Genomic DNA, 57,671 nt, shown 5'->3' with positions numbered 1-57,671 from the left:
TTAAAGCGAATATTATAAGTTACACCTAAACCAACAGTTTGCAAGTCAACATCGTTTTCTGCAAAAGTATTTTGGTAAAAAGCATAAATATTCCAATCTCTATTATGGTAACCAATTTGAGGGTTCACATACAAACCACCGTCGTTATCTTCGATATTAGTTAGAAAACCATATCCTACATCAGAACCGAAGAATAATCCACTTGGTGTAAAATAGTAACGTAAAAAACCTGCAACTGGCACCACTCCAAAATCTTCTAAATCATCTTTTGCAAAATAATGACTATATCCAGAAGCTAAACCAATAGCAAAATTTGGATTAAACAAATATTGTCCTCTTAAATCTACACCTAAATTAAAAGAGGATACATCTGAAGCATCTCCGACAGGAATTCCTGCTGTAAGTCCAGCTTTTAGCCATGAATTGTCTGGTGTAATATCAATTTCTGTTTCTTGTGCAAATAATGGACTTAGCCCTAATAATCCGATAATTAAAAATAATTTTTTCATAATTTTTTTCTTTTAGTTAATGATACAAATGTCGACAAGCTTTGCAATAAATAATTACAAGATTTTGTTTAAAACTTACAGAATTAATAGTCTAAATAGTCTATTGAATTGATTTTCAATAAAAAAAGCCAATTAAATGAATAACTGGCTTTTGTAGTATTTTTTAAGAAAAATTCAAATTGTTATAAAACCTTCTTACTAATTACAAAATTAAAAACTCTATATCCCAGAATCCTTCTCAAATATTTCATAAAATTAGCATCAAAACCTATGGTGTATCTTCTAAAACTCTTTTTAGGGTTTTCAGCTACTGAATACAACTTAGCTACTATATTATCAATTAAATCATGATTTTTGCAAGTTTTATTAGCTAAAATAGCGTCAATCTTTTGCATCATAGCATTATAATGCTCAATTTTTGTGGGTTTTGACTTTACAACGTTTGCCTGAAAATTGGTTGGTGCATTTCCAAATTGAACGGTGCAAACACTTATATTTAAATCAATTAATTCATATGCCATGCATTCAGAAAAACTTTCTACTGCTTGTTTTGTGGAATGATAAAAGTTACCTAAAGGCAAATTAACCAAACCTGCAACTGAAGAAATATTGATAAATTGTCCGAAATTTTGTTCTCTAAAAACTGGAATAAAAGCTCTGCAAACTTTCACAACTCCTAACCAATTTACATCAACAATAGAATTTATTTCATCATCTTTTGAAAGCTCTACAAAACTTCTGTAGCCTTTTCCTGCATTATTAATGATTACATCAATAGTTTTATAATCTTTAAGAATTTCAGATTTAGCACTTTCAATATCTTCTGTTGAAGTAACGTCTAAAGGATAAAACTTTATATTTGGATGAATATTTAAGCCTTCCACTAAATCTATATGATGTACTGTTGCAATTACTTGCCAACCTTTGTTAGCAAAAAATAACGATGTTTCATTTCCTAATCCTCCACAAGCTCCAGTTATAAGAACAGTTTTCAATATTTTTTATTTTTAATGAGCCGCAAAATACAATAAATTAAGCTTAATCCATAAAAATAAAGAAGCCAATTATTTTCACAATTGGCTTCTTTAAAATTAGATGAAATACATCTTTATAAATTTGATTCTTTATTATCTAATTCTAATCGTGATTTTCAATACTCTTATAAGCATCAATAACCTTCTTCACTAATCTATGACGAACAATGTCTTTGTCGTCTAAATAGATGATTCCGATACCCTCTATGTCCTTTAAAACTAAAATAGCTTCTTTTAAACCTGAAATAGTTCTTCTTGGTAAATCAACCTGTCCTGGATCACCTGTAATCATGAATTTTGCATTTTTTCCCATACGAGTTAAAAACATTTTCATTTGATTATGAGTGGTGTTTTGAGCTTCATCCAAGATAACAAAAGCACCATCTAGAGTTCGTCCACGCATAAAGGCCAAAGGAGCAATTTGAATAATTCCTTTTAAAATATAATCTTCTAATGTTTGTGGTGGCAACATATCGCGCAAAGCATCGTATAAAGGTTGCATATAAGGATCTAACTTTTCCTTCATATCACCAGGTAAAAAACCTAAGTTTTCTCCTGCTTCAACAGCTGGTCTAGTTAAGATAATTCGCTTAACTTGTTTTTCTTTTAAAGCTTTAACGGCCATTGCAACTCCAGTATATGTTTTACCTGTACCAGCTGGACCAATGGCAAAAACCATATCGTTTTTATTTACTAAATCAACTAGTTTTTGTTGATTAGGTGTCATAGCTTTAATCAACTTTCCTCCTATTCCATGAACCAAGATTTTATCTTTGTTATCCATGACTTGTATTTCTTGTGCATCGCTTTCTAGAACACGTAGAATAACATTATCATCAATTCGGTTATATCGGGTAAAGTGTTGCATAAGTCGCCTAAAACGAGTTTCAAATTCATTTAAAACTTCTTCTTCACCATAGGCCTTTAAAATCGTACCTCGAGCGACAATTTTTAGTTTTGGATAGTATTTTTTGATAGCTTCAAGATGGTTATCTTGCGTTCCCCAAAATTCTTTTGGAGCAATGTCGATTAATTCAATAATTCTTTCGTTCAAGGGCTTTCTTTTTTAATTATTTTTGGTAAGCTAAAAAATACATTAGCTTTGCAATCAAATTTAAGAAAAATAATGTCTGTTTTATTTTAAGTTATAAACAAATTTATGTCAATAATTACCCTAACATCTGATTTTGGATACAAAGACCATTATGTGGGTGCTTTGAAAGGGAAGATTTTATCACAATTTTTAGAAGCCAAAATTGTTGACATTTCGCACCAAATTGATTATTTTAACGTATTTGATGCAGGTTACATCATTGAAGCTGCTTATAAAAGTTTTCCAAAGAATACGGTACATATTATTTGTGTTAATTCGGAACGAACAACTGGTGTTGAACATATAGTAATGCAATGGGAAGACCAATACTTTATAACAGCAGATAATGGCATTTTAAATACACTCACTTTAAAGAAAAAAGCTCAAAAGATAGCCTTAATCAATATTCATGATAGATTGACTGAAACATCAGATATGAATGTTTTTGCAACTGTTGCTTGTCACTTGGCAAAAGGTGGTAACATTAGTGTAATAGGAAAAGAAATTGAAACCCTAAAAGCTTTTCACACTACTCCACTAATTATATCAGAAAATCTAGAAGAAATAAAAGGAAACATTATTTACATAGATTACTTTGGCAATTGCATCACCAATATTTCCAAAAAAATATTTGATGAAGTAGCTAAAAACAGAAATTTCGAAATTAAATTCAAAAATAAAACCATCAATAGAATTAATACAAGTTATGCTGATTTCAAAATTACAGCAACCAAAACTTTAAAAGATTATGAAGGTGAATATTTAGCCCTTTTTAATGAAGCTGGTTATTTAGAAATAGCCATTTATAACGGAAATCCAGAAACTGTGGGTTCAGCCACTTCCCTATTAGGTTTAAAATTTAGAGACATAGTATCCATAAAATTCAAATAACCCATTACCAATCACCCAAAATCCATTACCTCAAAAATTATGTTTGTACGAATAGTAAAAATGCGTTTTCAAGAAGATAAAATAGAAACTTTCCTTGAAAATTTTGAAGAAGTTAAAAATCACATACGAAATTTTGAAGGCAACCGTTTACTAGAATTGTATCAAGATAAAAATGATCCTCGTATTTTCTTTACGTATAGTTATTGGGAAAATGAATCGGATTTAGAAAACTATAGAAAATCAGAGCTTTTTGGAGAAGTTTGGAAATTTACCAAAGCATTGTTTAGTGATAAACCAGAAGCTTGGAGTGTGGATAAATTAGTTTCTTTAGTTTAAAAGTTTAAAGGGTTAAGAGGTTAAAAGTTACTTTAACTTTCTAAATTTGCAACAATACAACGATTAAACAATTACACAGTTTAACAATTAAACAATACATGAAAGCATTACTCCTTAGAGAAATAAAATCTTTTTTTGGCTCACCCATAGGTTATTTGGTGATTGCCATCTTTTTAGTACTTAACGGTTTATTTTTATGGGTTTTTGAAGGTGACTTCAACATTCCTAATTCTGGATTTGCCGATATGAGTCCGTTTTTTAAATTGTCTCCCTGGATTTTAATATTCTTAATTCCTGCTGTAACTATGCGTAGTTTTTCTGATGAAAAGAAACAAGGAACTATTGAATTATTATTCACAAAACCTTTGTCTATTTGGGAAATTGTTAATGGTAAATTTTTGGGTGCTTTGTTATTAATCGTGATAGCCATTATTCCAACTTTAATTTATGTTGCCATGATTTCGTACTTCGGAAATCCTGAAGGAAATATTGATATGGGAAGCACAATGGGTTCTTATTTTGGACTTTTATTTTTAATTTGTGGATATACTGCTATTGGTGTTTTCACTTCTACTCTATCTGAAAATCAAATTGTAGCTTTTATTATTGCGGTTTTCCTTTGTTTCTTTTTCTATTTCGGATTCGATGGAATTGCATCATTCATGGGAGAATTTAGTGCTTTATTTGCTTCTTTTGGAATGGATTATCATTTTAAAAGTATGAGTCGAGGTGTATTAGATACTAGAGATATTTTATATTTTGTGAGTATAACCATCTTATTTTTAGCAGCAACTGTTTATCAACTTAAATCTTTAAAATGGTAATGGAAGCAAACAAAAAAAATAGCCTAAAACAATTAGGAATTATCGCTGCTGTTTTATTAGCTCTAAATATTTTTGGAAATTACTTCTTCAAACGATTTGATTTAACCAAAGACAAACGATATACTTTATCAGAAACTACATTAAATATCATAGAATCAGTTGATTCACCTTTGTATATTGATGTTTTTTTGGAAGGAAAATTTCCACCAGAATTCAAACGTTTACAAAACGAAACCCGACAACTTTTAGAAGAATTTACGGCTTATAATTCTAATATTATTTTCCAATTCGTTAACCCTATCGAGAAAGAAGAAGAACGAGTTGATGTGATGAAGAAATTCTACGAAAGAGGTTTAATGCCATTAAGCATCACAGTAGAAGATAAAGGAAAACAATCACAAGAAGTTGTTTTTCCTTGGGCTGTTACCACTTATGGTGATAAAAGTACAAAAGTAGCTTTATTGAAAAACCTCATGGGTGCTTCAACAGAAGAAAAAGTCATTAGTTCAGTCCAACATTTAGAATTTGCTTTTGCGGATGCTTTAAATAAAATTACAAAAGAAAAACAAAAGAAAATTGCCGTTTTAAGAGGAAACGGTGAGTTAGGTGATCGTTACATAGCTGACTTCCTAAAAACAGTTAGAGAAAGTTATTATGTTGGCCCATTTACTTTAGATTCAGTAGCTAAAAAACCTATTGAAACTATTGAAGCACTGCAAAAATATGATATGGCTATTATAGCTAAACCAACTGAAGCATTCACCGATGAAGAAAAACAAGTTTTAGACCAATTTATCATTAATGGTGGAAAAACACTTTGGTTAGTAGATGCCGTGAAAGCAGATATGGATAGTTTATTTACTGAACCACAAATTTTAGCTTTTCCTCAAGATTTGAATTTAACTGATCAGTTGTTTCAATATGGAATTCGAGTGAACGGTCAATTAGTAAAAGACGAACAAGCTACAACGATTAAATTAGCTACTGGTCAAGAAGGAAGTCAAACACAATACCAAGAATTCCCTTGGCGTTTTTCTCCATTTATTTACCCTTCTTCCAACCATCCTATTGTGAAAAATATGGAAGGAATTAAATATGAATTTGCTAATCCAATTGAAATTCTTAAAAATGATATCAAGAAAACGGTGCTTTTAACCAGTTCACAATACTCAAAACCTGTTGGAACACCAACTCCAATCAACCTTGATTTAGTAACTGAAGAAACACAACCAACGGATTATCCAAATGGTGGGCTTTTGCCAATGGCTGTTTTATTGGAAGGAAAATTCAAATCAGTTTATAAAAACAGAGTATTACCTATCAAAGATCCTAAGTTCAAAGAGACCAACAAAGAATCAAAAATGATATTTATTTCTGATGGTGATGTGATTAAAAACCAACTAGACAAAGATGGTTATCCAATGGAACTAGGGTTTGATAAATTCACCAATAATTTATACGGAAATAAAGAGTTTTTAATGAACTGTGTCAACTATCTTTTAGATGATAATGGCTTAATCAACATCAGAAGTAAAGATGTAGATTTACCTTTGTTAGATAAAGAGAAAGTATATGAAAACTACACTTTTGCACAGATTGTAACAATAGGATTACCACTTGCAATTCTTGGTTTATTTGGATTTCTATTTACTTATTTAAGAAAAAGAAAATATGTAAAATAAAATTGCATTACTCCGAAAATCCAAAATCTGAATATCCGAAAATCTAAAAGAAATAAAGATTGTATTTTCAAAATTTAAAATTATATTTGTAATCCTTAAAATTAATAAGGATTTTTAAAACACAGAAGATGAAGTTTATCGTATCAAGCTCTTATTTATTAAAGCAATTACAAGTATTAGGTAGCGTAATCAACAACAGTAATACCTTACCTATTTTAGATAATTTTTTATTCGAATTAGACAATAATTCACTTAAAGTTTCTGCATCCGACTTAGAAACTACCATGACAGCTTCACTAGAAATTGATTCTACAAGTACTGGAAGTGTTGCTTTACCTGCAAAATTATTATTAGAAACTTTAAAAACGTTTCCTGAACAACCCTTAACATTCACTGTTGAAGATAACAATACCGTTGAAATTAGTTCTAACTCTGGAAAATATGCACTCGCATTTGCTCCAGGTGAAGAATTTCCTAAATCAGTAGCTTTAGAAGATCCTTCTTCGACTCTAGTTCCTGCTGAAGTGTTATCAACGGCAATCAACAAAACTATTTTTGCTGCTGGAAACGATGACTTAAGACCAGTGATGAGTGGAGTGTTTTTCCAATTCTCACCACAAAGTTTAATCTTTGTAGCCACAGATGCTCACAAATTAGTAAAATATGCTCGTACAGATGTTGTAGCTTCTGAAGTAGCAGATTTTATCATGCCAAAGAAACCTTTAAACATTTTAAAAGGAATTTTAGGAGCAACTGATGCTGAAGTAAAAATTGAGTATAACGATTCAAATGCAACATTTTCTTTAGAAAATTATGTATTGACTTGTCGTTTAATCGACGGGAAATATCCTAATTACGATGCCGTTATTCCAAAAGAAAATCCAAATAAATTAATAATCAATAGAGTTCAGTTTTTAAACTCAGTTCGTCGTGTGGCTATTTTTGCTAACAAGACTACACACCAAATTCGTTTAAAAATTGCAGGAACAGAATTAAATATTTCTGCAGAAGATATTGATTATTCAAACAAAGCAGATGAACGTTTGACTTGTGAATACCAAGGTGACGATATCCAAATAGGTTTCAACTCAAGATTCTTAACAGAAATGTTGACTAACTTAACTTCAGACGAAATCCAATTAGAAATGTCTATGCCAAACAGAGCTGGAATTTTAACACCAATTGATGGTTTAGATGAAGGTGAAACAGTAACAATGTTGGTAATGCCAGTTATGTTAAATAGTTAATTTTACTCAACTCAATTATATGAAAGCCATAAGTCATTTGATTTGTGGTTTTTTTTTGAATATTACTTTTGTCATGCTTAACTTGATTCAGCATCTATTTCTTTAACGCAAAGTCCACAAAGATTTCCGCAAAGTATAAAGAAGATTTTAAAGATTTCTCCAATTTCTTCAATCTGTGTTCCTAAAAAAGGACAGATAGCCAACAAACGCGGTGAAACTTAGCACAAAACTTTGGGAAACATTGTGCTACCAATAAATCATAACCCAAAAAACTTATTATCTTTGCAAACCAAACCGTTTAACAATTCAACAATTAAACAGTTAAACCGAAAAAAATGATCAACCAAGAAACTATTGTCGCATTAGCAACTCCATCAGGAGCTGGAGCTATTGCTGTTATTCGATTATCAGGAAATGATGCTATAACTATTGCTTCTGAAGTATTTGAATCGGTTTCTGGAAAGAATATTGCTTCACAAAAAACACATACCATTCATTTAGGACATATTGTTGATAATGGAAAAATATTCGATCAAGTCTTACTTTCCATATTCAAAAACCCAAATTCTTATACAGGTGAAGATGTTGTTGAGATTTCTTGTCACGGTTCAACATTTATTCAACAACAAATTATTCAATTATTACTTCGTAAAGGAGCTAAAATGGCTCAAGCAGGTGAATTTACCTTGAGAGCTTTTTTGAACGGTAAACTCGATTTATCGCAGGCAGAAGCTGTTGCTGATTTGATTTCGTCTGATAATGAAGCTTCTCACCAAATTGCGATGCAACAAATGCGTGGTGGTTTTAGCAATGAGATTGCCAAATTGCGTGAAGAATTATTAAACTTTGCTTCCTTAATTGAATTAGAATTAGACTTTGCAGAAGAAGATGTAGAATTTGCCGATAGAACCCAATTTGCCGAATTATTAAACCGAATTGAATTCGTCTTAAAACGTTTAATTGATTCGTTTGCTGTTGGAAATGTTATTAAAAACGGTATTCCAGTAGCAATTGTTGGAGAACCGAATGTAGGAAAATCGACTTTATTGAATGCCTTATTAAATGAAGAACGTGCGATAGTTTCAGACATTGCAGGAACGACTCGTGATACTATTGAAGATGAATTAGTTATTGAAGGAATAGGTTTTAGATTCATTGATACGGCTGGAATTAGAGAAACAAAAGATGTAGTTGAAAGCATTGGAATTCAGAAAACTTTTGAGAAAATTGAACAGGCACAAGTAGTTTTGTTTTTAGTGGACAGTTTACAGTTAACGGTAGACAGTTTAAAAAGTTTAAAAGTTGAGACCGAGAAAATCAAAAACAAATTTCCACAAAAACCAATTGTTGTAGTTGCCAATAAAGCAGATTTATTGACTGAAGCACAGATTTCAAGTCTAGAAGAACAACTCACAACTTATAACTTACAACTTATAACTATTTCCGCTAAACAAAAAACAGGTATAGAAGAACTTAAAAACACCCTACTCTCTTTTGTAAATACAGGTGCTCTGAGAAATAACGAAACGATTGTAACTAATACGCGTCATTATGATTCTTTGTTGAAAGCTTTGGAAGAAATTACGAAAGTACGTTTTGGTTTAGACCAAAATTTATCTTCTGATTTAATGGCTATTGATATTCGTCAAGCCTTGTTTCATTTTGGAGAAATTACAGGTCAAGTATCTAATGATGAGCTACTTGGTAATATTTTTGCTAATTTCTGTATCGGCAAATAGAAAATATATTCTTACAAATAAAATATCTTTTGGAAATTTATTTAAAAATTGATTAACATAGTGACTGAATTAAAAAAGGTAATTATGTTTATTTTTAAACTACATTAAATTACATTATTTTTGTTTATATCTTAAATCCATCTGTTGAAAATTAAAGATCCTATTTCTAAAACTTCAATTGCTGTTATTCCTTTTGTAAACATGAGTGACGATAAGGAAAACGAATACTTTAGTGATGGTATAACAGAAGAAATTATCAATGCCTTAACGACAATAAAAGAATTAAAAGTTATAGCAAGAACTTCCTCTTTTGTCTATAAAGGTAAAAATATGGATGTAAGAGAAATTGGGAAACAACTGAACGTTACCTCATTATTAGAAGGTAGCATTAGAAAATCAGCCCATAAAATAAGAATAACAGCACAACTAATTGAAACTCAAAATGGAACTCATTATTGGTCAAAAAACTTTGATAGAGAACTAACCGACATTTTTGAGCTTCAAGATGAAATTAGTTTATTAATTGCTAATGAAATTCGAAATAATTTTGGTTTTTTTGAGATTCAGGATCATTTGGTAGATAATAGTACAAAAAAAATTGAAGCTTACGAACATTTTCTGAAAGGAAGATATTATCAGTTACAATGGACACCGGATGCTTTAAACAAAGCTATCCAATTTTATAATAAGGCAACTTCTTTAGATACTAATTATGCTAAAGCTTATTATGGTACTATACAATGCTATGAGTTATTAACCACTTGGGGTTATATGAGTAAGGATGAAGGTACTGAAAACGCTTTACTCAATTTAATGAAAGCTAAAGAAATAGACACAAATTTACCTGAGTACCCAATGTCTTATGTAAATAAATGCTTTTGGAGAGAATGGGACTTTGCCTCTACTTATCAATATATAAAAGACGTTCTTGCTATTAACCCTAATCATGTAGATGCTTTAGATACCATGGTCAAATTATTTATGGCACATGGTTATTTTGATGAAGCTATTTTTTATGGAAAAAAACTATTAGAAATTGATCCGCTTTCAGCAAATAACCAATACATTTTTGCAAATATTTATTACTATAAAGGTGATTTTGATATTACCTTACATCATATTACAAAAGCCATAGAATTACGTCTGGATTTTGATTTAGCTTATCATAAAAAAGCAGTTTGTTTAATTGCACTTAATAAAAAGGAACAATTAGAAAATGAATTTCAAACCAACCCTTTATGGGAAAAAATTCAATTATTAAATGAGGTTGTTAATGAAAACAGAAACACCTTACCTAAAGAGGTTTTATCTAACTTTCTTTACAATCATTTAAAAAGAGATCAACTGACCTTGTTTGAACTATTTATTCTTGCCAATACACAATACAAAAATGAGGCTTTTGAATTATTAAAAGAATTCGTAGCACAAAAACGTGGACAAATTCTCAATTACAAGCAAGAACCTTTATTGAAACCTTTAAGAAAATTTGATGATTTCTACAATTTACATGTTAGTAATTTTTCCATGGAACAAATAATTGAAAATCAAAAAAGTACAGAAACTACCAAACCCCTTTTATCGGAGGAAGAACAAGAGGAATTGCAAAACAAGTTGACTGCTTATTTTAATGAAGAAAAACCGTATCTAGATGCTTCTTTATCTTTAAATACAATTGCAGAAATACTTGAAATTTCGACCAATAAAGCTTCCTTTTTAATCAATGAAGTCATAGGAATGAATTTTAATGAATATGTGAATTCATTCCGCTTAAGATATTTTAAAAAAATTGCATTACTCCCTGAAAATGAAAACTTTACTTTATTAGGTTTAGCTTTTGATAGTGGCTTCAATTCTAAAACTGTATTTAATTCCTATTTTAAGAAACACGAAAATACTACTCCAAGTACTTGGTTAAAAATAAATAAAAAATAATTTCATTTATAAAATTAGTACTGAATTATAATTTGAAACGATTACCATTTTAAATCGTCTCAACTTTGCACTCAGAAATACTAAATAATACAAAATGAAATCAGTAATAACAAAAAATCAAGTAATTAAAGTTTTATTGGTGTTAATTTTAGGAATTAATACTTCAATGAGTCAAGAAAAAAATGAACTAAAACGACACGCAATTAATTTTTGTCCAGGAGGAATTGCTTTTGGCATTTTCTCAGCAAATTATGAATATTTAATCACTCCAAAAAACGGTATTGTAGCACGTTTTGATTATGAAGCTATTCCTAAAACATTCACTAGTGCTAATATCGAATCAAATGGTAAAGCCTTTATCCTAAATTACAGAAGACATTTTTCTGAAAACATGAATTCTTTTTATGCAGGAGCTTATACAAGATTCCGAGTGTATAAAGGTGAGGGAAATATTAATTCACAACCTTTTGATTTTAAAATTCCAGAAACAACAGTGGGTTTAAATATTGGAAAACGTTGGGTTTTTAAAAGCGGTTTTAATATTAATCTATCATTCGGATATGGTGTTTCATTTAAAGATAAAAAACTATCTATCAATAATGAAGCGGTTTCTAATGCAGTAAATTCATGGGAAGATAGCTATGATTTTATAAATCCATTTTTAGGAGAGTTTTCGATAGGTTATTCCTTTTAAATTAGAAACAAAAATTTATTTTAACTTTATAGAATAGTTTTTATACCTGTACTATTGCAATCTTTTAAAAACTAAAACTACCCATTATGAAATATTTAAAGTTCTTTATTAAAGCTATTGTAGGTCTTGTTATTGCACTAGGAATAACAGTTCTAATTACTTTTTGGCTTGATTCTAATCAAACGGATTATCTTGACTTAAATCCAAGTGATTTAGATAATGAAACAAGTGTTTTGATTAAAAATGTTCACGTTATACCTATGACGAAAGACACTGTATTAAGAAATAAAAGTGTTCTAGTTAAGAATGGAAAAATTGTTAGAATAGATTCGATTATTCCTGAAATTGATGTAAAAGTTATTGATGGTAATGGAAAATATTTATCACCTGGATTGATTGATGTTCACGTTCATGTTTGGGATAAGCAAGAATTAGGATTATATCTCGCTAATGGTGTTACTGCTGTAAGAAATGCTTGGGGAATGCCTTTTCATCTTCGTTTTAAAAAACAAATTAATAATAATGAGTTATTAGGTCCATTGTTTATTACTACTACTCCAAAACTTACTGGTGCTAAAAACGCAAGTTTTGACCAATTGGGAATTAAAGACACAAAACACGCACACGAATTAATTCATAAATATCATGAAGACGGTTATGATTTAATTAAAACCTATGCTGGAATGCCTGAAGATATCTTTGATGTAGTTATTGAAGAATCTGAAAAAAACGATATGCCAATTGTAGCCCACCCTAGTTTTGAAGTACCTTATACCTATCATTTTAAAAAAGCTATTCAAAGTATTGAACATACTGAAGATATTGTTCAAAATGCACTTGCATATAAACTTGATTCTGTTGCTTTGCAAAAAGTAGTCAACTATTATGTTGAGGCAAAAATGGCTCACACTCCTACTCTTACTATTTATCAAAATATTATCGATATTATTGAACAAAAGGATGCTATAAAAACAATTGGTGGTGGAAATTATATGAATCCAACATTAGTAAGTCTAGGTTCTATGGATAGTTATAATAGATGGACAAGTGAACAATTTTATAAACCTGAGACATTAGAGCAAATAAAAAAACAGCATCAATTTCATCTTTATATTGTAAAACAACTTCACCAAGCTGGTGTTCAATTATTATGTGGGACAGATGCAGGAATTGTTTTTAACATGCCTGGTTATGCTATTCATGAAGAACTCGCTTATTATTTAGAAGCAGGATTAACACCATATGAAGCTTTAAAAACCGCTACTGTAAATCCTTCTACTGAAATTGATTTGTTTCACGATTTAGGAACAATTGAAAATGGTAAAGTGGCCAATTTAATTTTATCCGATAAAAACCCACTAGAAGATATTTCTACATTAAGTAAGCCTAACGCAGTTTTTGTAAATGGACGATATTTACAAAACCATCAACTCAATCAATTAGAAGAAAAAGCCAAAAATAGAAAAACAGGTTTAGTAACCCTATTTAGATTTATAGAAAGTTTATTATAAAAGTTAATTCAAATTCAGATTAAAAGCCTATTCCTTGTAATTATAGAAATTGGCTTTTATTTTTTTAATTCATTACCAATTAATTCTAAGATTACATTCAATTCTTCCATGGAATTAACCCTTTCTTCCGCAACATTGTCATTCCGTAGGAATCGCACAAAAGCAAAAAATAACTATAAATAGACCCTTACAGGGTGACAAGTTTGTGGGTAAATTTTGTATTATAGGGCTGTGCTGATTATTAAATTATCCCTATCCATAAACTTGTCATTCCGTAGGAATCTCAAAAATTATTATAAATAAACGTAATTAGAACCTCACAGAGTGACAAGTTTATGGGTATCTCTTTTTTGTGGAAGTAGTTGATATGATATCCTCACAAAGTGACAAGTTTGTTGGTAAAAAAAGTTTTTATAAAACTTTAAGTCAATGGTAAGAAACAAATTCCAATATTAAAATTAGTCTCTTTGAATAAAACTCTCATAATAAATATGACCTTTTATTATCTTGATTAAATCTTTTTTAGGAGTATTAAGGTCAAATAAATCAATATCTGGAAAATACATAAGCTTGTGGAAAATTGATTTTGTAAATGAACCCACAACTAATCTTACATTTTTTAGTCTATATAAATAAGCTAAATCTACCAAATCATCATATGAATTTACAAGAATTATAATTAGTGAAAACTCATCAAATTTGATATTATCAAAATTGAACATATTATTAGTATAAAAAATATTTTCACAATTTAAAAATTTTGTATTTATTAGTTTTATATACACGTCTGATGTATCATGTATTAAAATTCTATTATTATTCATAATATCTATATTCATTATAATAATAAATAAAAAGACACTGATCTAAATAGTCCCCAAATTACCACCAATTAAAAAAGTGATACTATCATAGATTCAGTGTCTCATATTCACTTAAAAAACTTATTATTAGTTAAATATATTACTAATCATCTACTTATTGTAGACTAATAAATAAGTGTTGAAAATAGAGATTAATTGCAGGTATGTGGGAGCAGTAGAAAATACTTGTTCAAAAAAAATGTTCTCATTTATGTAAATAATTAAATCTTGTTTCTTATTTAAAAACCATTAGACAATAATCATTAGTTACCACTTTACTAAAAACATGCCTATTTGAACAATAATTTATCCCATTTAGAAAATCATAAAACTTAAAATTGTTAGTAAAAGCATCGTAATTACAAAATAGAAAATTAGAATTCGTTTTATACGTAATAATATCCACTATACAAGAACCTGATTCAGGAATATCTTCTTTATGTATTAATCTTGTTTGCAGTCCCATTTTTAAAATCTCAGTTTGTAAATCATTAAATGAATTAACGTTATTAAAATTAACATCAGCTATGCTATTTCTATCAATTTTAAAAAATTTTATAATAAAATATAATATATTGTTCTTTACAGTAAACATCTTTAAATGTATTTTTAGAATATGAAAATATAAATTGTTGGTACCATTTATAAGCGAATTAAAATTGATATTCATGAAAATTTAAACAATGCAAAGTTGTAAACCACTATTGTTTTATTTTTAAAAACCTATGAAGCAAAGGCCTAAAAAGAAAATAAAAATTGATTATCAAGCCATAGCAATTGATTCTTTCTTTTGATTTAAAATAAAATTTACCACTTCTTTTTTCTCTTTGTTTGCAACATTATAATGTGTACTTGTATTATCTATAAATTTAATTACCAATAAATTATAGTAAATTCTTAATTTTAGAAATAGTAAAAAAAATAAGCAACTTAAAACTAACGAAGTGGCTTTTAGTAATAAAACATCTTTCACATAAATAATAAAAAAAACAAGAGCTAGAAGTAAAAAAAAAATATTGATACTTTTATTCCTTTTTTCAATTAAATACATAGTTGCTATTTCATTTTTCATATGATTCAAATGAAAATTTTTAAAACAATAGTATTCTGAAAAAGAGGGCATATTTATACCTATTAAAGTTATTTATTAAATAATCGTGAAATTAATATAAACACAGAATAAATGATTCACCAATAAATAAGTGTTGTTTATTGAGAATAATTAAATTTATAAAAATCAATAATTTATATACTTTCACGTAGACTAATTTTTTTATGAATTTCTTTGACTATAACTTTCAAATCTTCCTTTTGATTTTTTTGTATTGCTTTATATACCTCTTTACCATTACTTAATTGGAGTACAATACTATACTTATAAATTTTAATTCTTTCAAAAGCGATAAAACAAGCTAAAGCAAGTATTAAGCTGAAATATTTATAGTTCTCACTCATTGGAAATAAATAAAAACCAAAAAATATTAAACTTAAAAACAACAAAGCGATATTAATAATATTAAACTTTCTTTTAGAAATTCTAACAGACTCAATTTGATTAAAATAAATTTTATCTTTTAAACAATTGATGATTACATATTTTGAAAATACAAAACCTTCTCTATTTGAGTATTCTAAGCTATCTTCTTCCTTTATTATCATAAATTAATAAGCATAAACAATTCCAAAAACATGTTGTATTTGATTGCCATAAATCTTTTGTTCAAAACTAGACTTTCCTTGTGTTTGAAAGAGAATACCAAAATTATCTGCCCAAGAATCATCAATTTTGCAATCACAATTTTCTAAACTCGAAAACCAAAAATAAAAACCAACTCCATAATTTAGGGTTGGTCGTATATCATCATCAATACTAGTAAAACCCAATCCAAAAGACACAATGGGTTCAACACCAGGAATAATTTCAAAATTATTATTTAAAGTGTTTAAATTATATTTTAAACCTATATCAAAAGCTGAATAGTTTCTATCTGAAGAAATATAATAACCATCAACAAGTTTCCCTTTTTTATACGTACTGAATGAAAGACTTATATCAAAAAATAAGCTTTCAGATGCCTTTGTTCCATACCTAAAATAGGAAGGATAAGCTGATGCATTCCATTCTTCCTGAATATTAAATAATTTGTTTTTTAAAGTAAACGAATCGTCTATTATGTTAAAACCTATCAAAATTCGATTCTTGGAAGAGTCTCTAGATTGCGCTTTACAAATAAAATTAGCTAAATGAAAAAGTATAAAAGCAATTTTGAGTGATTTAGTTAGTGATTTCATTAAATAATAAACTAGTATAAGTCGTTTTTACTTCACAAACTTACATTAGTAAAACATTACAGTAATCCTCAATAAATAAATGCTGTTTTTTAAGAATAAGTGTAAAATTTATTAGACATGTACTTCAATTTTAAAAATAACAGTAGTCCCTTCTCCTAAAACAGACTCAAAAACCAATTGCGCTCCATACAAGTTTGCCAATTCTTTGGCATAAGTTAAGCCAAAACCTCCTTGATATTCGTTGTTATTTTTAATAAAATTAAAATCATTAACATCGTTATTTTGATTTAATTTTTGCAACTGTTCATTAGTCATTCCTATTCCATTGTCTTTGGTTTCAATGGTTAAAAATTGCTCGTCAGCATAGGTTTTAATTAGGATAGAAGTATTGTCTTTGCTGTATTTGATGGCATTAGAAATTACATTATAAAGCACATTAAAAACAATATCTTTATCCAAATAGTGTTTGGCATCATCTTCCAATAGAAAATCTTTGTGAATGGCTATGTCTTTTTGATGTGCCAAAGGCTGAAGGGTTGCAATGGATTTTTCTACAACTTCATTTAAATTACATAATTCCTTATTGATGGTAATACCATTTTGTTGTTTTAGCGACCAGTTTAAAAGCTGTTGTGTAAAATTAAAATTGTTTTGAGCAGCATTGTTTACTTTGTTTATATAGGATTTCAATTCTTCTCCATTCAATTCCTCAAAATTTTCATTGATATAATTGGTATAGCCCAATAATACATTAAAAGGTCCTCTTAAATCATGAGAAATGATGGAAAATGTTTTTTTAATGGTTGCATTGGATTTTGATATTACTTTGTTTTGTTGTTCAATAATGCTATTTTTTGTTTGTAATTTATCATTCTTTTTCTTAATTTTAGTGTAAAGAAAATAGCTAATTAAACCTAATATTAAACCAAAAACTATAATAGTAATCAAAAAGTTTTTTTGATTTTCCTTCTTAATTAGTAACTCTTTATCTTTTTGAGCGGCAATGGTTAAATCTTTTATTTCTATTTCTTTTTCTTTTGTATCAAATCTAACTTGAAGTTCATTTACTTTATTTATTTTCTCATCTTCCAAAAATAAAAGTTCATTCTTGTAAAACAATTTTAAAAGCGTCAAACTTCTGTTATAGTTTTTTAATTTTTCTTCTGTAAAAGCCAGTTCTTTTATAATATTTTTATGAACCAATTCATTTTCTTCTGTAACTAAGCTTAAACCTTTTTCTAAATATATTTTAGCATTAGAATATTCCTTTATACTGTTAAAATATAAGCCCATATAATAATAACCTTTAATTAAATTATAGGGTGTTTTGGATATTGCAATGATTTTTTTGGCTTTTGGCAATATTTTATTAAAATCACCCTTTTGATAATCAATTTCTGCACTTATTATTAAATCGATACCAACATACTCCAATTGATTTAGCTCTTTATTAATTGCAATGGCTTTGTCGCAATATGCTTGTGCTATCTCAAATTCCTTAAAATGCAAATGAATCTCAGCTAAAGAAGCATAATTTCCCGATTGCATAACTTTTACCGGAACCTCGAGGCTATTAAGTATTTTTAAGGTTTTGTAGCCATACTCTTTTGCAATTGTAAATTGATTTGTTTTTATATACAAGTCAGTCATATTATAATAACACTTGAGTATTCCTAATGTGTTTTTAACTTTTCTATAATTTTCGAGTGCTAAAATATTATGTTTTAAAGCCCTACTTATATTGTCTTTTGAAAAATGAAAATATGCAATAAAATAATGTAACTGCCCCAATTGTTGAAAATAAATAGTGTTTTTTGTATCTAATGCATGTATAGTTGCCAAATCAAATGCTTCATTTTCTTTAGTTGAGAAAAACAATGAAAACGAATGAAAATAAATGGCATCTAAAAAGTATGATTTTTCATTTAACTGTGTAAATATTGTCTCTGCCTTTTTTGCTTCTTCTATTGACTTTTCATAATTACCCTTGGTTTGAAACAAATAAGCGTTATTCAAATGATAGTAGCCTAAACCTTTTTGGAAATTTATTTTTTTGGAAACTTCAAAAAGTTGCTTATTGAAGTTTTCAGAATTTTCATAAGATACTTTTTGGTACAATTTACTTAACTTAAAAAGTGCTTCGACTTTATAGCTGTTTTCTTTTAAATTTGGTAACACTTTTATTAAACTATCAATCTGATTTAGTTCATTTTGAGCATAAAATGATATAGAATAAAATAAACTTATAAATACACATAGTAGAAATTTTTTCATTTAACTTAAATTCTAGATTGATAAATAATAGAACTCAAAAATAAAAAAAAACAATCTAAATAGATAATTACTGAATAGATTGTTTTAGAAATTCTTAAAAAAACACAAATTATTTTGCTTTACAACTTAATTTCCTACTTTTAAATATTAGCTATCTCTTTATAATTTAGCTTGCCATTGCTACCACTTTAACATCAATAATTTATTTCTACCAAGCTTTTTAAAATTGCAAAAAAACAGCTTCCATAATGCATTGTAAAAAAGTAGTTTTTTACGATTTGGTTAGTTTTTTAGTTTCTGGTACTTCACCGGCTTTTTTATTTTGTAATGCTAGCTTATCTAGCACTACTTTTATATCGCTTAGCGATAGATTTTAGGTTTGTAGTATTTGTATTTCTATTATGGTTTTAGTCGAATTTCATTCAATAATTTTTTTCATTTTACGTTCTAGGCAACTTAATAAATGTTTTTTAATGACACCTGAATGTTAATAATATCTCTTTTAAATCTTTAATTTCATTTTTGAATAAAACTAAATCAAAGTTAATCAATAAATCTAGCTACATCCTGCTAATTTTAAATAATTTATTCGTGATGAGAGCATAGCATATAATACAGTTATACTTTTAAAATATAATTCTATCGTTCATTAATTAATAAATTCAAAAACTATCAACTATTTTTTTCTAAAACATTTGGTATATATAAGTCTTAATAACAATTTACATTTGGAAAATAAAGAACACCAAATTTTACATAAGATTAATAGTGTCTAGTTTTTAATAATTTTTAATTTAATTGAATCAATAGTAGTTGTAACAATTACGATATACAGTCCATTTGGCAAATTACTAATAGAAAAAATGGTAGGGACTTCTTTTAAACAAAGAATAAGTTGACCTAAATCATTGTATACAGAAATCATTTCTATTGGTTCATTGACTCCTTCAATTGTAAATTTGTCTTTTGTTGGATTGGGAAACAAAAACGGTTTTTTGTTTTTAACGTAAGTAGAAGAATGCAATAAAGATAAACAAGTAGAAGAAGAACTAAAGGCCATTACACTTGGTGTAAAGGGTATATAATTATTATTTACATCTATATTAGTAGGATGTAATGCTGTTCTATTATCACAAGCTAAAGGGTTATTTTCATAATAATTTGTTAGAGTTCTATAAACACCATTATTACAAGATGCATCTGCATAAACCATTACATCACCGCCAACCATCACCGTGCCACTAAGGTTATAATTTGAAACATTTGCACGCTCTACAATTTTTGCATTTCCTGTAACTGTGTTATTTTCAGAATAAGAATTACCTTTAATTTCAACCAAACTTCCTGTGGGTGAACTGTAGAATCCACCAAAAACTGCAGCATTATCTTTAACATGTACATTATTTTGAATTGTAGTGTTTTTTACCATAGAAGTACCTTCAATTCTTGTATTAGAACCAGAAATTTGACTATTACCTAGTACAATAGCGTGAGATTCTACAAATACTGATGGACTAACCGAAGATGAAGCATCTACCCAGCCGCCACCATTTGGATGATAATTTCCAGGATTTTGTTTTAAAAAAGATCTAAATTCTTCTTTGGCTTGAAAACCCTCTGGGAGAACACCTTCAAAAGCTAATTCATACGGATACCTGTAATGTTTGGGATAACCCGTCCATGTGTTATGACTATCGTCTTGCTGAATTTGATCTGCCGGAGCGCCCATAACCACTAAGTAAACTTTTCCCATATTAGATTCTATTTGAAAAGCAAAATCCTTCTCATTTTCATAGTTCATTTCACCATACGAATGTAATTGTCCTTGCGTATCTTCGGCGACAAAACCATACCGCCAACCAGCACTCGGATTTAAAGTCGTTATTCCTTTAAACTTTACTCTAATACAAGTTGTTCCAGACTCATAATATAATGGAATTATGTTATAGCCATATTCTTCGGGTGCTTGTTCTATAGGAACACGATACTGATTTGTGCTTAATGATTCTTTTGATAAAATGGTATATCTATTTTGTATTGGTATTAAATCGTTATAAAGTGAATTGGTGGCCCGACTATTTTGAAGTGGCGCAGTCCATATACCAAAATCAAGTGTAGGTATTCTCCTAACATATTCATATAAATCATCATTAAGTTGACTTTGAGTAAAGTTAGAAATTCGTTTATAGGTTGCAATTGGGTATTCATTATCAAATTGTTGAAACCATAAATCATTTACTCGACTTATTCCATGTTTCAATTGCATATGATATAATAAAGGATAATTGCGATACGTATTTTTCCAATCACCATGCATTAGCATTGGATATGAATCCATACCCCAAATTTCTGCTATACTAGGATAAATCTGTGTTGCCATAAACTCTGCATGGGTCTCAAAATAAATACCAGCTGCATCTGCAAAAGGAGCTCCATTTGGGTTATTTATTGCCAAATCATCAAGTTCAATCAGAAATTGTAACAAATGCGCAAACTCGTGTGCTAGTGTTTCTCCACCATTAGTACCTAACGGATGGACATTAAAAATAGGCATAAATCCATCAGTATAAGCTTCTGCCCACCCCTCAATAGCATCATTAGCATTGCCCCAAGTATTGTTTATGATAATAGGTATTTTATATTGTGCCAACCGCAATGTATTGGGTGTATCAATTAAAAAGCCTAAATTTTTAAAAACTAGGTAGCTATTTTCTAAATAATTAGTAATACCCGCAGGGTCAAAAGCCAAATCTGGATCATTGTAAGCAACAGGATTGGTACCCACAGTATCGCCCCATATAATGATAAAATTATCAGATTGATAGGTTTTATCCCATGAAAATTGAATGCTATTTGAATTGCTTGAGCTTTGCAAAAAAATAGGTATGTAGGGTGTTTTTTGGGCATAAAATAGTCCTGAAAATAGCAATAAAAATGCTGCAAAAAAGTTGTTATTGTTTGTTATCATCATTTTTAAATTTAAATAATAATCTGATTATTTTCTTTATCTTGTTTAGTTTCTCTCTTTGTACTCTGAATCATTGTGGTTAACTTTTTTCACTCAAAGAAAAGAAAGTCACGGGGGTTATTTATTTTTCACTTTTAATTAACTTTAAAACAGTATAACCTTACTAATGTAAACAGAGCTATTTTCTAATTGTATAACTACCCTATACACTCCTTTTGAATATACAAATGGTAATTGCAATTTTGATGTATTATTTGAAATAACTGATGTTAATAAAACTTTGCCCAGATTATCAAACAACGTAATTTTTTGTAGCGAAGAAGGTGAAACGATAAATAATTGTTCATTTGATAGATAGACAATAGGCTTTAAATGCGATATGGAGGAGATATTATCACGGGGCCCTTCAACGAACTAAGCAGAGAGGTTTTTAAACAATGGGTTACAGGGTTTTCAAATAATTCTAAAAATTAATATCATAATACTTCAATTGGTTGTTCTCTATCGCTAATCTGTCAATGTCGCTTAAATTAGTATTATACCAAATCGCTTCACTATACCATCCTCCCCAATAAGAACCCCATGGAGCTCCTAATCTGTTAAGTGTTATGGAGTCGGTTGTTGTAGTTATAACACCTCTTGGTACAGCACTCCTGTATATAGCTACATTACTATTTCCAGAACCTAATTGTCTCGTGAAGTTCACAATCGTTAAGTTTTCATTCATAGAAATGGTTTGCCCCACTCCCTGACTACTTCCAAAATAGGTATATGCTCTATTATCTGCTCCAATTCTTAATAATTGCTGATTAGAAGTATTGCTAAATCCATAAAAATCGACATTATTTGCAGTTTTTCTAAAAACAGCCATTGCGGTATAATTAACCGTTGAAGGTACCAAACTTATGTTATAAAATACAGAACCGCTTGAACCTTGAAGTGCGGGTCTATTATTCTGTTTAATTACTATTCCATTACTAACTAGCATTGCCTGATTTGCTGTGGTTACTGTTGCATGGCGGTTATTCCCACTTTGGTCATACCAAATTGAAACAAATCCATTACTTGTACCTACAAAATTGGTTAAAGCGACTTCATCTAGATTACCAAAAGCATCAAACCCAATGTTTAAGATAGTATTATCAGAGCTACGTCTTACTTGTAGTGCTAATGCCGCATTGGTTGCTAATTTTCTAGTGGAGTAGGCAACCTGAGGGTTTTGAGTGCTATATTCAAGGGTAAATTTTAACAAAATGGAATTGCTAGATACCGTGCTTATTCCTGCATTATTTCCTGTAGAAACCAAGCAACTAAAATTGCTATTATAGTCTACAGCAGGAACATTATAAATAGATGCATTAGCGTTTGGAATATTCACACTGTTTTTTTGCCATTGATATGTAAACACTCCATCACCTTGATTTTGCCAGGTGCCTGAAGAAATGACTTTTAGTTCACCTGCAAAATTTTCAATAATAGGTGTCACAGTATTCAAAGGTGGTTGCGAACTTATGTTAAAAGTATTGCTGTTGGCTGAAATATTTGAAATACCATTACTAGCGGATACTATACAATAATAGTTTGCAGTGAAGGGAGATGACAGCAAATATGAACTTGTAATTGCACCACTAATAGCAACACCATTTTGGAACCATTGATAAGAAAAGGATGGGGTTGTCGTCAATCCACTCCATATTCCATTACTAACATTCAATTGCACATTTGAATTATTTGCATCAAATGTTACAGGATTTGAAGTTATCATGGGGGCTGAGATATTAAACATTGTAGGTGTTCCAATGAGCTCGTCTAACTGGCACCACCTAGTGCCATTGTAACCAAAAATGTGACCTCCAAAAGCAATCATTTTACCCGTTTGAGCCAATGCATTAGAAGGAATAACATCAGAGGTTACCACAGGATTATTCAATTTATACCAAGCCGATCCATCAGAACCATACCAATCATTTTGATGAAACTTAATAGTACCTGCTGCACCCACAGGAATTGATAAAGTGCTTTTCCCATTTAGGTTATCTAAAGCCACAATTTGATTGCCAAATGTTACCCAAAGCCTTGGTTCACTCGTTTGAGCTGTGGGGTCAGCACCCCAAAAAACACTTCCAATATTCCCTTCATTTGTTAGATTATCCCCAATGGCATTAGGTATAATACCAGCCGCATTGATTATTTTTTTGGCAGCTAATGGCCATTCGCCAAATATAATTGTATTATTAACGTCTGAATTTGTTGCTCCAACAATTACCTTACTTGGACTTTGTGAAAAATTATTGATAATTTGATTATTGATACTGTTATTAGACCACAAATACATCCAATTTTTGACGGGTAACCCCACCACATTAGTTGCCCATTTGATATTGGCACTTCCTTCATCCGGGTACAAGGCATGTCCATCATGACTGACATCAACATCTTGGATGTAATTGTTTTTGATAACTGTATTCGGCATAGAGCCTATAGTATAAATACCACCTCCATCATGCATTTTAGTCATTACGCTGTTGATTCGATTAAAAGCTATTAAGCTATTTTCTGTAATTTTAATGGTATTATTCCAACCCCAACCCACATGAATTCCTGAATATGGTACATTGTAGATATCATTATTACAAATCAAATGTCTCGTACCTGAACCAACCATGATAGCAGGATGACCAAAGTACTCAACTCCAATGTTAGAAATAGCATTATTATAAATCCAGTTATTATCTTCTACAACTGCAACTGCTGTATTATTCAAATTGATACCAGACGAATTAATTTGTGGTTGGGAAAGTGATATGGCTACACCACTTATGTCATTAAAAGTACAATTAAACACGGCATTCTCCGTACAACCATAAAACAAACTAATACCAGAAGTACCCAACTTATTGAAACTACATGATTTGAAAAGTACATTCTTCGTCTTTACTAACTGTACGGCAGCCTCACTAGAAGTCCAATCAAATTCTATATCACCTTGACTATGAAAATACCCTCTTATGTTTGTTTTGAAGCGGGTAGTACCCTCAAATGAAATTCCATCAAAATTTAGGTATTGTACTTGGTTTAAATTTACTATATTTTCTAACCTGGGCAACAAAGCATTAATAGTAAGAATATTTTCATTCGGCCTTGGCTTATAATATAATACACCCGTTGATTTAGAATAATACCATTCGCCAAAATCATTTAATAGCTCATATGCGTTTTCAATATATTGAGTAGTGCCCGAAGGAAATAAGGCCCATTGATTGATATTTAAAAAAGTGTCATCAACGCTTGCAATACCATTATTCACAGTACTTATTGGCACACGCTGTTGTCGCCAAACATCGTTGATAACAACTTCTAATTCTGATTTCTCATTCCAAGTGTTTACACTACTTGGACAGTTGAACTTTTTATTAGCTGCGTCAGAAGTCCAACCTGTACCATCAACAGTTCTTGCTCTTTGAGCTCTTTCATTATTTACAAAAAAAGTTCGCACATTTAAATTTGGGTCTAATTGTGTTTTATAAATATTGTTGGCCGCATCATGTAATTGCCAATTAGTTAGTAAAACCCCTCCGTTTATAGCAACAGCCCCTCTGTTAATGGCTCTATAAATAACATTGAATCCATTTATTCCAGAATCTTGACCTGTAAAATTTAAAGTTTGGTTGATAAAGTATGTGCCATCATTTATTGAAATAACAACATCTTGTGTCATAGCAGGAATTAGTGTTCTGGCAACCTGCTGTGCTTTAGCAATTGTTAGAAAAGGTTGAGTTTGGGTGCCTGGATTGGTGTCATTCCCAGTAGTAGAGACAAACAATTGTTGCGAATAACATACTGAATAATTTAACAAAAACATCAGGAATATAAATTTTAAATTCATAGTTGCTATTATTCTTTAAGTTGCTCTTTCAAAAAGTTTACTTCAACTTGTAGTTCTTGAATGGCTTTAATTAATACAGGAATTAATTGTATGTAATTAACACCAAGATATTCTCCATTACTAGCTACTAAATTTGGATATATCTTTTGCACTTCTTGTGCTAATAATCCAAATTGTAAATCGGAAGATTTTTCGTCTTTTTTAAAATAATAGCTATAGGTAGTTATTTGAGAGAGGTCTTCTAAGACAGATGCTAGTGGCTTGATTTCTTTTTTTAAATTGCTGTCTGAATTTAAAATTACTGCGTTGGTTCTGATGTTTCCATTCACTTCAAGTGCTTCTGATGGTGTAGAGGTTCCAATGCCTACTTTTCCTGTTGTAAAAACAGCATCGGCTAGAATTGTTCCATCTACAAATTTTGCCCCATACGTTTTTACCCATGTAGAACCGTTCCAATTCCAAAAACCAACTGTATTAATTATTCCAGAGGTAGAGGTAGCATACACTAAAGTACCTGCCTTTAAACCTGCTGTGTTCATATTTACAATCTGTAACCCTGATAATTGCGTTACGGCTATACCTGCTTGTTCTCCGATAACATAACTTGTTTTATTTACATCCAAAGTGGCTTTAGGTTCTGAATTTCCAATACCAACTTGTGCAGTTGCAAAATTTACTAAAAACAATGCAAGTATTTGAATAATTTTTCGCATTTTAAACAGTTTAAATTTGTATTTTTTGTTAGGTCTTTTATTGTTTTTAAGTTGTTGTTTTATTTGAAATCTATCTGGGATATTTCAAATAAAAAATTACTTTTTCTTTTTAGTATTATTTTCTACTTCATCTTTCTTTGTTAATAATTGAATCGCTTGTAAAGCCAAATCATAGTCTGGTTGTAATGCAATTGCTTTTTCAAATTGTTGTAGGGCTTGTACTCTATCATTCATATCAAAATAGATAGTACCTAATATATAATATATACCTGCTTTTAAACTAATTTGCTGTACAGTTTTATTATCTAATTTTTGAACCGTTAATTTGGTTTTATCATCTGATGGGAGCGCAAGCAATAAAGCTTCAGCTGTTAATTTAGATTCGGTAAGTCTTTTAATATCATATTCTAGTTGCAACTGCTCAAAAGCATAATTGTTGTTTTTTGTAGTTCTATATAGTTTTTTGTACAAATCTATAGCTTCAATTTGTTGGCCTAATTGCTTAGCACAGATGGCTAACACCTCTGTTCTTGTTTCATTTTCTTTTTCTTGGTATAGGGGCATAGTAAGAACTTGTGCCTGACGGTAATATCCACGTTGCAAATACAATAATGCCAGCGTATCTTTATATATAGCTCCATTAGGATTAGCTGCAATAATATAGTGAAGAGCATTTGTTGCGGTCTCAAGATCACCTAGCGAAAGAGCATTCTTATACACCACAACATCCTTATCAGGATAAGCTCCTATTTTTGGCATTGATGTTGATGCAACTTCTTTATTTTGAGCAAATGTTATACTATTTAGTAATAGTAAAGTTATGGATAGAAATAATTTCATTTTTTACTATTTTTAATTTAAAAAAAGTAGTAAGTACCATTAAGAATTAAATGATACTTACTACTCAATATTAAAATTACAACGAAATGATGATTAATATTTAACCATTACCACACCTGTAGAAGTGCGATAAAAATCACCTATTGATAAAGCGGCAGCAGCTGTATTGTCAGCATAAACTGGAAGACCTACAACTGCAAGCTTTGATCCTGGAGTAGTTGTTCCAATACCAACACTACCAGAAGAAGTTATTCTCATTCTCTCTTGAACTATTGCACTACCTGAAGGCAAGGTCATTAGTCTTATACCCGTTGCATAACTGTTCGAAGTAAAATTTTCTTCTGCTACAGCAGCTATAGATGCTGAAGAACCTAAAAAATTAGCGCCATCATGACCAGAGAATCGAATAGAACCGAGGTCATTACCCGCTACTATTGCTGTTGGAGCAGCACTAGTACCTCTCGCACCTCTAAGTCTTAAGGTTGAGCCAGCATCTCCAGCACCGTTACCAAAATGATCTATTTCCATGGTAAAATTTGTCCCCCCCTCTGATACTACATTAAACCTTGCATTAGATGTTGGAGTGAAAGTTGAAACACCAATATAAGCGGTACCACCAACATGTAAATTTCGAGACGGTGTTAAAGTTCCAATACCTACTCTGTTATCTACTGCATTAACATTAAAAGTAGATCCGTCTACTGTAAAGTGACTGGTTCCTGAAGTTGCTGTACTTGTAAATGCCAAAGTTTTATCTACTTGATTTACAATTCTATTTCCCGTTAAGTTACTATCACCACTATAAATAGTTGGTATTGCTGTGGCCACATCGGTATAAGTGATATTCCCTGTGGCATTCGCTACTGGAATTCTTCCTGTTGTTCCTGCTCCTGCACTCATAAGAGTACTTGTTACAGCACCAGGTGCTATGTCTACTTCAGCGATTGTACCATTGGCAATTTTAGAAGAAGTTACTGCGTTAGGAGCAATAGTTGGAGTTGTCGCTGTACCGCTTAAATCTCCAGCTAAACGTACAACACCATTGGCTGAAGATGTTGCGTCTATAGCTCCTGTTGCGTTAACAACGTAAGGTGAAGCGGTTGTTCCTGTTCCTGTTATCGTAACATTTGTTCCTGGGTTTATTTTGGTTTCAGAACCGTCAGCTATTGAGCCACTTGGTATTGCTTGTGTGCTTAAAACGCCAGTTTCATCGGCTACCACCATACGATTTCCAGTACCAGACAATGAACTTATTAAAGCATCACCAACAACATGTAATTTCTTACTTGGTACTGTAGTGCCAATACCAACTCTACCTGTTTCTGTAATTCTCATACGTTCAACAGCACCAGAATCATCTGGTGAAGTATTAAAAACTAAATTACCCTGACCAAAATTTGTTACCCCTCTAATTGCTCCTACGGAAGCATTTATAGTAGTGTTACCCACATTACCAAAGCGATATTCACCAAGATTTTGACTAGAATCCAAACCACTTGATTTTAAAATAGTATTACCATTAATATCCAATTTTTCTGATGGAGTAGTTCTTCCAATACCAACACTACCAGAAGAAGTTATTCTCATTCTCTCTTGAACTATTGCACTACCTGAAGGCAAGGTCATTAGTCTTATACCCGTTGCATAACTGTTCGAAGTAAAATTTTCTTCTGCTACAGCAGCTATAGATGCTGAAGAACCTAAAAAATTAGTGCCATCATGACCAGCGAATCTAATAGAACCGAGGTCATTACCCGCTACTATTGCTGTTGGAGCAGCACTAGTACCTCTCGCACCTCTAAGTCTTAAGGTTGAGCCAGCATCTCCAGCACCGTTACCAAAATGATCTACATCCATGGTAAAATTTGTCCCCTCTGATACTACATTAAACCTTGCATTAGATGTTGGAGTGAAAGATGAAACACCAATATAAGCGGTACCACCAACATGTAGTTTTCGTATAGGTGTATTGGTACCTATACCTACATTACCATAATTTGAGTTAAAATAACTATTACTAGCAGAACTTAGTTTACTACCTGAAGTAGTATTATCTGACTGTAGAAGTTCTAAAACACCACCCGTTGGCCAACCTTCTGATTTTGAATTGTCAGCAGTTCTTAATTGAGCAAATCTTGTTGAACTATTGATACCAACTATAATTCCATCTCCATTAGTCAAATCAGGATTATTAACAATTACATTTAATTTTGACAATGGATTAATTGTACCTATACCAACCTTACCACCAGTATAAACTGCATTAAGTGGGTCTGTACCGTCTACGAATTTAGTTTTTCCACCAGTAGCATATTTTTGCCAAACAGCACTATTATCCAAATAATAGTATCCTGGAGCAGTTACGTTTATTGTTTTACCTGCTGGTGATGTTGCTGCTGCGGTTACATATACTTGTGCTCCAGTTTGGTTTGCTAGGTACACAGCGTCTTTTGCTGCTAATTGGTCGCCTGTTAAACGAGGTGCAATGATACCGTCTGCTACAGTTGCTGTTGCAGGAGTTCCTGTTACGTCTAAGGTGGCTTTAGGGGCGGTATTTCCAATACCTACTTTACCGTCTTGAGCATAGAAGCTCGTTGTTGCTAATAAAATAGCACTTATTAGTATTTTTTTCATTGTATTTAATTTAATAATTGTGTTTTTATTTAAGTATGATGATGTTTACTCTTCGGGCTAAAGGTTCTCCGTTTTTAGAAAAACTGTATGTTGTATCAATTCCTTTTCCTTCAATATCGATTCTATCGCCACTTATGTTGAAGCTTTCCAAAATATTTTTTAGTTTAGCTACTCTGCGTTTCGATAAAATGTCGTTAGATTGCACAGTCCCTAAATTATCCGTATAACCTTTTAATAGTATTTTTACCTCTGGATTTTTCTGCAAATAATCAATCACAAACTTTAATTTTTGTCTAGATTCTTTGTTGGGATCCACTCTATCTAAATCGTAATACATGATGTTGTATTCAAACTCCATGATGGCATTGTACTCTGGGTCTTCTGTTGTATTAAACGGTTTAATATCTTCATGATTTTCTTCCGTTTCATCAGGAATACCGTTTTTGTTTTCATCAATAAACCTACCTTTTGAATCGACTTTTAAACCATAAACCGTATCGTTTTGTAAATCCAAATAGTCTGGTACACCATCCTTATCAATATCTACATTTTTGCGTTCCAAGTCTTCCAATCTTTTTTTCAATTCTTGGTCGTCGTATTTTTCCACAGGAACAACTGATGTTGTTTTTTCAGAATACCAATCGGCATGAGTATCTTTTTTACCTAAGTATAAAGTAAGTCCTAATGAAGTATTGAATAAAGTACCTGTCAAATTATTGGCTTTTTCAGAAAATGAACCGTCCCAGTTTAAATGTTGTCTCACATTACTTAACAAAGTGAAATCACCTGTTAATACCAAACGTTTAGAGATTTTAAATTGTGGAGTTAACCCAACCATCAAACCTCCGTTGTCTTCAGTTACTCCTTTATTAACTCCCTTTTGAGGAGCTAATTGTGAAACTTGCAAACCACCATGAAAAAGTAATCCAAATCTGTTAGTAAATGTTTCAAATTTTAAAAGCCTACCTGCATTTACAATACCTTGTAAACCTACACGGTATTGTTTGGTTTCAAAAGGTAAAGAAGAAGTACCCGATTGATTTTGCATGATGTCATAACCTAAATCTAGTTTTGCACCGAAATACGGGTTGAACATATATCTTACTCCAAGATCGATATGTTCTATTCCATTAAAATTGAAATACTTGTTAGGATCTGATGAAAAATATCCTTCACCATATGGCTTTTCAGGTTTGTTTTGTCCTACATTAAGTTCTACTGACCATTTGTTATAATCTCCATCGTTTCCTTTATTTTCATTTTGTGAAAATGCAGTGAAAGAAATAATTAAAAAGAGTATTAGTACTTTATAATTGTTCATAATTTAATTTTTAGTATGTATTAATTTCTTGCTTATTGTAGTACCATTATCAAAATTTATTTTTGCTAAATAAATACTCTCTTCATGATTAAAAGTTTTACTAAAAATAGCAGCATTAATGTCTTTATAATCTTTAATTAATCTGCCTGCTAGATCATACATTTGAACACTTCTTATAATTGTACTAGAATTAATTGAAAGCAAATTGTTATTCAACACTATAGCTGCTTCACCTAAACTTACTTGTGTATTAGATAAAACTGCAGATTGATAAACAATTTCAAATCTATTATCAACACTACTTTCATTTGTAGTGTAGGTAAAATCTCCTATACTAAAATCATGATAAGTGTTGGCTATTTTGTCATGTAAATACACTTTAACTAAAGGATCTGTGAATACACCTTCTTGTGCAGTAATACTAATAACAAAAGTTTCTGTATTGGAGTTGTTTTTACGAATTCCTACTGGTACAACATCTGTTGAAGTAAAATTAGGTCTTGCATTTATGGACAACCTTCTACCATCTCCTTCAAAAATTGAATATAGTTGAGCTGTACTTACTGAATTTCTACCTGCGTCGTACATTCTGTCATAGCCTAAAGTTGCTTCTGGTAAATACGCTATTAGAATTTGACTAAACACTCCATTATCACCAGTCATGTTTAATTTAAATCTATCTTTTGTAACTGTAGTATTTTGTTGTGCATTTTTGTAAAAAACACTGTTATCTCCAGTAACACGCATACAATTATTAAAAACAACATTAGCCGTTGATGAAACTGTTGTTGGGTTTGTAGAGTTTGGAAGTATTTTAACTTTAAATCCTTGTCCTGATGGAATTTTACCATTAAACGTAGTTGGTACAGCAGTTGGAATTACAACACCAGCTCTAGTATAGGCAATATAATCTGCTTGATTATAAAGACCAGAGCCCGGATAAGAAGTTGCTGAAGTCCAGATATACAAAACACCATCTAAATCAGTATTTTCCTCTAAAAATTTATCTCCATCAATTGCTGATGGGTAAGGATTACCTAATAAGATATGACTAGTTCCACCATTTGGTTGTGCAATATTGTTGGTTATTGGAGCTAAATTGATATCTCCATTATTAGCCACACCATCAATAACTACACTCACATCAGCAGTTGTAATTGCATCTAAAAAAGGAGCTGCTTGACCAACATGAGCAATAAAACCTTTGCCCGTTTCTGTAGTAGAAGTAGATTGCCATCCACCTCCTGGTCCTGTATTGTATTTATAAGAAAAATCAAAAGCACCAGGTAGTGCACCAGGAGCATCAGCGATAGCCGTTGCCATATCTCCATAGAAATCACCCACAACTGGAGTACCAAAATATACATAATCGTATCGTTTGAGTCCCATTCTTGTTTTGGTCATTTCAATAGATGGAGCACCAACTCCACTAGCCCTTTGAACAACACTAGCACTAGAAGCCATGATGATTTTTGAAGAACCTGTTACACCATTAACAATTTCTATGTTTTCGTTTGCAACAAGAGTGATATCAGCATTTAAAACTAAAGAGTTACATGCGAATGAACCAGCTGCATAAGCGGTATTAATAACCACTGGGTCTGCTAAAGTAGGTGCAGACGGACTCCATGATCCGTTCCATGTTTTAGTAACTCCTGAAGATGCCACTAAAGGCTGACAAGTACCTCTTGCCCCTAAAGTAAACTTGGAATATGTACCAAAATTTACAGGTACTGTTGAAGTAACAGAGCCTGCAGTCAAAGTACTGGCTGAACCAGTCCCTAAATAATATTCATCAACAGTAGAAGGAATTTGTTCCCATTGGGTTCCATTCCATCCTGCAATAACTATATCTTCAAGAACAATACCTGCAGTTAAGGTTGCTAAATTGCTAGCACTTCTCCAAGTAAGTGTAAGGTTTGCAGAAGAAGAACTGAATAAGTCCCAGTACTCTACAGATGAAATAGCTAATAAAGTACTTGAATCAACATCAGTGTCAACAGTTGCTGGATTAACACTCCAATAAGCACTATCAAAAGTAGCTGCTAAAGTTGCATTTTGTAGTCGTGCAGGTGCGAGTATAGTTCCGTCTCCTATGGGAAAGATGAAATCAGCATTTCCAAATGTACTAGCATATCCATTGACATGATGTACATTTGTAGCTGAAGCCCATGTAGTGGCAGCAGGAAAATAAAGCTTTCCATAAGTTGCAACAGTTCTAGAGGTAACCGTAGCTGGTGAAGTTCCAAAATTGTAAGGTGAAGTAAAAATACTTACTACTCCAGAATCTCCTACGTAAAGAGATCCATTCTGTTGAACTTGTCCAAAAACAGTACCTAAAAAAAGTAACGAAGTAAAAAGACATAATAGTTCTTTTTTACTTCTTTTAAAGTGTGTAATTGTTTTCAAATTGTTGTTTTTTATGAATTATTATTCTAATCGTTTTTTCTATATTCTCGATAATAAAAAAAACCGAACAAAAAAATAAACATCACTATCATCATTAGATTAATGTGATTGTCTATTGGAGCGGGTGGTGGATCGGGCCCATCATCTAAAGGATCTTGAGCTAAAACAAAATTGGGAATTGTAATAAAAAAAAGCATTAGCAAAACCAAAAAATGTTTTTTTAGGTTTTTAATCATAGACAGAAATTTTTAAATATTAATATGCATTTATATCATACAAATATTAAAAATTAACGACGAAGAACACGTAGCAAATAAATAAGTGTAAGGTTTTGAGGAATAAGTGTTATTTTTTAAAACTTTAAACGAATAAATCTGTTAAATTCATCCTGCTTCCTTATTGAAATAGGTAAAGTTTGATGATTTTTCATTTCACAAAAATAACCTTCCGTTTTATTGACAGCTTTCACAAAATTAATGTTCACAATATATTTGTGGTGGATTCTAAAAAAAAAATTGGAATCTAATAATTCTTGATATTCTCCCAAATTTCTACAAGAAGTATACGTTTTATTGTTAAGGGTATGAAAAACAGTATACTTACCATCTGCAGTACAATACATAATTTCATCAATTGCAATTAATTCTATTTTTTCCACTGAAGCAATGGCTATTAAGTTGGAATTGCGTTCAATAGTTTTTGCTGTAAAATTTGTTTTCTCTGCATTTAATTTTTGAATTGTTTTAGACACTGCATTAATCAACTCGTTTATTTTTAAAGGTTTGAGTAAATAAGCCATAACGTCCATATTGATTGCTTTTAAAGCAAACTCTTCAAAGGAAGAAATAATAATTACCTTACTTGTGCTTGTATCATAATTTTCTAATAAACTGAAACTAGTTTCACCTTGCCCTAAGTTAATATCTAAAAACAAAATATTGGGTTTATGTTCTAAAAACAATTCTGTTCCTTCTTTTAAAGTTGTGGCATTATATAGGGTATCAATCTGTTTAAAATATTTTTTTAAATACAATTCTAAAAGCTGAATATTTTCAATTTCATCATCAATTATTAGGGCAGAATAATTTGTCATCAGAAATATTATTTATTAAATTTATTTTGGTTTGAAAAACCATAAATTAATGGAGAGGAATTTATATAAAGTCTTATATTAGTTAAGGTTTTTTCAAAAATACTCTAAAATAAATAACCTTCAACTTAAACAACTCACAAAAAAAACTCTTTGCGAATAATAAATTTATTTTTGTTTTGGAAAATTAAAATTAGGATATACTTTTTTCATAACTCTTTCCACATCAAAATTTTTTCTCTTTTTTTTCATTTTGAGTAATTGCTCATAAAAATGCATCATCTCTTCAGAATTATTGATGTTGTATTTTTTTTTTTACTGAAATTGAACATGAAATTAAGATACTAAAATTGAATTGGACTAATAAAAAAAAAGTTTACCATTGGGCATGGTGTAATATTTTTTTTTTGACACATAAAATATTTTATAAGAACGTTCCCAATGATAAACTAAAATAAATAAAGTATTACGGTTATATTTGTTACAATACAAAACTATGTTTTAAAAATTAATTTGTACTAACCAATTAATAAGTGTAGTGTATTTGGATTAAGTGTTAAAATAGCAACAGTTTATGAAATAAAAGCTGATTATTAAATTATCTCTATCCACAATCTTGTCATTCCGTAGGAATCTCACACAAAGCAAGCTACAACTATAAATAGACCCTTACAGGGTGACAAGTTTGTGGGTAAGTATTTCTTAGTAAAAATAAAACCTTTAGCCATTTCTTCACGCAACCTTGTTATTCCGTAGGAATCTCAAACAAAGCAAGCTACAAATATAAATAGACCCTTACAGGGTGACAAGTTTGTGGGTAAAAGTTATTAAGACAAACAAATCACTCACAAATTTTACTAACCAACTCACTACAATCAAACTCTTACCACAATCTTGTCATCCTGTAAGGATCTAACTTACACATCAACCGTCAGAATTAGTCCGTCAGGAAATTGTAATAACTTCAACATAATACTAACAATAACAACAATTTGTAAAGTAAAACTTTTGAAATAATACGATTAGTGCAAACAATCAAAAGCAAATGCTAACGGTTTAAATACTTCCAGACCCTTACAGGGTGACAAGTTTGTGGGTAAGAATTGTATTATAAGGCTGTACTGATTTTTAAATTATCTATATCCACAATATTGTCATTCCGTAGGAATCTCACACAAAGTAAGCTACAACAATAAATAGACCCTTACAGGGTGACAAGTTTGTGGGTAAAAGTTATTAAGGCAAGCAAATCACTCAAACAAATTTCACAAACCAACTCACTACAATCAAGTTTTCACCACAATCTTGTCATCCTGTAAGGATCCCAAGCAAAGTAGCTCCACAATGTCTTTAATAATCAAATTCTCAATCCAAACCAATTATTCTGTAGGAAACTCAATTTTAAACTTTTCATTCCAAAATTCTAAATCGGGATTGATTTCTTTAATCAATTGTAACTTCTTTTCCCTAGTTAAATTTTTGATTTCTTTTTCTCTTTCAATGGCTAATTGAATCCATCCGAATTTTTCAAAATAAATTAAGTTATGAGCTTTATAACGAGCCGTAAAACTTTCTGGATTTACTTTATTTTCATGTTGATGTAAACGCTGTTTTAAATTATTAGTCACACCAGTATATAAAACAGTCCTGTTTTTATTGGTTAAAATGTATACGTAATAAGTGTAGATTCCCTCTGTATATTCAATCATAAATCAAATTTTAAAAGCCTCTTTTTATTCATCAAATGGATGATAAATGTTGTATAAAATTATTATAATAATCTATTTAAACAACTATCTAATTAAAAAACTAATTAGGAATAGACCCTTACAGGGTGACAAGTTTGTGGGTATCTCCTTTTGTGGAAGTGTTTTGCATGAGACCCTTACAGAGTGACAAGTTTGTGGGAATCTTCTTTTGTGGAAGTGTTTTTTGTGAGACTCTTACTGGGTGACAAGTTTGTGGGTATCTCCTTTTGTGGAAGTGTTTTGTGTGAGCCCCTTACTGGGTGACAAGTTTGTGGGTATCTTCTTTTGTGGAAGTGTTTTCTATGAGCCCCTTACAGGGTGACAAGTTTGAGGGTATAGCATTTTGTGGAAGTGTTTTTTGTGAGAAACTTATAGGGTGACAAGTTTGTGGGTATTTTCTTTTGTGGAAGTGTTTTGTGTGAGACCCTCACAGGGTGACAAGTTTGTGGGTATCTCTTTTTGTGGAAGTTTTTTCTATGAGAAACTTATAGGGTGACAAGTTTGAGAATAGTGCTTTTAATGCTAGTCAGGAATTGAGGTAATACGACTTAAAAAAAGATTATAAAAATTGCTGAAATCTGTGTTCCAAAAAAATAAAAAGATAGCAACACTCAAATACGAGTTATAAACAAATTTATTGTTAATATCTGTTTTATACATATCGACAAACTGTAGTGTAAAAAATTTATCATCTATAAACCAATAAACACAAGCATTTCTTAAAAATTTAAATTATTCACATAAATTTATTTTATCGCTTGTTAAAAACTTACTTAAAATGTTAATAACTTATTCTTTTTTATGTCATTTGCTTTTTACAAATTTGTACAAACTAAAATGAATAAAAAAATTTAAAACCTAAATTATGAAAACTAACACAAAAGCGTATTCAACAAAAAGAAAAATAGCCCAGAGCGATGAAAGCAACCAACGAATTTTTACAAGCCAAGATTAATGAATTAGAGCAAACCGTTCAAAATCTTCAACATGCCGCACAGTCTGAACAATGGTTGGACAGTTACGATGTTAAAACCAAATTCAACATCAGCGATAGCACCCTAGCCCGCTACCGTAAAAAGGAATTAATCCCTTATACCAAATTTGGAAAAAAGTATTTGTATCCAGCAAGCTTTTTTACCAAATCCCTTTCCAAAAAAATAGTAAACAGTCATCTCTTATAAAGCTTCTACTCCCGTATTTAGCTACTATCTACTTTGCATAACATTCAAATTGTTTTGCAGCTATTTCATTAGTATCCCAAAATCAAGTAAGTAATTACTCCCATCACCCATTACCTATTACCCATTACCTATTCCCTTCTCCCTACTCCCTTCATACTTCCTCCATACTTCCCTCGCACAAACCTCCTTTTTACCAATACGCTTACGAACCAACTACGAACCAATTACGAACCAAACCCCTATAAATTTCGACCTAACTCTTCAAAAAGCACTATTTTAAAGCAAGTCTAATCAGAATTGGTTAATGGCTTGCTATTTCCTGTTTTAGGTTTCAATACCTGTCAATACCCGTCATAATTTATCAAAAATTAGTGTTACTGTGTATTCAAATTCATGGTCGTTTAAAAATCTAAAATAAGCTTCAAGTAATAGCAACATAAAGCAAGAATATTTATACTTACGCAAAGTTGTTTATTATTATGTAATTTGCTTCATATCAGTTAGTTGTGTTGTTTTGTATGAGCACTACTGCTATCTTTGTTCCGTTGATGAAGATGCGCATCGGAGCAACAAAAAAATTTTTGTTAAATCCCTTAAAATTATAAAACATGGGAACATATAATAAAGGCATCTTAGGTGCATTTTCGGGCAAAGTTGGCCCAGTAGTAGGAGCCTCTTGGAGAGGTAAAGATGTGATGCGAAGTTTACCAAAAAAAACAAATCGCATCCCAACCACAAGTCAGTTGGAACAACGCAACAAGTTTGCAATGGCCACCTCATTTTTAACACCTATTAATTCGGTTGTTAAAATGTATTTTGGTACCAATTCAGGTATTAAAACGCGTAGAAACTTAGCGATGTCTTATCTGATTAAGGAAGCCTTAGTTTTTAACGATCCTAATTGGGAATGGAACTACAGCAAAATATTAATTGCTCGTGGTGAACTACAAGCCTTAGAAGACGGAACTATAAGTGCTGGTGCAGGGCAAAGTATTCAAATGAACTGGACTAACAACAGTACGGAAGGCAATGCTTCTCCAACGGATAAAATGGTTGTAGTAGTCTATGAAGAAACGTCTAACAGTAGCTGGTATAGTCTCAATTTAGCACCACGAAGTGCTGGTTCGGCTGTTTTAGACTTACCTTCTTATACAGCAGGTTTAACCATGCATGTTTGGGCTACTTTCGTTACTGCAGATGATGTGATGGCTGGTACAAGTCAGTATTTAGGTACGGTAGTTATTTCTTAATTAGTGATTAGTGATTAGTGATTAGTGATTAGTGATTAGTGATTAGTGAAATTAGTTTTTTTTTAATCCCAAGTTTTTATAGGCTTGGGATTTTTATTTTTTAGGAAACTTTTGAAAAACTCATAACTTTTCCTCACAACACATAATCTACATAGACAATTCATCATTAAAAAATCAGTGTTTTTCCTGTAAAGAATTCATAATCAATAGCTACTTTAGAGGTAATGTAACTAAAAAATGGTTTTAATTTTTAGGTAAACAAAATAAATTATTTAATTTTAAACATTATTAACCCTATAATCCTTATTAAAATGAAAAAACTACTACTTTTTCTCTTCCTATTTTCTTTGAGTATTTCCTATTCGCAAGTGAATCCAACTTTAGGAATTGGTTTAGAAGCTCTGACTTTAAATAAGGGAACAATTGATGTAGAGGTTTTGACAAAAGTTATTTTAAAGAAACAAAAGGAGTTGAAAAATGAAGCTTTGAAACGCTTTATGCTCAAAATGTTTCCAGATACCAATTACACCACTCGATTTTATGTGCAAAACTGTTTGAATATTTTACTTAATGAAAAGAATCCACAGGTGATTGAAAAGGAAATTTTGGAGCTGACTACTAATTATGCCATTGCTCTAGGGGTTACAAAAGCTATTGTAGAGATTGACAATACGCTTTTTGATACAGAGGCTGCTAAAGCCTACAAACAAATAGATTATAAAAAATTAGTAGACCAAGTAAATTATGAATCTCAAATAACAAGTGTTAAAGATAAAATTAAGGCAGTAAGTGAGCAAAATGCTATTCTTATCAAAGAATCACAATTAAGCAATCCTAATATTGATATCATTAATAATGCTATTGGAAAAATTAAAACACTAGAAAAAGAAATAAAACAAACCAAAAGATATTTAGCTCGTAACCATATAAATTTTGAACTAATTGATACCGATACTGGCCTACAAGATTCAAACCTACTAAATTTTGGAGAAAAACTAGATATCGTAAGTTTGGCTTTATCAGAAAATGATTTATTACGAAAAAAAGGCTTCTTTAAGAATAAAATTAATTATAGAGAAGATCAAAATTATTTTTACAATGAAATCACTGATGATTCAATCAAAAATAGAATTGAAGAAAAAATTAAGCATTATGTCCAAAATTATGATGTCATCAAGAATTTCATGGAAAATAATACCCTTAAAAATTCAGACAATATAGTTGAAGACTTGAATCAAATCTATCTGAATCAAATTGATTTGGCTTCCAATTTCTTTTTATCCAATGATAGTAAAACAGGTGATAAAGTATATAAAAATGCCATAGACCAATTGAAAAGTTTCTTGCAATTAAAAAGTGAACTGGACAATTTAATGGCTTTAAAAAAGTCACTGACTTCAAAAATTAATGAAACCAATTTTAGCGATTTAAACCCTATCAGTCCCATTACTTCTATTAACTCCTTACAGTTAACTGACAAAGAGACTTTAAACAGCTTTAAAAAACAATATGTTGATTTGATACATGTATACAATTACATTACCAAATTCAACAACACTATTGATAACATTAAAACAAATGCCAACTTAACCAAGATAATAGGTAACTCAAAGCTACTAGAAAATATAAAAATTCCAAGTTTAAATCTCCTTAACGAAGCTGAGTTGAATTTAGCTTTTGACCAATTGCATGCTCTTAATGAAGAACTAACTACTTTAAAAAATGAGGCTATAAATAATGTGGAAGTAAGTCCTACTTCAGAAACCTTAAAACCCATTAATGAAAAAATAGTGGCCTTCAATAAAATTATAGCTACTATCCAAAAGAACATTACAGATAATAACAAAAACATAGCCTCTTTTTACAAAAACGCTACTGCTATTAATGCCAAAATTGAAGAAATAAAACAATTTGATTTGACTGCTTATGTGACGAACAGCAAAGACCAAATAAAAAATGTTCAAAACAACATCTCAAAACTTCCCGATTTCTTTATCTTCTTTATTGATGATTTGTTGAAGAAAATTGAGAATGAGCCTTATAACCAAGAGGTAAAAATTGAAAAAGATAGCAGTACTAAAAATAAAGTTGCAACCTTAATTGCTACACTCTATGAACGATTAAATTATTTCAAAAGCAATAAAAACTACACCATAACAGATATTAATTTTCTTGAAAACGAATTATTACCTCAAGTTGTAGGGTTAAAATATGCCGATAATTCTACTAATAATACCTATTATGATGTTTTGATTAAAGGCATTAAAAACCTAACTCCTCTTTTGAAAATTAACATCTTAATCAACAAAGGTTTAGGTGACTCAACAATTAAGTATGATGAAAAACTAATCTCCTTATTTGAATTTATTAGTAACCTTGACAAGCTAGATAAAGCACAAACCTACTCTAGCATCGTAGATTTAATTAAAAAAAACAGTGAGGAAATTACTAAAATTTTACCTGATGGTGAATTTAAAGAAGGTTATATTTTGTTTATAAACGGTGTAAAGAAATACACATTGATTAATACCAATGCTGAAAACGAATATGTTGAAATAGACGTGATTTCTTTTTTAAATGATTTACAACAACATTATGATCGTAACAATCCTTCTAGTTTTTCTTTGTATTTGACCTTGGGTCTCAATCAGAATATGTTTATCAATAAATTTCAGTTTTCTGACTCCACAGAACAATTAACTTCTATTGGTTTTGCATCGGAGAAAATAGGAGTTAAATATAAAATACTAGATTTTAAAAAATATAGAGGGTATGAAAATGCCATAAAAAGCGACATCTACCTCAACAAAAGAGCTCCTTTTATCAATGAATGGTATGCTTCAGTTTATGGTTCTGGGTTGCTTTATTCTTTAGCCAATACTACCACAAATCAAAATTTCAATTTTCCTCACGTAGGATTTGCAACAGGCTTTCGTTTTTACAATGCCTTAGATTTTAATGTGATGCTTGGTTTACCGTTTATAAAAGACCAAAAGTTTGGCAATAATGGTTTTGTAGGAATTGGTTTTGACATTCCATTGAGCGAATACCTTGAAGCACTAGGTAATAAATAATCGGAAAACTTTAAAAAAAACTCCACAATCCAACACCCACAAACCAATGAACTTAAAACTGTAAACTTAAAACTTACAACTCCATTACGGAAAACCGTAAAATAAAGCTACAACGCTTTTTTATATTTGTATAAAATACTGCAAAAAACAGTGAAAACACCTATTGATATATTGGGGAAAAAATGGTAGGTTTGATAATTGTTAAATAATAATTTATGCACAATCAGAATCCTGAGCAAATAGCACGCGATAACATAGATAAGCAACTCCTTGCTTGTGGATGGGTTATTCAGGATAAAAAGAAATTTAATCTTGCAGCTGGACTTGGTGTTGCCATACGCGAATACCAAACCGACATTGGTCCTGCGGATTATGTTTTGTTTGTAGATAAAAAACCTACTGGTATTATTGAAGCCAAACGAGAAGAAGAAGGTTTACGGTTGACTACGGTTGAAGAACAATCGTCTCAATATGCCAATGCCAAACTCCGTTTATTAAATAACGACCCTTTACCTTTTGTGTATGAAAGTACAGGTGAGGTAACTCGTTTTACCGATTATAGAGATCCAAAACCACGTTCTAGAACCGTTTTTACTTTTCATAGACCCGAAACGTTTGTGCAATGGTTGAGTCAAGAGAAAACACTTCGTGCTCGTTTGCAAGATTTACCAGCATTACCAGTTGAAGGTTTGCGCGATTGTCAAGTAACAGCTATTACCAATTTAGATACTTCTTTTAAAGACCAACGACCAAAAGCCTTAATACAAATGGCAACAGGTTCTGGAAAGACTTTTACAGCCATTACTTTTATTTATCGTTTGCTTAAATATGCTAAAGCTAAACGTGTTTTATTTTTAGTAGATACCAAAAACTTAGGAGAACAAGCTGAAAGTGAGTTCCGAGCTTTTACGGCTAATGATGATAACCGATTATTCACTGAATTGTATGGAGTAACGCGATTAAACAGTTCCTTTATTCCTAATGATTCACAAGTATATATAAGCACCATTCAACGAATGTATTCTATTTTAAAAAATACAGAATTAGATGAAAGTGCTGAAGAAGAAAATCCTAACGAATCGCGTTTTATTCCTAAGGAACCCGTTCCTGTTGGGTATAATGAAAAGGTGCCAATTGAGTTTTTTGACTTTGTAGTCATTGACGAATGCCATAGAAGTATTTACAACCTTTGGAAACAAGTGTTGGATTATTTTGATGTGTTTCAAATTGGGTTAACCGCTACACCAGACAATAGAACTTTTGGTTATTTTAATCAAAACTTGGTGTCTGATTATGGCTATGAAAAAGCTGTTATTGATGGGGTTTTGGTGCCGTATAATGTTTTTACTATTGAAACCGAAATTACCAAAAACGGTAGTGTGATTAAAATGGGTGAAAAAGTAGACAAACGTGAGCGTTTAACCCGAAGACAATTTTGGGAAGCGTTGGATGAAGATGAAGTCTACAGCGGTAAAAAGTTGGATAACGATATTGTGAACCCAAGTACGATAAGAACGATTATAAAAGCGACCAAAGACAATTTGCCTGCGATGTTTCCTGACCGTAGAGATGCTGACGGCAATTTTGAAGTGCCTAAACTATTGATTTTTGCCAAAACCGATAGCCATGCGGAAGACATTATCGACATTGTACGAGAAGAATTTGGAGAAGAAAATAAGTTTTGTAAAAAGATAACCTATCGTTCTGAAGAAGACCCCAAAAGCGTCTTACAACAATTTAGAAACGATTATTACCCACGTATTGCCGTTACGGTGGATATGATTGCAACAGGAACTGACATTAGACCTTTAGAAGTGTTGTTGTTTATGCGTGATGTAAAAAGCAAAAGTTATTATGAACAAATGAAAGGTCGTGGTACACGTACTTGTTCTATTGAGGAATTAAAAGCCAAAGGAACTCCTACAGCCAAATTTAGCAAAGACCATTTTGTAATTATTGATGCTATTGGTGTGGAGCAATCGCAAAAAACAGATAGCAGACCTTTAGAAAAAGCACCAGGCATTTCTTTAAAAGATGTAATTACGAGTGTAGCGATGGGAAATACTTCCGAAGATATGTTGAGCACTTTAGCCAATCGTTTGATTCGTTTGGAAAATCAACTGCAAGACAAACATAAAATTGAATTTACAGAAAAAGCCAACGGTTTAACCATTAATCAAGTAGTGAAAAAATTGTTGCATGCACATGATCCTGATGTGATTGAAAGTACTACTTCAAAAGTGAAAGGAGAAATGCGTGGCTTTGCTCCTATTGAAATTGAAAAGGCCATTGCTGTGGAACAACAAAAAATAATTGAGGATGCGGTAGCAGTTTTTAATAATCCTGAGTTGCGTGATTTTGTGATTGATATTCGCAAAAAGCTGGACCAAATTATTGATGTAGTAAATATTGATAGCATTACCAATATAGGCTGGGTTAAAGACAAAGAGGAAACAAGTACAGCATTAATAAATGATTTTAAGGCTTGGATAAAAACAAACAAAGACGAAATTACAGCTTTGCAAATCTTTTATGCCCAAGACTATAGACACCGTACTTTTACTTATACCATGATAAAAGAACTGTGCGAAAAACTAAAAACAGAAAAACCATTATTAGCTCCTGTGAATGTATGGAAAGCCTATGAACAACTAGAAAAAACCAATGGCTCTGCTAAAAATGAGCTGATTGCTTTGGTTTCTTTGATTCGAAGAGTGGTAGGTATTGACAGTACTTTGACCAGTTATGATAAAACGGTAGATAAAAACTTTCAAGATTGGATTTTTAAGAAAAATGCAGGAAAACATAATGCTTTTACCGAAGACCAAATGCAATGGTTGCGCATGATGAAAGACTATGTAGCCAACAGTTTTAGCATAGAAAAAGACGATTTTGATTTAACTCCTTTTAATGCTGAAGGTGGTTTGAGTAAAATGTGGCAGTTGTTTGGTGAAGAAACGAATAGTATTATTAATGAATTAAATGAGATGTTAGCAGCTTAATTATGGCAATATCAGGAACAGATTTTGAAAATATAATCAAACCATATTTTAGAAAATTATTTTCTGAAATGGGTTTTTTAGTAATACAAGTCAGAAAACAAAGTTCTGGAACACAAAATGGATTTGATATTAGTGTTAAATTCATTGACGACGACGATTGTGAGAGAGAAATTTTTATTGAGTGTAAATACTATACTAGTGCTCAACTTGAATGGTCTGATATTTTAAACAAGCAAGTTCAATTAGAAGCTTCAAATCAGAATCCCACAGCCTTCATTTTGCTATCCCCTATTAAAGATTTAAGCAATATTGATCATGATTTACAAGCTAGAGTAATAAATTTATTCAAACTACCTGTTGATTTTTGGACACCTGACAAAGATGTAGAAAAAATCTTCATTCACGATGAAAGTATTTATGAAAAAATTTTTGAAAGAAAATATAGTTTAGCCCTTGATAAGAAAAAGGAATTAGATATTTTAAAAGCTAAAATTAATTTATTGATTCAAAAAAAAGACTCAATGCGTTTTATAAATGAAATCATTATTTCGGATTCAAATGATGATCCTAATGAACAAATTGAATTAAAAACAAAATTAGATGAAAAACTAAACTCATTATTTGATGATACTGAAAATGATATTAAAATAAACTATCATAGAATGCGAGCAAATTATAAGGTCTATTTGGAAAGTTTATTAGATAACAATAATGAGTTAAGAGGTAAAATAATAAATCTTGAAGACAATATGAGAATAAAAGCTGATCGATTAACTAGGAAGTTTAAAATAGATTCTAATTATACTCCTTTAAATTTCTTCTTTGACTTTTTTGACGAAGCGGAAAAGGAAATAAACACTTTTTTTAATGATTATGAGTTTAAAGGAGATAGGCAAAAATTATTAAATGGAATTGTTTTTGAATTAGCAGCAAAATGCCCTTTAGATTGGAGAAAATATGAATTTAATTAATTTATTAGCAGAAAAAATTAAAGAAAAAGGTTTAGAACCAAGTATTAATCTAAACAGACCTAACTATGTTCAACCTGAAGACAGAATTCAGTTTCGATCGACAAGACTTATAGTTATTTTAGGAATGCTAAATAAAGAAAGTGGATTGAGTAAAGAAATCATTGCTTGCGTTGATTTTTTATTAAGAAATGAACATTTTCAGTCAAAATTTATTTTAGAATATTATTCAGGTAAAAAGCTTGTTTTAAAAAAGCTTGAACAAATTGAAAAATCAAATCAGGTTGAAATTGATTTTAATATTGTTCAATATAAAAGTGTTCCATGGGATATAAGATTTAATGATATGTTAATGTACTTATATGTTAGAAACCTTATTGAGTACAAAACAGATAAAAACAATAATAATTTAAGAATAAAGTTAAGTCAAAATGGAGTCAAAAACTTTCATATTATAAAAGATATTTTTCCTAGTGAAATAAATTTTTTAGAGTTGTTTGGAACTAAAATGGAACATGATAAAACAATAAAAATAATAACAGAAATTATTCCTAACTCTTATTGGAAACAAAATGCCGAATTTAATAATTAATCGATTACTTTATAGAGTTGAAACTGAACACGGAAAATATGGTGCTGATATACCATTTACTCCTGGTCTTAATATAATTTATGGCCCGAATTCTGTTGGAAAAACAAGTATTATAACAGGCTTAATTTATGGATTAGGAGCTGAAAAAGGTCTTGGTATTTTTAAATCAGACCAAAATCCATTCAAACCAGAATTTTATAAAAGCATAAGTGGTTATCCAATAATTAAATCATATCTTATATTAGAAATTTCTAATGGAGAAAGAACATATTCTGTTTTTAGATATATAAAAGGAGATAATACAGATATTGTTGCTGTCAAAGAAACTACAATTGACAATTTTTATAAAATTTCTGAACACAAAAGATTGATTGTTGCTGGTGAAGGAGTTTTTTCAGAAGATGGTTATCAAAAATTCTTATTTGATTTTATTGGGTTAAATATAGTTGAACTACCTACTTATGATCAAAAGCAATCTAAACTTTATTTTGAAAATATTTTACCCCTATTTTTTGTTGAACAAAGAGCAGGATGGTCACAAATTCAAGCACGACAAGTCACAAGATATAATATTAGAGATATAAAAAAAGTTGTATTTGAATACTTAATGGGCTTAGATAGGTTTGTTTTACACCAAATAATAATAAGAAAAAAAGAATTAGAGGATCAAATTAAAAAGATTAAAGATGATACTTTAAATAAAGAAGAAAATCTTCTGGTAATTCTCAATGCTGAAAAAGTAGATGATATTCCAATAATTAATTCTGGCAAAATCGGTAAGACAAGTATATATGATTACATAAAATATTTAAAAGATAAATATAAAGCAGAAAGCGAAAATATAAATTCTATCTCAAGTAAAAATAAAGATTTTGAAGATAGTAATTCTAAACTTAGAGATAATTTGAGAAGATTGGATTATGAACTAAGAACATTGACAAGTAGAATTGACAAAATTGATACTGAGATAAATGGCTATGAAAATTATTTACAAAGAATACAAAAAAATAAGTATAAAAATAAACAGTTAAAAAAAATACAAGAACTAAACATTGATGTAAACATTACTAGTTGCCCTGTATGTGAAAACACATTACAAAATCATTCTGATAACGAATGTATTCTTTGTCATTCAGATAAACGGAAAAAAATATCTTCACCAGATGAAAATCTAATTTTCCTAGAAGATGAAGAAAACACTTTTAAAAAAGTTATAAGACAAAGAAAACTGGATAAAAGAAAATACTTAGAACTCAAAAACAGTACAAAAGATAAAATTGCACTTTATGAGAAACAACTAGAGCATCAAACAAATACATATGCTGGAAAAGACTTTGCAGTTTTAAGAGAAAAAATACTTGAAATAGATTCAATTCATAAAGAATTAGAGAGATTAATTCGTATTGAACAAAGATGGTCAGAATTAAATCCTTCAAGAAAATTACTTAAATCACTTGAACAGAAACTTATAGATATTAAAGAAGAAATTGAAAAATACCAACAAACTGAAAATGATAAAAAAACTTTAAAAAATATAAAAGATAATATTCATAACAATTTGAAATCATTAGGTATTTTTAAATCAAACACCAATTTAATTGATTCAATAAAGCTAGACGAAAGTGATAATTATACACCATACTTAGATAATTATGATATTTATAATATTTCTAGTTCAAGTGATAATATAAGAATTATTTTAAGCTACTATTTATCTTTACTTCAAACATCTATTTCCGATTTAACTGGTAAAGTTAAGTTTCCTAATATATTGATTCTTGATGAACCAAAGCAGCAAAATTTAGATAATGATTCTTTACTAAACTGTATTGATGAAATTGAAAAAATACCATCAGACAAAAGTCAAATAATTTTAACTACCTACAGTGAATCACCTAAAGATAAACAAAAATTAAAAAAGTACATAAATTATGAAATGATTAGTAGTACTGATTATCTTCTAAAAAAAATAAATGAATAAAATTTTTAATGATAACTGGCAAATAAAAACTCTTGGAGAAGTTTGCGAAACTACAAGTGGTGGAACTCCTTCAAGAGGTAATAAATCTTATTATAACGGAACAATTCCTTGGGTAAAATCCGGAGAATTAAACAAAGGTATTATTTATGATACAGAAGAAAAAATCACAGAAGAAGCAATTAAAAATTCTAGTGCAAAAATATTTCCTAAAGGAACTTTGTTAATTGCGCTATATGGAGCTACAATTGGAAAGTTAGCATTTTTAGGAGTTGATGCCGCTACGAATCAAGCAGTTTGTGGTATTTATCAAAATGAAAATATTGATTCAAAATATATTTATAATTTCTTATTTCATAAAAAACAAGATTTGGTTAATCAAGGGATTGGTGGAGCACAACCTAACATTAGCCAAACTATTTTAAAAAAGTTAGAAATTCCTCTTCCACCACTAGAAACCCAACAAGCCATTGTCTCCAAAATAGAAGAACTATTTAGCGAGTTAGACAAAGGCATAGAAGATTTAAAAACCGCACAACAGCAACTCAAAACTTATAGACAAAGTGTATTGAAATGGGCTTTTGAAGGGAAGTTAACAAATGAGAATGTTAAGGATGGTGAGTTGCCGAAGGGATGGGAGTTTATGAAATTAAGTAATTCATCCACATTAATAACAAAAGGAGCATCTCCAAAATGGCAAGGAATTAATTATACTGATGATGAAAATCAAGTACTATTTGTTACAAGTGAAAATGTAAGAGAGAATTTCATTGACATTTCTAAACCCAAATATTTAGAACTTTCATTTAACGAAAAACAAAAGAGATCAATTCTACAAAAAGGAGACGTTTTAATAAATATTGTAGGTGCATCTATTGGAAGAGCTGCAATATTTAATTTATCTGTAAATGCTAATATTAATCAAGCAGTTTCTGTAGTCAGATTAAATGAAAATATTAATAATAAATACTTATCCTTTTTTTTAAACTCTAATAAAGCATTCAGTTATTATAATTTAAATAAAGTTGATGTAGCAAGAGCCAACCTTAGCTTAGCTGATATTGGTAATATTGAATTTGGATTACCATCATTAGAAGAACAAGTTCAAATCGTTCAAGAAATCGAAAGTCGTTTGAGTATAGCTGATAAAATGGAAGAAAGTATTGCACATAGTTTGTTACAAGCAGAGTCGTTGAGGCAGAGTATATTGAAAAAGGTTTTTAGTGGGGAGTTGGTTTAAATACAATAATATAATATGAATAACTTTAGAATAATTGAATTTAAAATTTGGGATTATAAACAATATGAAAAATTTGAAAATGTAACTTTCAATTTTTCTGAAGAAATTGATTGTGATTCAGATTTTCCATTTATAACGTTAATAATTGGAGCAAATGCAACAGGTAAGTCAAGGCTCTTAAGAATATTAGTTGAAGTTTTTAATGATCTATATAAATTAAAGAATGAACAAAGTTCATTTTTCTCATTTAAAGGAGGATATAAAATTGTTTATAAATTTAAAAAATCAATTTTTTCGATAGAAAACAATAAATATGAGCTGATTATTTATAAAAATGATCGTAAAATAACTATCTCAAAACTAAATCTTCCAGAAAAATTAATTGCTCAATCTTATAGTATAAATGATAGATTTCCACATCAAATAAATAATTATTCTAATTTAAGAATTTCTCCAACTGGAAGTCCCTTAAAATCAAGATATAATAATTCAATGTATGAATATCTAGGAATTAGAACTTTTAATAATATGGCCTCAGCTACCGGACATATTACTAGAACTATAGATATACTATTTAATGCATTTTCTTCTGGTAATGTTAATCCTTCAATTCCAATAGTTTTCGAAACTTTAAATCTCATACCAGTTTTATCAATCGAGTACAGATTTAAAAGTTATAGCTCTATGATTGGTAATGAAAGATTTTCTGAAAAATACCTAAGGAGTTTTATTGATAATCTCGATGAAAAAAAGGTTGGTTTTTCATATAGAAATTTTAAAGAATTATTAAACAACCCAGAATTATTAAAGGATTTAGTTGAGTATGCAGAAAAATTAAGAGAAAGAAAAAACAATAGATTTCCTATAGTTTTTAATTTAGATTTTACACATTATGAATCATTTGAGGTTTTTATTTCCGAATATAAAATGCTTGACCTATTACGTAAACTAAATCTGGTTAGTTATGGGGAAATTATGGTTTACAGAAAGAATGGCAGTAGCTTTGATATTAATCGAGGAAGTTCTGGTGAAATTAATGTTTTTACATCATTAATTTCTTTAGCTTGTGTAATTGAAGATTATAGTTTGATCTTAATTGATGAACCAGAAATTAGCTTACACCCAAATTGGCAAATGAAATATCTAGATTTGGTTTATTCAATTTTTCACTCTAGATATACTAATACTCATTTTGTTATTTGCACACATTCCCATTTTTTAGTTTCTGATTTAAAGTCTGATTCATCATATTTATTAACTTTAAAAAACGATGAAAATAATAATCTACTACTTAATACAATTCCTAAATCCACTTATGGATGGACAGCAGAAGAAGTTTTATATACTGTATTTGATGTTAGAAGTACAAGAAATTCTTTTTTTGAATTTGATTTAAATAAACTTATTAAATTAATAAATGAGAGTTCAAATGACTTGGATGAAATTAAAAGAATTTTAGATAAATTTTCAACAATAAAGTTAAGTGATGAGGATCCTTTAAATATAATTATTGAAAAAGGAAATAAATATATTCAAGAAAATGCTTAATATAAATCAAAGAATATCTTTCTCAAAAAATAATAAACGAGAAATAAAAAAATTTAAGAAAAAAAACAACTATACTCTTAATATGAATTCATGGAAAGCTATAAAAAAAAGAGTTAAAAATGAGATTTCAAAAAAACTACTAGCTAAAAATGGACCATATTGCGTTTATTGTGAAAGAGTATTGATTGGAACAGGTAATCAAATAGATCACTTTGCTCATAAAGCATTACATTCTCAATTTACATTTAATCCCGTAAATTTATTTTATTCATGTTCTTTTTGTAACTCTTCCGCTAGAAAAGGTCAAAAAAACACAATAAATAATCCAGTTCAATTTAGATATGATTTATGTCAATTTAAAATTGTACATCCTTATTTTGATAATCCAGATACAGAAATTTTATATCAAGATGCAGATAAAGTTTTTTTTGACTTACCTAGTTGTTCAAATTTAGGAAGAGACACTATCGCTTTTTTTAAGTGGGATGATATTCATATGACTATGTTTAGAGCACGAACATTAAAAATTGAGAGGTTAAATCCCTTATCTCCAATAGAGGAGCAACAATTAATATTAAGTATTATTTCATATAAATAAAAGTATAAATAAATATGAATATAAAAGAAATAGCAAATAAAATTAATAGCACTGCTTTTAGTGAAAAAAGGTCTATTTCAAAACTCCAAGAAATTAGATCAAAACACCTAAAATCAAGACCTAATACGTGGAATTTATTTTCAGAAAAATCTGTAAAAGAAAGAGAAAATTATGCTTTTCATGCAGGAGGTAGAAATGAATTCCAGTTCAACATAGGAAATGATTATGTAAAAAACAAAGATGTATTTAGATATGGATTAGCATTTTCCTTAGAAAAAGGACCTGGAATGTATTATCCACTTGAAGTTTTTGAACCAAAAATTAAAAAGTTTAATGATTTTGTAAAATCTAAAACAACTTTTTTTGATGGATATTTTATGTGGATATATTCATCTAATGGTAAGGTTACTTTTTTTGAACAAGTAATTCCGATAAATAAAAATTTCATTAAAGAAGGTAATTTTATTTTTATTGGAAAATATATTGAAAAAACTATTACTGCAATTGACAATGATGATATTAATGAATTATTAAATTCATTTGATTATTTGATTGAAGTCTATAAAAAAGTTGAGTTTGGTAATAATGAAGTTGAAAAAAGAATTGCTAGACTAACTTGGAATGAAAATGGATGGGTGAAGCCATCTGGTCCAGAAGGAAAGAGTAAAAATAAAGATACTCATGAGGGGCAATTTGGTTATGGACACGAAGAATGGTTACTTGATATTAGCAAATTAGTTGATGGATATCATTATGGTTTTCTAGAACCTATTAGAAAACAACAACAAGCATATATCAATAACATCTATGATGTTTGGTTGTACACAATTGATAATATCAGTAAGAAAAGATATTGGGTCGGAGAAATAAATAAAATAGAGGTAATTGATAATGCAGAAGCTGAAAGAATAAAAGAAATATATGTTCAAAATAAATGGCATCAAGAAATGGAATCTCAAATTATTGATTGTGATGCAAATGCAGATGGTTTTTCAGATTGGAATGGGGTTGATTTATTTAATGTTAGATTCTTACCAACAGATTTAAAGTTTAATAGTGATTATTTTGAATTACCAAAAGAGAATAAAATATATGAACAATCAAGATATAGTTTTGCTAATTACAATGAAGGATTAACACCTATTAAAGCAGAAAAGGGATTTATATTTAATTCTGATATTGAAAATAAAGAAGGAAATAATGATACATCAAAAATTGGAACTGCAACATACGCTAGAGAACCAAAAGCTATTGAAGTTACTTATGTTCACAAAGCAATTTGTGATGGCATTAAAGTTAAATTTGTAGAGCAATTTGGATATGAAAATGTAAGTACAGAAAATCATGCAGGTTATGGAAATAATCGAATCGATATGGTGGTTAAAAATAATAATGAATATGTATTTTATGAAATAAAAGCATATAACTCATCAAGGGCATCAATTCGAGAAGCATTAGGTCAGTTATTAGAATATTCATATTGGATAAATAAAGACAATGCAAATAAGTTGGTTATTGTATCTCAAAAACTAGGAGATTTAGATGATTCAAAAATTTATATTAAACATTTAAGAGAAAAGTTTCAATTACCAATATATTTTCAAACCTTTGACCTCACAACTAAAGAACTATCAGAAGAATATTAAAATGAATAATTCAAGAATATATCTAAATTCTTTTAATCCTTTAATTATTAATAATTGTGGAAAGATTGCAATAGACAAATATAATTTTCCTTTATTTATTGATGGTTCTTGCAGAAGAGAACCAGACTTTGAAAATGAATTGCCTAGTATTACTGGATTGTGTAGACCTGGTTTTGCTGAAAAACTTAAAGAAAAAGATATTATAGTTTATGTTACAAACAAGAAAGGTATTGGTGTAAGAAAAGTTATAGCTGTTTTAGAAGTAATTAAAATCTTTGAGAATCATAGACAAGCAGCAGATTGGTATATTAAAGAAAATAAACCTATTCCTAATAACATTATGGTTGATGAAACTAAACCTTTTGATTTAGATAAAACACATCAAATTCATAGAATAAAAGATATAACAAATGATATTGAATTATTAAAAAAATGGAATTTACTCTATGAACTAAGAGGCAGAAAAAAACAAAAAGTAGTTCAATGCGGAGTACTCTATAAAGAACTTTTCTATCCAATTACTCTTGATGAAAGTAAATTTAAAAGAAAATTAACCGCACAAAACCCACCAATTTTGAACGAAAAAGATTGGAAATCATTAAAAGAATTAATTCAACTATGAGCAAAGAAAACACAAACGCATCTTCAATAGTATCCAAAGTATGGGCATTTTGCCAAACCCTTAGAGATGATGGAGTTGGTTATGGAGATTACTTAGAGCAACTAACGTATTTGTTATTCCTAAAAATGGCAGATGAGTACACAAAACCACCACACAATAGACCTATGCCTATTCCTAGCGAGTTTGCTTGGGAGACCTTAACAAGCAAAAGCGGTAGTGAGTTGGAGTTGCATTATAACATAATGCTTCGTGAGTTAGCCAAAGAAAAAGGGATTTTAGGACAAATCTTTGTAAAAAGTCAAAACAAAATACAAGACCCAGCCAAGTTGTATAAGCTAATCGCTTTAATCAATGCTGAAAGTTGGATTTTAATGGGTGTAAAAGACAAAGGGGACATCTATGAAGGTATTTTAGAAAAGAACGCAGAAGACACTAAGAGTGGAGCTGGTCAGTACTTTACACCAAGACCATTAATCAAAGCTATGGTAGAATGTCTACAACCAGAACCAATGAAAACCATTGCTGACCCAGCTTGTGGGACAGGTGGATTCTTTTTAGCAGCTTATGATTGGATAGTAGAAAATCGCAACCTAGATAAAGAGGCTGCCAAGTTCTTAAAATATGAAACGTTTTTTGGAAATGAAATTGTTGCCAGTACAAGACGATTGGCATTAATGAATTTGTTCTTGCACAACATTGGAGATATTGATTCTGATAATTTTATATCACCTAATGATTCTTTAATTACTACTTCGACTGATAAATATGATTACATCTTAGCCAATCCACCTTTTGGTAAAAAAAGTAGCATGACGTTTACTAATGAAGCAGGAGAACAAGAAAAAGAAGACTTGACGTATAACCGTCAGGATTTTTGGGTAACCACAAGTAACAAGCAATTGAACTTTGTACAACACATTCGCACCATGCTTAAAACTACAGGTCAAGCCGCAGTAGTATTACCTGACAATGTTTTGTTTGAAGGTGGTGTCGGTGAAACGGTTCGTAAGAAATTATTAGAAACTACAGACTTACATACTATTTTACGTTTGCCTACAGGTATATTTTATGCCAATGGTGTAAAAGCTAATGTTTTGTTTTTTGATGGTAAACCTTCAAGCAAAGAACCTTGGACAAAAGAAGTTTGGGTTTATGATTATAGAACCAATGTACATCATACGTTAAAAAAGAATCCTTTAAAACTATCAGATTTAAAAGACTTTATCGATTTATATAAAACAGATAATAGAGCAAAACGAAAAGAAACGTATAATGCAGAAACCAATCCAGAAGGTCGTTGGAGAAAGTTTGGTTATGATGAAATTATAGCAAGAGATAAAACGAGTTTGGATATCACTTGGTTAAAAGATAAGTCATTAGCAGATTTAGATAACTTACCTGACCCAGATGAACTGGCATTGGATATTGTAGAGAATATTGAAGCTGGTTTGGAGAGTTTTAAGGCTATTATTGCTAGTTTGAAGTAATTATTTAAATTTTCTAATGGGTTCCCTCCTATGTCGGGATGACAAGTTTGTGGAAGCTGTTTGCGGTAGTTTGTGTGAATTAATAAAAATAGAATTTGAAAAATAATAAAAGATATAGTCTTGTCAACAACACCCTTGAATTATACGTCAAAAAATCACCACCTATAGGTCGTGGTTTTATTTTGTTCTTGGCTTTTATTGCTGTGGCTTTGCCTATTATGGGTATGGTTTTTAGGTTTATGGATGGTGGTAGTTTTCATTTTGGGTTTATCATTGGGTTGGGTGCTTTTTCTTTGATAGGTTTTTATTTTGTGCGGTTGTTTCTTTGGAATACGTATGGGAAAGAGGTAATAACTATTGGGGAAACTACCGTAAGTTATTATGTGGATTATCATTATTTTAAAGGCAATCAGCAAGAGATTACCTATGAGGAATTAGTGTTTGAAATAGAGCAAATAGGTTTTGAAGAGGAAAAGTTAGGTAGGTTGATTATTGCTGCGAATGATAAGGATTTTATTCATAGTAGTGTGAATATGGATTTGAGGGAGTTGGAGGAGGTTATTCGTAAGTTGACTGCTGTGGAGTTGGTGGTTGGTGGTTGATGGTTGGTGGTTTGGCTTAGTTTGTGGAAGTGGTTTGTGTGGGATCCTTACAGGATGACAAGATTGTGGAAGTGGTTTGTGGAGTTGCTAGTGGGTTCCCTCCTTCGTCGGGATGACAAGATGGTGGGGAAAAGTTGTAGGTTGTAAGTTTACGGTTTACAGTGGCTTGGTTTGTGGAAAGGTAGTTATATGTTTATTTAAAAACTAAACGTTTTCACCTACCGTCAGTTCGAGTGGTTCCGATGCCAATCGGAATTGTATCGAGAACAGTTGTTATGGAAATGATTTTGATTATGGAAGTGGTTTGTGCTGTTCTACAGGCTCTGGGTGACAAGGTTGTGGAAAAGAAAATCTGTGCTAATCTGTGTAATCTGTGGCAAAAGAGATTCTTACTTAATTACAAGTATGAGTTGAGATGCTGAAACGAGTTCAGCATGACAAGATTGTGGGAAAAGTTGGTTTGTGGAGTTGCTTGTGGGTACTCTCCTACGTCGGGATGACAAGATTGAGAGTAGACAAGATTGTGGAAGTGGTTTGCGTGGGATCCTTACAGGATGACAAGATTGTGGAAGTGGTTTGTGGAGTTGCTAGTGGGTTCCCTCCTATGTCGGGATGACAAAATGATGGGGAAAAGTTGTAAGTTGTAAGTTATAAGTTATAAGTTTACGGTTGCTTGGTTTGTGGAAAGTAGTTATATGTTCATTTAAAAACTAAACGTTTTCACCTACCGTCAGTTCGAGTGGTTCTGATGTAAATCGGAATTGTATCGAGAACCGTTGTTATGGAAATGATTTTGATTGTGGAAGTGGTTTGTGCTGTTCTACAGGCTCTGGGTGACAAGGTTGTGGAAAAGAAAATCTGTGCTAATCTGTGTAATCTGTGGCAAAAGAGATTCTTACTTAATTACAAGTATGAGTTGAGATGCTGAATCGAGTTCAGCATGACAAGATTGTGGGTACTCTCCTACGTCGGGATGACAAGATTGAGAGTAGACAAGATTGTGGAAGTGGTTTGTGGAGTTGCTAGTGGGTTCCCTCCTATGTCGGGATGACAAAATGATGGGGAAAAGTTGTAAGTTGTAAGTTATAAGTTATAAGTTTACGGTTGCTTGGTTTGTGGAAAGGTAGTTATATGTTTATTTAAAAACCAAACGTTATCACCTACCGTCAGTTCGAGTGGTTCCGATGCTAATCGGAATTGTATCGAGAACCGTTGTAATGGAAATGATTTTGATTGTGGAAGTGGTTTGTGCCGTTCTACAGGCTCTGGGTGACAAGGTTGTGGAAAAGAAAATCTGTGCTAATCTGTGTAATCTGTGGCAAAAGAGATTCTTACTTAATTACAAGTATGAGT

At 30.5% G+C, this 57,671-nt stretch carries 40 protein-coding genes (1 of these 40 running past the window's edge); 23 read left to right on the top strand and 17 right to left on the bottom strand.

Features of this window, described 5'->3' with window-relative positions:
* The 3 genes from ACFO3U_RS08465 to ACFO3U_RS08455 all read right to left on the bottom strand — a co-directional run.
* Positions 1-509 carry the 5' portion of a hypothetical protein gene (locus ACFO3U_RS08465; RefSeq protein ID WP_379740578.1) on the bottom strand. Its footprint begins 4 nt before the window's first position, so only the first 509 of its 513 coding nucleotides appear in the window; its start codon is at positions 507-509; the stop codon falls past the left edge of the window.
* Between the two features lie 182 nt (positions 510-691).
* Positions 692-1,504 (bottom strand): SDR family NAD(P)-dependent oxidoreductase, encoded by an 813-nt coding sequence (locus ACFO3U_RS08460; protein WP_379740575.1) that lies wholly within the window; start codon positions 1,502-1,504, stop codon positions 692-694.
* 142 nt (positions 1,505-1,646) lie between these two features.
* On the bottom strand, positions 1,647-2,597 hold the full coding sequence (locus ACFO3U_RS08455) for a PhoH family protein (RefSeq protein WP_379740572.1): 951 nt from the start codon (positions 2,595-2,597) through the stop codon (positions 1,647-1,649).
* Between the two features lie 105 nt (positions 2,598-2,702).
* Here ACFO3U_RS08455 and ACFO3U_RS08450 point away from each other — a divergent pair, with 105 nt between their 5' ends.
* The 9 genes from ACFO3U_RS08450 to ACFO3U_RS08410 all read left to right on the top strand — a co-directional run bounded on the left by ACFO3U_RS08450 (position 2,703) and on the right by ACFO3U_RS08410 (position 13,492).
* Positions 2,703-3,527, top strand: a complete 825-nt coding sequence (locus ACFO3U_RS08450; protein ID WP_379740568.1) for an SAM hydrolase/SAM-dependent halogenase family protein — start codon at positions 2,703-2,705, stop codon at positions 3,525-3,527.
* 39 nt (positions 3,528-3,566) lie between these two features.
* Positions 3,567-3,863, top strand: coding sequence for a putative quinol monooxygenase (locus ACFO3U_RS08445; RefSeq protein ID WP_379740565.1), 297 nt, complete (start codon positions 3,567-3,569; stop codon positions 3,861-3,863).
* A 98-nt stretch (positions 3,864-3,961) separates the two neighbouring features.
* Positions 3,962-4,687 (top strand): gliding motility-associated ABC transporter permease subunit GldF, encoded by a 726-nt coding sequence (gene gldF, locus ACFO3U_RS08440; protein ID WP_379740562.1) that lies wholly within the window; start codon positions 3,962-3,964, stop codon positions 4,685-4,687.
* Positions 4,687-6,369: a gliding motility-associated ABC transporter substrate-binding protein GldG gene (gldG, locus tag ACFO3U_RS08435; RefSeq protein WP_379740559.1), complete on the top strand. Its 1,683-nt coding sequence runs from the start codon at positions 4,687-4,689 to the stop codon at positions 6,367-6,369. The genes gldF and gldG overlap by 1 nt, the downstream gene beginning before the upstream one ends.
* Positions 6,370-6,497: 128 nt before the next feature.
* Complete coding sequence (dnaN, locus tag ACFO3U_RS08430) at positions 6,498-7,616, top strand: DNA polymerase III subunit beta (protein ID WP_338378615.1); 1,119 nt, start codon at positions 6,498-6,500, stop codon at positions 7,614-7,616.
* Positions 7,617-7,951: 335 nt separating this feature from the next.
* A complete protein-coding gene (gene mnmE / locus ACFO3U_RS08425; RefSeq protein ID WP_379740556.1) occupies positions 7,952-9,355 on the top strand; it encodes a tRNA uridine-5-carboxymethylaminomethyl(34) synthesis GTPase MnmE in 1,404 nt (467 codons plus the stop codon).
* Positions 9,356-9,499: 144 nt separating this feature from the next.
* Positions 9,500-11,287, top strand: coding sequence for a helix-turn-helix domain-containing protein (locus ACFO3U_RS08420; protein WP_379740553.1), 1,788 nt, complete (start codon positions 9,500-9,502; stop codon positions 11,285-11,287).
* Positions 11,288-11,381: 94 nt separating this feature from the next.
* A complete protein-coding gene (locus tag ACFO3U_RS08415) occupies positions 11,382-11,981 on the top strand; it encodes a DUF3575 domain-containing protein (protein WP_379740550.1) in 600 nt (199 codons plus the stop codon).
* 86 nt (positions 11,982-12,067) lie between these two features.
* Entirely contained in the window at positions 12,068-13,492 is a 1,425-nt protein-coding gene (locus ACFO3U_RS08410; RefSeq protein WP_379740547.1) for an amidohydrolase family protein, read from the top strand.
* Positions 13,493-13,950: 458 nt separating this feature from the next.
* Here the strand turns inward: ACFO3U_RS08410 and ACFO3U_RS08405 are convergent, their stop codons facing one another.
* The 14 genes from ACFO3U_RS08405 to ACFO3U_RS08340 all read right to left on the bottom strand — a co-directional run bounded on the left by ACFO3U_RS08405 (position 13,951) and on the right by ACFO3U_RS08340 (position 36,491).
* Positions 13,951-14,316 carry a hypothetical protein gene (locus tag ACFO3U_RS08405; RefSeq protein ID WP_379740544.1) on the bottom strand — a complete coding sequence of 122 codons (366 nt, stop codon included), beginning with the start codon at positions 14,314-14,316 and terminating at the stop codon, positions 13,951-13,953.
* A gap of 1,284 nt (positions 14,317-15,600) precedes the next feature.
* A complete protein-coding gene (locus ACFO3U_RS08400; protein ID WP_379740541.1) occupies positions 15,601-16,014 on the bottom strand; it encodes a hypothetical protein in 414 nt (137 codons plus the stop codon).
* Between the two features lie 3 nt (positions 16,015-16,017).
* Positions 16,018-16,647: a hypothetical protein gene (locus ACFO3U_RS08395; RefSeq protein WP_379740538.1), complete on the bottom strand. Its 630-nt coding sequence runs from the start codon at positions 16,645-16,647 to the stop codon at positions 16,018-16,020.
* Positions 16,648-16,758: 111 nt separating this feature from the next.
* Positions 16,759-18,921, bottom strand: coding sequence for an ATP-binding protein (locus ACFO3U_RS08390; protein WP_379740535.1), 2,163 nt, complete (start codon positions 18,919-18,921; stop codon positions 16,759-16,761).
* 772 nt (positions 18,922-19,693) lie between these two features.
* A complete protein-coding gene (locus tag ACFO3U_RS08385) occupies positions 19,694-21,892 on the bottom strand; it encodes a DUF6055 domain-containing protein (protein WP_379740532.1) in 2,199 nt (732 codons plus the stop codon).
* A gap of 141 nt (positions 21,893-22,033) precedes the next feature.
* Entirely contained in the window at positions 22,034-22,222 is a 189-nt protein-coding gene (locus tag ACFO3U_RS08380) for a T9SS type A sorting domain-containing protein (protein WP_379742068.1), read from the bottom strand.
* 130 nt (positions 22,223-22,352) lie between these two features.
* Entirely contained in the window at positions 22,353-25,751 is a 3,399-nt protein-coding gene (locus ACFO3U_RS08375) for a hypothetical protein (RefSeq protein ID WP_379740529.1), read from the bottom strand.
* A gap of 32 nt (positions 25,752-25,783) precedes the next feature.
* A complete protein-coding gene (locus ACFO3U_RS08370) occupies positions 25,784-26,488 on the bottom strand; it encodes a tail fiber domain-containing protein (protein ID WP_379740526.1) in 705 nt (234 codons plus the stop codon).
* 96 nt (positions 26,489-26,584) lie between these two features.
* The gene (locus ACFO3U_RS08365) at positions 26,585-27,328 is read right to left on the bottom strand and encodes a tetratricopeptide repeat protein (RefSeq protein ID WP_379740523.1); all 744 of its coding nucleotides are present in this window, start codon (positions 27,326-27,328) and stop codon (positions 26,585-26,587) included.
* A gap of 93 nt (positions 27,329-27,421) precedes the next feature.
* On the bottom strand, positions 27,422-29,962 hold the full coding sequence (locus ACFO3U_RS08360) for a hypothetical protein (protein ID WP_379740520.1): 2,541 nt from the start codon (positions 29,960-29,962) through the stop codon (positions 27,422-27,424).
* Positions 29,963-29,987: 25 nt separating this feature from the next.
* Entirely contained in the window at positions 29,988-31,283 is a 1,296-nt protein-coding gene (locus ACFO3U_RS08355) for an OmpA family protein (RefSeq protein WP_379740517.1), read from the bottom strand.
* A gap of 3 nt (positions 31,284-31,286) precedes the next feature.
* Positions 31,287-33,692 carry a hypothetical protein gene (locus ACFO3U_RS08350; RefSeq protein ID WP_379740514.1) on the bottom strand — a complete coding sequence of 802 codons (2,406 nt, stop codon included), beginning with the start codon at positions 33,690-33,692 and terminating at the stop codon, positions 31,287-31,289.
* A 352-nt stretch (positions 33,693-34,044) separates the two neighbouring features.
* Positions 34,045-34,785: a LytR/AlgR family response regulator transcription factor gene (locus ACFO3U_RS08345; protein ID WP_379740511.1), complete on the bottom strand. Its 741-nt coding sequence runs from the start codon at positions 34,783-34,785 to the stop codon at positions 34,045-34,047.
* 1,376 nt (positions 34,786-36,161) lie between these two features.
* Positions 36,162-36,491, bottom strand: coding sequence for a GIY-YIG nuclease family protein (locus tag ACFO3U_RS08340; RefSeq protein WP_379740508.1), 330 nt, complete (start codon positions 36,489-36,491; stop codon positions 36,162-36,164).
* Between the two features lie 956 nt (positions 36,492-37,447).
* On the opposite strand from ACFO3U_RS08340, the gene ACFO3U_RS08335 reads away from it, so the two are divergent.
* The 14 genes from ACFO3U_RS08335 (at position 37,448) to ACFO3U_RS08270 (ending at position 56,318) form a co-directional block, all read left to right on the top strand.
* Positions 37,448-37,711, top strand: coding sequence for a hypothetical protein (locus tag ACFO3U_RS08335; protein WP_379740506.1), 264 nt, complete (start codon positions 37,448-37,450; stop codon positions 37,709-37,711).
* Between the two features lie 608 nt (positions 37,712-38,319).
* Positions 38,320-38,961 (top strand): DUF6266 family protein, encoded by a 642-nt coding sequence (locus ACFO3U_RS08330; RefSeq protein ID WP_379740503.1) that lies wholly within the window; start codon positions 38,320-38,322, stop codon positions 38,959-38,961.
* Positions 38,962-39,272: 311 nt separating this feature from the next.
* Positions 39,273-42,035 (top strand): hypothetical protein, encoded by a 2,763-nt coding sequence (locus ACFO3U_RS08325; protein WP_379740500.1) that lies wholly within the window; start codon positions 39,273-39,275, stop codon positions 42,033-42,035.
* Positions 42,036-42,250: 215 nt separating this feature from the next.
* Positions 42,251-45,037 (top strand): type I restriction endonuclease subunit R, encoded by a 2,787-nt coding sequence (locus tag ACFO3U_RS08320; protein ID WP_379740497.1) that lies wholly within the window; start codon positions 42,251-42,253, stop codon positions 45,035-45,037.
* Between the two features lie 2 nt (positions 45,038-45,039).
* A complete protein-coding gene (locus tag ACFO3U_RS08315; protein ID WP_379740494.1) occupies positions 45,040-46,008 on the top strand; it encodes a hypothetical protein in 969 nt (322 codons plus the stop codon).
* Entirely contained in the window at positions 45,995-46,597 is a 603-nt protein-coding gene (locus ACFO3U_RS08310) for a hypothetical protein (RefSeq protein WP_379740491.1), read from the top strand. The genes ACFO3U_RS08315 and ACFO3U_RS08310 overlap by 14 nt, the downstream gene beginning before the upstream one ends.
* Positions 46,578-48,578, top strand: a complete 2,001-nt coding sequence (locus tag ACFO3U_RS08305) for an AAA family ATPase (RefSeq protein ID WP_379740489.1) — start codon at positions 46,578-46,580, stop codon at positions 48,576-48,578. Before ACFO3U_RS08310 ends, ACFO3U_RS08305 begins: the two co-directional genes overlap by 20 nt.
* Entirely contained in the window at positions 48,571-49,815 is a 1,245-nt protein-coding gene (locus ACFO3U_RS08300) for a restriction endonuclease subunit S (RefSeq protein WP_379740486.1), read from the top strand. Before ACFO3U_RS08305 ends, ACFO3U_RS08300 begins: the two co-directional genes overlap by 8 nt.
* Positions 49,816-49,830: 15 nt before the next feature.
* Positions 49,831-51,363 (top strand): AAA family ATPase, encoded by a 1,533-nt coding sequence (locus ACFO3U_RS08295; RefSeq protein WP_379740483.1) that lies wholly within the window; start codon positions 49,831-49,833, stop codon positions 51,361-51,363.
* 82 nt (positions 51,364-51,445) lie between these two features.
* Positions 51,446-51,961 (top strand): HNH endonuclease family protein, encoded by a 516-nt coding sequence (locus ACFO3U_RS08290; RefSeq protein WP_379740480.1) that lies wholly within the window; start codon positions 51,446-51,448, stop codon positions 51,959-51,961.
* A gap of 14 nt (positions 51,962-51,975) precedes the next feature.
* Positions 51,976-53,607 (top strand): hypothetical protein, encoded by a 1,632-nt coding sequence (locus tag ACFO3U_RS08285; protein ID WP_379740477.1) that lies wholly within the window; start codon positions 51,976-51,978, stop codon positions 53,605-53,607.
* 1 nt (position 53,608) lies between these two features.
* Positions 53,609-54,229 carry a hypothetical protein gene (locus tag ACFO3U_RS08280; RefSeq protein ID WP_379740474.1) on the top strand — a complete coding sequence of 207 codons (621 nt, stop codon included), beginning with the start codon at positions 53,609-53,611 and terminating at the stop codon, positions 54,227-54,229.
* Positions 54,226-55,716 (top strand): class I SAM-dependent DNA methyltransferase, encoded by a 1,491-nt coding sequence (locus ACFO3U_RS08275; RefSeq protein ID WP_379740471.1) that lies wholly within the window; start codon positions 54,226-54,228, stop codon positions 55,714-55,716. Before ACFO3U_RS08280 ends, ACFO3U_RS08275 begins: the two co-directional genes overlap by 4 nt.
* A 95-nt stretch (positions 55,717-55,811) precedes the next feature.
* Positions 55,812-56,318, top strand: a complete 507-nt coding sequence (locus ACFO3U_RS08270; protein WP_379740468.1) for a hypothetical protein — start codon at positions 55,812-55,814, stop codon at positions 56,316-56,318.
* Positions 56,319-57,671 lie beyond the last annotated feature (1,353 nt).

The sequence above is a fragment of the Flavobacterium ponti genome (assembly GCF_042652765.1).
In the GTDB taxonomy this organism is placed as follows: Bacteria; Bacteroidota; Bacteroidia; order Flavobacteriales; family Flavobacteriaceae; genus Flavobacterium; species Flavobacterium ponti.
The sequence above is the reverse complement of the archived record's forward strand: the minus strand, read 5'-3'. Positions and strand labels throughout refer to the sequence as shown.

Coding starts and splice junctions, on each gene's coding strand:
- ACFO3U_RS08450 (WP_379740568.1), top strand. CDS start 2,703: ATGTCAATAATTACCCTAACATCTGATTTTGGATACAAAGACCATTAT.
- ACFO3U_RS08445 (WP_379740565.1), top strand. CDS start 3,567: ATGTTTGTACGAATAGTAAAAATGCGTTTTCAAGAAGATAAAATAGAA.
- gldF (WP_379740562.1), top strand. CDS start 3,962: ATGAAAGCATTACTCCTTAGAGAAATAAAATCTTTTTTTGGCTCACCC.
- gldG (WP_379740559.1), top strand. CDS start 4,687: ATGGAAGCAAACAAAAAAAATAGCCTAAAACAATTAGGAATTATCGCT.
- dnaN (WP_338378615.1), top strand. CDS start 6,498: ATGAAGTTTATCGTATCAAGCTCTTATTTATTAAAGCAATTACAAGTA.
- mnmE (WP_379740556.1), top strand. CDS start 7,952: ATGATCAACCAAGAAACTATTGTCGCATTAGCAACTCCATCAGGAGCT.
- ACFO3U_RS08415 (WP_379740550.1), top strand. CDS start 11,382: ATGAAATCAGTAATAACAAAAAATCAAGTAATTAAAGTTTTATTGGTG.
- ACFO3U_RS08410 (WP_379740547.1), top strand. CDS start 12,068: ATGAAATATTTAAAGTTCTTTATTAAAGCTATTGTAGGTCTTGTTATT.
- ACFO3U_RS08405 (WP_379740544.1), bottom strand. CDS start 14,316: ATGAATAATAATAGAATTTTAATACATGATACATCAGACGTGTATATA.
- ACFO3U_RS08400 (WP_379740541.1), bottom strand. CDS start 16,014: ATGATAATAAAGGAAGAAGATAGCTTAGAATACTCAAATAGAGAAGGT.
- ACFO3U_RS08395 (WP_379740538.1), bottom strand. CDS start 16,647: ATGAAATCACTAACTAAATCACTCAAAATTGCTTTTATACTTTTTCAT.
- ACFO3U_RS08390 (WP_379740535.1), bottom strand. CDS start 18,921: ATGAAAAAATTTCTACTATGTGTATTTATAAGTTTATTTTATTCTATA.
- ACFO3U_RS08385 (WP_379740532.1), bottom strand. CDS start 21,892: ATGATGATAACAAACAATAACAACTTTTTTGCAGCATTTTTATTGCTA.
- ACFO3U_RS08375 (WP_379740529.1), bottom strand. CDS start 25,751: ATGTTTTTGTTAAATTATTCAGTATGTTATTCGCAACAATTGTTTGTC.
- ACFO3U_RS08370 (WP_379740526.1), bottom strand. CDS start 26,488: ATGCGAAAAATTATTCAAATACTTGCATTGTTTTTAGTAAATTTTGCA.
- ACFO3U_RS08365 (WP_379740523.1), bottom strand. CDS start 27,328: ATGAAATTATTTCTATCCATAACTTTACTATTACTAAATAGTATAACA.
- ACFO3U_RS08360 (WP_379740520.1), bottom strand. CDS start 29,962: ATGAAAAAAATACTAATAAGTGCTATTTTATTAGCAACAACGAGCTTC.
- ACFO3U_RS08355 (WP_379740517.1), bottom strand. CDS start 31,283: ATGAACAATTATAAAGTACTAATACTCTTTTTAATTATTTCTTTCACT.
- ACFO3U_RS08345 (WP_379740511.1), bottom strand. CDS start 34,785: ATGACAAATTATTCTGCCCTAATAATTGATGATGAAATTGAAAATATT.
- ACFO3U_RS08340 (WP_379740508.1), bottom strand. CDS start 36,491: ATGATTGAATATACAGAGGGAATCTACACTTATTACGTATACATTTTA.
- ACFO3U_RS08335 (WP_379740506.1), top strand. CDS start 37,448: ATGAAAGCAACCAACGAATTTTTACAAGCCAAGATTAATGAATTAGAG.
- ACFO3U_RS08330 (WP_379740503.1), top strand. CDS start 38,320: ATGGGAACATATAATAAAGGCATCTTAGGTGCATTTTCGGGCAAAGTT.
- ACFO3U_RS08325 (WP_379740500.1), top strand. CDS start 39,273: ATGAAAAAACTACTACTTTTTCTCTTCCTATTTTCTTTGAGTATTTCC.
- ACFO3U_RS08320 (WP_379740497.1), top strand. CDS start 42,251: ATGCACAATCAGAATCCTGAGCAAATAGCACGCGATAACATAGATAAG.
- ACFO3U_RS08315 (WP_379740494.1), top strand. CDS start 45,040: ATGGCAATATCAGGAACAGATTTTGAAAATATAATCAAACCATATTTT.
- ACFO3U_RS08310 (WP_379740491.1), top strand. CDS start 45,995: ATGAATTTAATTAATTTATTAGCAGAAAAAATTAAAGAAAAAGGTTTA.
- ACFO3U_RS08305 (WP_379740489.1), top strand. CDS start 46,578: ATGCCGAATTTAATAATTAATCGATTACTTTATAGAGTTGAAACTGAA.
- ACFO3U_RS08300 (WP_379740486.1), top strand. CDS start 48,571: ATGAATAAAATTTTTAATGATAACTGGCAAATAAAAACTCTTGGAGAA.
- ACFO3U_RS08295 (WP_379740483.1), top strand. CDS start 49,831: ATGAATAACTTTAGAATAATTGAATTTAAAATTTGGGATTATAAACAA.
- ACFO3U_RS08290 (WP_379740480.1), top strand. CDS start 51,446: ATGAATTCATGGAAAGCTATAAAAAAAAGAGTTAAAAATGAGATTTCA.
- ACFO3U_RS08285 (WP_379740477.1), top strand. CDS start 51,976: ATGAATATAAAAGAAATAGCAAATAAAATTAATAGCACTGCTTTTAGT.
- ACFO3U_RS08280 (WP_379740474.1), top strand. CDS start 53,609: ATGAATAATTCAAGAATATATCTAAATTCTTTTAATCCTTTAATTATT.
- ACFO3U_RS08275 (WP_379740471.1), top strand. CDS start 54,226: ATGAGCAAAGAAAACACAAACGCATCTTCAATAGTATCCAAAGTATGG.